The organism is Sphingomonas sp. BL2, from assembly GCF_056680015.1.
The window spans coordinates 2,397,925-2,454,330 of the sequence record NZ_CM155261.1 but is presented as its reverse complement, the minus strand read 5'-3'; the positions used below and the strand labels follow the sequence as shown (position 1 = coordinate 2,454,330).

Sequence of the window (56,406 nt, the reverse complement as noted above, 5' to 3'; positions counted from 1 at the left end):
CCAGATAACTGAACACCAGCCCCCAGATCATCCCGAGCGGCAAGCCGTTCAACAGCATCGCCAGCGGGCCAAGCCGGGCGGGCAACAGCGCGAGCAGCAGCAGCGCCACCCACGCCGCACCAATCAGCGACAGGATCAGGCGGGTGCGATGCTCGGGCCGATGGACCGAGACGACATGGACCCCGATCATCTTCGACACCGCATAGCCAACCGCCTGCGAAAGGATCAGCGCCGTCTTGTAGTCGATCCCGGCGATCACCGCCGGTACACCGTCGAAGCCTGCCGCCGCGATCGGCTTGCGAAACCCGTACATCGCAAAATACACGCAGAACGCGGCGATCCCCGGCATGATCGTAACTAGCTTGGCCCGGAGGGGTCTTGTCGACTGCGGGCACCACCAGTTCACCGGCAATCGCTATGCCAAATAGGTTTCACCGCCATGACACAATCCTGTCGATCAACAGAATCCATGCGCACATGCCGCACCAAGTGAGACCGTCACCCGGCTTCGTAGTGCCTTCCGCCGCCTGCCACCGGTCGCTCGTTCAGGGTCCACCAATCGACATCAGAGCGCTTGTAGATGCGCGGTTACGTGGCGATCGCCGACAACGGGTGTGTCGCGCTTGACGTGACGTAGCCGGTCGCACTCCCGATCGCCTGGCCGGGTTTCGCACCGGCGCTGGTTCCCAACTCCGATGATTCGTTGATCGCTAGAAAGACTGCTATCCGAGCGCTCCGCGGTGCCAGGTTACGGCAATACCATTATCTGCTATCACCCGGATCGATGCGTAGGCTCCTGCCCCTCCTTGCTTGTCTGATGCTTGTCCTGACCGCCTGGGTCGGGGTGGCGCATGCGGCTGAAGTCGGCGGATGCATCGAAACGAGCCAGTACCAAGCCGGTTCGCACGTCGACGATGACGGAAAACTGATCACGGCCGACGCCGACAAGGGGTATCCACACCATCATGGCAGCTGCCACGCGCATCACATGAGCGCGCCGGATGCTAACTCGCTCGCCGGTAGGGCTGGCCCGACCTGCTCCACGCTCGCGACCACGGCGGACGCTACGCTCGTGGGCCGGGACGCCGACACCGCTTTGAGACCGCCGCAAGCCTGACATGTCGATTGGGTGCGCCGTGCGCGCCCGCGTCCACATCGTCAGGAGCATCCCAATGCATCGCATCATCGCGGCCGTCATGGCCGCCGGGTCCTGCGCATCGTCGCTGCAGGCCCAGACCCGTCCGTCGGTCTTGGCGGAACCGGTCCTTACGCTCGCCGACGCGCTTGACCGCGCCGGCGCGTCGTCGCCCTTCCAGGATGCCGCGTCCGCCGGCGTTCGAGCCGCCAAGGCACAGCGCCAGGTCGCGGCGCTTCGGCCGAACCCGTCGATCGTCGCCGAGACCGAGAACGTCGCGGGGTCCGGGATCTATCGGGGCCTGCGCTCGTCCGAAACGACGTTGGGGTTGGCGCTGCCCCTGGAACGCGGCGGCAAGCGGCAGGCCCGGATGGCACTCGCCGATGCGCAGATCGGCCGCGCAGGTATCGCAGCAGAGATTGCGCGCGCCAACCTCCGACTGCGGGTCACGCAGGCATACGTCGTCGGGGTAGCCGCGCAACGTCGTGTAGCGGTCGCGCGCGATCAGGTCGGGATTGCCGCCGAAGTGCTCCGCGCCGCCAAGGTGCGGGTGCAGGCGGGGCGCGCCTCACCACTGGAGGAACAGCGCGCAGACGTTGCGCGCCTTGCGGCCGAGGGCGCCTTGGAACGGGCGGACCGTTCAGCCGCCGTTGCCGGGACGAACCTTGCCCGGCTTATTGGAATGCCGGTCGGCGCGCTCGACGACTCCTGGTTCCAGCAGGTGGACGCGCTCGGCCCCGTCCAGCCATCCGGTTCGACGGGCACACTCATCGCCGCGGCAGCCCGCGCGGATCTAGACACCGCGACCGCGCAGGTGCGGCTCGCGCGAAGCCAGCGCGTACCCGACTTGACGCTCAGCGCCAGCGCCCGACGGCTCGAGCAGACCAACGACACCGCCGCCGTCTTTGGCGTCTCGATCCCACTAACCGTCTTCAACGGCGGACGATCTGCGGTTGCGGTTGCCGACGCGCAACGCGACCAGTCGGATGCGCTGCACCGCGTGGCGTTGCTCGATGCCGAGCAGGACATCGCCACCACGCAGGCCGAGGCGGCAAACGCCGCGACCACAGCGCGCAACGCGACCGGGCCTGCGCTCTCCGCGGCCGTGGAGGCCGCGCGGATCGCGCGGATCGGCTACCGTGAAGGCAAGTTCGGGCAACTCGACCTGCTCGACGCCGAACGCACGCTTCTCGACACACGGACGGCCGCGATCGACGCGCTTGCCGCCTATCACGACGCACGTGCGCGCCTCGAACGGCTGACTGCCGAAGCGCCGATTGCCAGGGACACCGACCGATGAACCGCACGATCTTGCGCGCGATCGCGCCTGCCGCTGCTGCCTTGGCATTCGCAGGCTGTGGCCCCTCCCCCGACACGGCGCCCGCAGCGAACGCTACGGCGAACGAGGACCGAGAGATGACTTCCGGCGATCCCACGGTCGTGACCCTGTCGGCGCAGCAGATCGCCGACGCCGGTATCGAGGTCACGCGCCCGACCGTCGGCGGCGTCACCGGCGCGATCGAATTGCCCGCGACGATCGAGGGCGATCCGCAGGGCGTGCAGGTCGTGGCCGCGCCGATCGGCGGCCGGCTGGTCTCGCTCACCCGCAACCTCGGCCAATCGATCGGCCGTGGCGAGACGCTGGCGATCATCGAGAGCCGCGAAGCAGCGTCGCTCAATGCCGAGGTCGAGGCGGCCGGTGCACGGTCCGCACTCGCCCAGTCGACTCTCCGCCGCGAACAGCGACTGTTCGCCGAGCGCGTGTCGCCCGAGCAGGACCTGGTCGCAGCCCGCACCGCCGCGACCGAGGCCAACATCGCGCTCCGACTCGCGCGACAGCAACTGTCGGCCACGGGTGGCGGAGGCGGCGCGCTGAACCGCATCGCGGTACGCGCGCCGATTTCGGGCCAGGTGATCGCCCGGTCGGCTACGCTCGGGCAACAGGTCGCGGCCGACGCCGAAATCTTCCGCGTCGCCAACCTCGCCAAGGTGTCGGTGACGATGTCGCTCGTTCCTGCGGATGCCGGTCGCGTAAGGCCGGGTGCACGCGTCGAAGTCACGTCCGCCGGCCGCCGCCAGGACGGCCGCGTTACCTTCGTCTCGCCGATCCTCGACGAAACCACCCGGCTCGTCCCCGTGATCGCGACGATTGACAATGCGGGCGGCGTCTGGCGCGTCGGCGAGAATGTCGGCGTGTCGGTTCTGCTGCCCGCGAGCGGGGACCGTAGCGTCGCCGTGCCCTCGGCTGCCGTGCAGATGATCGGTGACCGGCCACACGTCTTCGTCCGCACCGCGACCGGCTTCCGGGCGACGCCGGTGACTCTTGGTCGCACCAATGGCGGCGCGGTTACCGTGACCGCGGGCCTGAGCGGCGAGGAGCGCATCGCCTCGACCAACTCGTTCACGCTCAAGGCCGAACTCGGCAAGGGCGCGGCGAAGGACGAGGACTAGGCCATGCTGTCTCGTATCGTAACGCTCGCCGTCGAGAAGCGCTGGCTCGTCCTCCTGCTGACGCTCGCCGCCGCGCTCGCCGGAATGTTCGCCATCCAGCGGCTGCCGATCGACGCCGTCCCCGACATCACCAACAACCAAGTCCAGATCAACGTACGCGCACCCGCACTGTCGCCCGACCAGATCGAGAAACAGGTCGCCTTCACCGTCGAGACCGCACTCACCGGCATCCCCGGCCTCGACTACACGCGGTCGCTGAGCCGCAACGGCTTCGCGCAGGTCACCGCGGTGTTCGACGAGAAGACCGACATCTACTTCGCGCGGTCGCAGGTGGCGGAGCGGCTGCGCACCGCCGAGGAGGACCTGCCGGACGACGTGGTGCCCGAGATGGGGCCTATCGCCACGGGTCTCGGCGACATCTTCATGTGGACGGTCGAGTACCGCGAGCTCGACCAGGTCCGCCACCGCAACGGCGAGCCCGGCTTGCAAAAGGACGGCAGCTACATCACGCCGGAAGGCGACCACCTCGTCAGCGAACCCGACAAGGCGACGTATCTGCGCACGGTGCAGGACTGGATCGTCACGCCGCAGCTGAAAAGCAGCGCGGGACTTGCGGGGGTCGACAGCCTCGGCGGCTATACCAAGCAGTATCTCGTCGTCCCCGATATCCAGCGAATGGCGGCGATGAAGATCACGCTCCAGGACCTCGCTACCGCGCTCGAACGCAACAACACCAGCGCAGGCGCCGGCATCGTCGACCGTAACGGCGAAGGCCTCGCGGTCCGCGCCGACGGTCGGATCCGCAACGCCGACGAGCTCGCACGCACCGTGGTCGCGACGCGCGAAAGCGTGCCGATCCTGCTCAGCCAGATCGCCACCGTCCGCACGGGCCAGGCATTGCGGATGGGCTCCGCGTCGGAGAACGGCCACGAGGTCGTCGTCGGTACCGCGGTCATGCGGATCGGCGAGAACAGCCGCACCGTCTCGACCGGCGTCGGCACGCGGCTGGAGCAGATCGGCCGCGCGCTTCCCGTCGATGTCGTGGTGAAGCCGGTGCTCAACCGCACCGAACTCGTCAATTCGACGATCGCGACCGTCGCCCGCAACCTCGCCGAGGGCGCGGTACTGGTCATTGTCGTACTGTTCGTGCTGCTCGGCAATTTCCGCGCGGCGCTGATCGCCGCGCTGGTGATCCCGGTCACGATGCTGCTGACGAGCATCGGCATGCTGAAGGCCGGGGTGTCGGCGAACCTGATGAGTCTCGGCGCGCTCGATTTCGGGCTGATCGTCGACGGCGCCGTCATCATCGTCGAGAATGCGCTCCGCCGCCTGGGTGATGCGCAACATGGTCGCAGCGAGCCATTGCCGTTGCGACAAAGGCTCGACCTGGTCGCGGCATCGGCGCGCGAGATGATCCGCCCTTCGGTCTACGGCCAGGCGATCATCATCCTCGTCTACGCGCCGCTGCTCACCTTCACCGGCGTCGAGGGCAAGATGTTCGAACCGATGGCGCTGACCGTCATCATCGCGCTCGTCTTCGCCTTCGTCCTGTCGATGACGTTCGTCCCCGCGGCGATCGCCGTCACGCTCAGCCGGCCCGTCGACGAGAAAGAGAGCCGGATTATTGACTGGCTGCGCCGACGCTACGAACCGGGTCTCGGCAACGCGATGCGCCGCCCGAGCATCACGCTGGGCATAGCCGTCGGCGCGCTGGCGCTGGCGGGCGTCGCCTTCACCACGCTTGGGCAGGAATTCCTGCCGCAGCTCGACGAGGGCAACATCCTCGTCCAGGCGGTCCGCATCCCCGGCACCTCGGTCGACCAAAGCCAGGCGATGCAGTTCCAGGTCGAGAAGCTGCTCGCGCGCCAACCCGAAGTCCGCTTCGCCTTCTCGCGCACCGGCACGTCCGAGATCGCGAGCGATCCGATGCCGCCGAACGCCACCGACACCTTCGTCATCCTGAAGCCGAAGGCGGAATGGCCCGACCCGAGTCTCGCCAAGGAAGCGCTCGTCGCGCGGATGGAGCGACAACTCTCGGCGCTACCGGGCAACGCGTATGAGATTACGCAGCCGATCCAGATGCGCTTCAACGAACTGATCGCGGGCGTGCGCGGGGATATCGCGGTCAAGATCTTTGGCGACGATTTCGGCGGGATGAACGCGGCCGCCGACCGCATCGCCGCGGTTTTGCGCACGACCCGCGACGCGGTGGATGTCCGCGTCGAGCAGACCGAGGGCCTGCCGATGCTCGACATCCGCCCGAACCGCATGGCGATGTCGCGCATCGGCGTCACCGCGGGCGACGTGCAGGACACCGTGGCCGCAGCGATCGGCGGACGCGAGGCCGGCATGATCTTCGAGGGCGACCGGCGTTTCCCCGTCGTGATACGCCTGTCCGAAGCGTCGCGATCGGACCTTACCCTGGTGGCGCAAATCCCCGTCCCGACGTCGGCAGGCGGTTTCGTGCCGCTGTCGACCGTCGCCGACATCGCGGTCGTCGATGGACCCAACCAGATCAGCCGCGAGAACGGCAAGCGCCGCGTGGTCGTCCAGGCCAACGTCCGCGACCGCGACGTCGCCGGCGTAGTCGCCGACGCGCGTGCGGCGATCGATACGCAGGTGACGATGCCGCCCGGAACCTATGTCGAATGGGGCGGGCAGTTCGAGAACCTCGCCTCCGCACGCGACCGCCTGATGCTCGTCGTGCCGGTCTGCTTCGCGGTCATCATGCTGCTGCTCTACGGCGCGCTCGGCTCGGTCCGCGATGCAGCGATCGTGTTCACCGGCGTGCCGCTCGCGCTCGTCGGCGGCGTGCTTGCGCTCGTGGCTCGAGGGATGCCGTTCTCCGTCTCCGCCGCGGTCGGGTTCATCGCGCTCTCGGGTATCGCCGTGCTCAACGGGCTGGTGATGGTCTCGTCGATCCACGACCTGATGGCACGCGGCATTGGCAGGGTGCGGGCCGCGCACGACGGCGCGCTCGCCCGGCTTCGGCCGGTGGCGATGACCGCGCTCGTCGCCAGCCTCGGTTTCGTACCGATGGCTCTGGGACATGGAACTGGCGCCGAGGTGCAGAAACCGCTCGCGACCGTGGTCATCGGCGGGCTGATCTCGGCCACGCTGCTGACGCTGTTCGTCCTGCCGACGCTTTACGCCCGCTTCGGTGGATGGACGGCGTCCGAGGAGTCGACATGCGGGAACTAGAGCGGGTGGACGAGCTACATGGCGGTTAGCACGATGACCCATACCCGGACGTTCGCGGGCGCTCGCTTTCTCCCAGGTTTTGTCATTCGTCTATGGACATCAATTCTCGAAGTCCATGTTTGCGACGATCGCTTCGATCGGTTGCCGGATCACCTGCAACGCGATAGATCGTCCCCTGCTGACCTGATCCGTTAGATTGGTCCAGCATGATCACGTCGGTGTCCCGAGAGGGACTTAAAAGGGAACGCGGTGAGGATGGTTCGCCGTTCGAAGCCGAGGCTGTCCCTGCAACTGTAAGCGGCGAGCGCGATGCATATCGCTCCTTTCTTGAACGGAAGGGGCAGCCACTGGGCCAAGCGTGATGTCACGCACGGCCTGGGAAGGCCGTGCATCGTGTGACGACCCGTGAGCCAGGAGACCTGCCGGCGTCTGGTCGCTCTTGCCTGGCCCAGGGGGTGGCCGCGGCACGGTACTCCGTCGAGCGACGACGTGTGCGGTGAGGACCGCACGGGCATGCGTGTCGGTCGCGATGGCGTCCGGCTGGCGCGGATGCCGGCCGTTCGCGGGAGGTCCTTGCCGGGTTCGCTAGACGCTCCGGGGAATTACCGTAATGCCGTTCCTGACATCTCGCCTTCGCGGTCGTGGTGGCTTTGCTGTCGCCTTTGTTCCCGGCATCTCTCAACGCTCGGTCCACGCCTGCCTCGGCCAACGAAGACATCCTGGTCGTGGGACTGCATGCCACGACACGCTCACCACGCCAAACGCGGCCGGCGGCAACCGGCGCCTCGCTCCACTCGATCTCCCCGCGACGATGCTGGCCATAGAAGACGATACGGTTCGCGCGCGCGGGGACATGTCAGTGATCGAAGCGGAGAGCCGGGCACTTGGCGTCAGCAACGCCGACAACCCCGGCAATGGTGGCACTGCACTATTCAATACGCAGCGGACAAAACGCAAAGGCGGGACCGGCGACGCCTCGCAGGGCTGCTCCCAACTCGCGTTTGGCGCAGGGGGACCGGTCACCGAGCACCTAGCCTCTCGCATGGATGGCAGCCACCGCCAATCCGATGACTATGCCGATCAAGGCCAGTCGCGCAGCTATCTGTTATCAGGCATGCCGGACGTTCCCAGTCCGTACAACACTCAGCAATGGGCGCTCGGCCGTGCCCTCTTCGCCGAAGTTTCGCTTCGTGTCGGCTATTAACGCCGTGAGGCGGTCGGCGCCTGGCAAGACTGCGCGGCGCTGGCTCTACCTGGTCCATCGCTGGATCGGCATTGCCAGTTGCCTGTTCTTCGCCATGTGGTTCCTGTCCGGGCTGGTGATGCTCTACGTGCCCTATCCCTCCCTGTCGCCAGCTGAAAAGCAGGCTGGGAGCGAGGCAATCGATTGGGCAGCGGTGGACGTACTGCCCCCGCTTGAAAATGGACGGCTACCCCAGGAGCTGTTGCTCGACATGCGCGACGGCACGCCAGTCTGGCGCATCGCTAAGTGGAATGGATCGCGCACGACAATCACAGCCCATCAGGGGGCAGTTCTATCGCCGGTCGACGCGCCGTATGCCGCCCGGGTCGCCGGTCGCTTTGCACACGCAGCGATCGAGCGCGTCGATCAGCTCGTACTCGATCAGTGGACGGTTGCTGGTGGCTTTGACCGACATCGGCCGGTCTGGAAGGTCACGCTCGCCGACGCGTCCCGCACAGAGGCCTATGTGTCCTCGACCACCGGCGCCGTGGTGCAAGTAACGACCCGCTCCGTGCGGCTCTGGAACTGGCTTGGTTCGGTGCCGCACTGGCTTTATCCGACGGTGCTGCGACAGGATCAAACGGCTTGGCGTCAGGTCGTGCTCTGGGTGTCCGGCCCCTGCATCGCCGCGGCGGTCGCGGGGATGTGGATCGGCATCTTGCGGACCCGCATCGGCGCACGCCGCTTCAAGGGCGCACGGATGACGCCCTACGACGGCTGGATGCTATGGCATCATGTCGCTGGGCTGGTGGGCGGTGTCTTTCTGATCACCTGGATCTTCAGTGGGTGGCTGTCGGTCGACCCAGGTCGTCTATTTGGTGGGACAAAGCCGGACGAGGCGGCGATGCGTGTCTATCAGGCATCCGATCCGATGCCGGTCTTGTCGATCGAGCGGCTACGCGTCGTGGGCGTCGGCGCAGTATCGGCGCGTCTGACCCACAATGCCGGGATCCCGCTCGTGCTGCTGGCGTATCGTGGTGGCCAGCGAGCCACGCTGGATGCAGCGACGCTGATGCCGTCACGCCCTCGCCCACAAGCCATCGTGGCTGGGGCGCGTCGCTTGGCAGGCTCCGCGCCGCTACTTTCGGTCGATCGACTGGCGGCGCCCGATGCATATTGGTACGCCGTCGGGACGTTGCCGCGTCTACCCGTGTTGCAGCTGCGGTTCGCAGATCCGGCGCAGACCTGGTTCTATATCGATCCTGCTACCGGAGAAATTCTCAGGACCGTCGATAAGCGACAGCGGGTGTACCGCTGGGTATTCGACCTCCTCCACAAATGGGATCTGAACGTGCTGACGCTGCACCGGCCAGCCTGGGATGGGCTGATCTGGCTGTTCTCCATCGCGGGCGTGTTGACGTCGATAAGCGGCATTTGGCTAGGATGGAAAAGGCTCAGGCGATGACGGGGCGATCCAGTTGCAGACATTCGCAGGTAACGTTCCGCCGTCCTATCACGGTCATTCGGTGATCAGATCTGCGCGGAACGGCCGACGAGCGAGGCGGCACGAATATCGGGTTCGGACAGCGACGTGGTCGACCGCAACCGGATGGCCTCCGGACGCTGGAGTATCCCGCCGACTACGGCCGCAGAGAACGCATCGTCGACAATGTGCGAACTCTTCTGGACGGGATCGACGACCATCGCCGGAAAATACTGTCAGTCGACGAATGAGGAACACGACTTCTGGTGTTCACGTCCCACTGCGCGGGAGTTGGCTCAAGCCAGGCCTGTTCGCGGCAGTTTGAAATATGGAATATCGATTATCTCTCCGCGGTAGCTAAATACGGGCTCGGGCGTTCGTGACGGCATGAGCGCCACCCTGCTATCGATCCGCGACCAGACCAAGATCAGCATCGTTCGGCAAGTCCGGACGCTGTTCAATGACCAGGCACGCGGCGAGGAGCCCGTGGAGCGAAGCGGAGATGCACTTTTTCCCCCAGATTCCATGGTCTGGCGCGTACACGGCGACGTTGTCAGCATGATGGTAGGCGGCGTTTCCGCACTGCTGCTCCAGATGCTGCATCCTGCGGTCCTAGCAGGGGTTTGGGACCATTCGAACTTCCGAACCGATATGCTCGGCCGGCTGCGGCGCACCGCGCGATTTATCGCCGCCACGACCTATGGTGGGCGCACGGACGCCGAGGCAGCTATAGCGCGGGTCCGCGCGGTCCATTCGCACATCGGCGGTGCGCTTCCCGACGGTACGCCCTACCGTGCCGACGACCCAGGTTTATTGGCGTGGGTCCATTTATCCGAAGCATGGTCCTTCCTGGCGGCTTGGCAACAATATGGAGATCGTCGACTGACGCCTGCACAGGAGGATCTTTACTACGCAGAGTTCGCGACCATAGGCACTGCTTTGGGTGCTGCCGCCCTCCCGCGGAACCGAGCGGGCACCAATCAGGCACTTCGTGCAATGCAGCCTGCGTTGATTGCAGACGGTCGCACGCGCAAGGTCGCGCGATTGGTACTTCATCAGACGCCGGGCAACCCTCTGGCAATACCGCTTCAACGAACCATCGCGCAGGCAGCGGTGGACCTTCTCCCGGACTGGGCACGTCGAATCCATGGTCTGCGTGCTTCGCCGGTATTCATGAAACCAGCCGTTCGATCCGGGACGCGACAGATGGCGAAAACGTTGCGCTGGGCCTTCGACGGTAGCTGAACCAGAAAATCTGTTGTGGACGTTCGCGCGCGCCGTCGCGCTTCGTAGTTTCAGACACCCATTCACCTTCGTGCCATTACGCTTTCGGTGCTTGACCTATGGTGATGAGGGCCGTGACGGGGGTGAAGCGGTCCGCGCAATCGGATCTTCACCACTACGCTCGCATGCGCTTGCCGCACGATCCGGATAATCCGCCCCCTCCAGTTCCAGTGTCGCCAGGCCAATGTCGCACCAGCCGTTTCGCCAGATACTTCACCCGATTATTCGCTACGGTTATTAAAGCTGTCACATTGCGCGTCCAACGGCTTCTCTTCGAACAGGGCTGGGACGAACAGATGACCAAATTTGGCTTGCGTACGGGTTGCGCCTTTATCGCGCTGAGCATCGCGGCGCAGTCGCCGGCGTGGGCGCAGACCGCCCCTGCCACGTCGCCTGCCGACACAGTCCCGGGAGCAACCGGTCCCGACGCCGCAGCACCTGACGCCGGCGGCGGCGACATAATCGTCACCGGGTCCGCTCGCCAGCAGCGCCGCTTCGACGTGTCCTATGCGGTCAACTCGCTCAGCAACGCCGACATCCAGAAGCTTGCGCCGATCAACTTCGCCGACCTGCTCGGCAAGCTGCCCGGCTTCGCGGTCGAGAATACCGGTGGCGAGGTCCAGAACATCATCCGCCTGCGCGGTCTGCCGAGCGACGGCGGGCTCGTAACGTTCCAGCAGGACGGCCTGCCGCTGTTCCACGAGAATGACGGCAATTTCTTCCGCGGCGACAGCATCAACCGGTTCGACCTGATGACGCAGCGCGTCGAAGTCGTGCGCGGTGGTCCTGCCCCGGTCTATGCGAGCTATGCCGCCGCGATCGTCAACAACATCACCGTCTCGGGCACCGATACGACGCGCGGCAAGGCCCAGGTAACGCTCGGCGACACCGGCCTCTACCGGCTCGACGGGTATCAGGCGGGGCCGATCGACGATTCGACCTATTACGCGATCGGTGGATTCCTGCGCCGTCACGACGGCTACCGCGACAATGGCTTCCCGAACGATCGCGGCGGCCAGATTCGCGGCAACATCAAGCACGACTTCAGCAACGGCTCGCTGCGGATCTCGGGCAATTACCTGAACGATCACAACGTGTTCTATTTGCCGATCCCGACCGCGGATCCGCGCGATCCGACCAAGTCGCTCAACCAGTATATCGATTTCTTCAGCGGCACGATGAACTCGCCCGCATTGCGCAACGCGAACATCCGGTTCCGCGAAGCCGACGGCACGACGCGCAACGTCGCCGCCGATCTCGGCAATGGGCGTCACACCCAGTTCGGCAATGTCGGCTTTCAGTACGACGCCGATTTCGACGGCTGGAAGGTCGCCGCGAAGGGCGGCGTCAGCGTCGGCAAGCTCCATTTCAATGCGCTGTATTCGACCAGCAACCCGTCGGACGCCAACAAGTATGCCAATGCGACCAGCGGGGGAATTGGCACCCCAACCAACCTGGATAACGCGCGCAAGGCGTTCGGCGCCGGCGTTACCCGGCTCGGCTACGCGATCGCCGGGACCAACGGCGCCGAAGTCTACGACCCGAATTCCGCGTCCGGCCTTGTCGTCCCCGCCCAGTTCCGCGACGTCGTCTCGAAATATTATTCGACGCAAGGCGACCTGAGCGTCACGCGGTCGATCGCGACCGGGTTCGGCACGCACGATCTGCGCGTCGGCGTGTATGGCAGCCTGTACGGCGAGACCAACGAGGTCGCGTACCAGGACTATCTGCTCGAGGTGAAGGGCAAGCCGCGGACGCTCGATCTGATCGCGTACAACGCCGCGGGCCAGGCTGTCGGTTCGGTCACCGACAACGGCGTGCTGAAATACACGTCCACGCTCAACCGCGGCAATACCGATGCGTCGATGTACGCGCTCTACGCCAATGACACGTGGGAAGTGCTGAAGGGCCTGACGATCGATGGCGGCATCCGTCACGAACGCTACAGCTTCAGCGGATATGCGTTTGAAACGACGTCGGCCAATCTCGGCGACCCGAAGACGCTTGCCGACGATGGCGTACGCGCGTTCACCGGCAAGATCATCAACGGGAAGCTGAGCCCGAGCATCACCAACTGGACCGGCGGCCTCAACTACGACGTCACGAAGCATTTCGGCGCCTATGCGCGCGCGTCGCATCTCGAGACGCCGCCATCGACGCAGGTGACGTACCAGATCAACCCGACGATCATCACGTCGAAAGCGAACCAGTACGAGGTCGGTCTCAAGGCTGCATTCGGCCGGTCCTATCTGTACCTGATCGGCTTCTATACGCGCTACAATCCGCTAAACGCGTCGTTCGTCGCGCTCGACCCGGTCACCGGCCGCAACGACCAGTCGGTGCCGTTTGTTGGCAAGGCTGAGATCAAGGGCATCGAGATCGACGGCAACCTCGCGCTGCCATATGGCTTCGCCGTGACCGGCGCGCTGACGATCAGCGATCCGCAGTATAAGAGCCTCGTCAACGCCAACGGCGCGAGTGCGGGCGACGTCGAGGGCAACCAGATCGTCCGCGAACCCAAGGTCTACGGCAACATCCGCCCCTCGGTCGACTTCGACGTCTCGGGCAATTCGGTGCAGGTGTACGGACGCTACGAATATACCGGCAAACGCTATGTCGACTTTTTCAACAACACCGCCCTGCCCTCCTACCAGACGGTCGGCGCGGGGATCACGCTGACGCACGACACGTGGCAGATGCAGGTCGTCGGCGACAATCTGTTCAATGTCAAAGGCCTCACCGAAGGCAATACACGTACCGACCTGCTGAGCGGTCAAGGCACCGCGGACGCGATCTACGGCCGTCCCAACTTCGGCCGCAATGTCCGCCTCGTGGTCAGCAAGTCCTGGTGACGGGGTTGCGCTTAATGATGGCGGCGCTGGCGATGACCGCGGCGGCACCGGTATGGGCCGAGACCCCTGCACCGATGGCGGTGGCGGACAGTGTCGTCGACACGCTGTCGGAACGGCTGTTTCCGATGCTCGGCGCGCTGGGGCGTTTGCCTGCTAATGCGCTAGATACGCGGGCGCGACGGATTGCCGCGTGCGGCGATGTGCCTGCCTGCGTGGTCGAGGCGACGGTCTGGACCGACCAGGACCGGGCGATCATGGCGAAGTTGGCGACACTTGGCGTTCTGCGATCGATGAAGTCGAATGCGGACTTGCCGGTGGCGGTGGCGCTCGACCAGGAACTGGACGGGGTGAACGTCGTGTTGCGCGTCTATGGCCTTGGCTTGGCCGGACGCTATCCGAAGATCGACGGACCGATCTTCGCGACCGGCACGCCGTTCTTCGCTGACAGCGTGAAGGTCGCGATCGATACCGCACGTGCCGCCTCCGATGCGCCGCCCGCGACCATCGCGGCGAGCGTGCGGCTCGCGGTGGCGTTGCTGGATGCTAACGATGCGGTCGCCGCGACGCGGTTCGAACCCCTCGATCAGCGCGAGAATGCGGGCGCGCGTGCGCTGGCGGCGCGGACCGACTGGAAGGCGTTCCGCTATTCGCTGCTGATCGTGCCCGGCGTCGGCCCCGAAGATGTCGGCACTGCGCTCAGCCCGCGCAGCAAGCTCCACGCGCTGCTCGCGGTACAACGCTATCGCCAAGGCCTCGCGCCGTTCATCCTCGTCTCGGGCAGCGCGGTGCATCCGCGCGGCACGCGGTTCGTCGAGGCGGTCGAGATCCGGCGCGCGCTGGTCGAGCGCTATGGTATCCCTGCCGATCGAGTGATCCTGGAGCCCTATGCCCGGCACACGACGACCAACCTGCGTAATGCGACGCGGCGGATGGTGGCGCTGGGCATTCCGCTCGATCGGCCGACGCTGATCGTGACCGACGCCGAGCAGAGCAAATATATCGAGAGCCAGACCTTCTCGGATCGCAATCGTACGGAGCTGGGGTATTTGCCGGGTGCGGTTGGGCGGCGGCTATCGCCGTACGACCTCGAATTTCGGCCGTCGCGGCTATCGCTGCGACAGGATCCGCGCGATCCTCTCGATCCATGAGGCAGTATTTCTCGCACGCATCTGAGATGCACGCTCGCACCACCACCCTGGCGAAGGCCGGGGCCCAATTGGGGGACGACTGTAACAGCGGATCGCGCTCCGTTACGCCGACCTTTCCAATTGGGCCCCGGCCTTCGCCGGGGTGGTCGAGGAGCGGATGGCTGAGCTACCTGCTCTGCCTCGGCCTTCTCCTCACCCCGACCGTCCTCACCGCGCAAGAAACCCCCGCAGACCTCGTCGACCCGTTCGTCGGCACGCTCGCGGACTTCGGACAGCTCTCCCCCGCCGCGGTCGCGCCGTTCGGGATGATGCAGCTCGGCCCCGATACCAGTCCGGCCAACCACGCGGGCTATGATCACGCGGCAACCACGCTGCTTGGCTTTTCGCATACCCGCGGTGTCGGGGTCGGCTGCGGTGGTGCCGGCGGCGACCTGATGATCTCGCTGCGCTATGCCGGCGCCAGCGGTCCCGCGCTGATCGACAAGCGCAGCGAAACAGCACGGCCCGGCGTCTACCGTGTCCGCTACGATAACGGCATCCTCGCCGAGATGGTGGCGACGCGGGGTGCGGGCGTGCTGCGCTTCACCTTGCCTCGCGCCGGCGCGGTCGACCTGCGGATCGACCCGCGACACAGCTATTCGAAACGGCTGGCAGCCAGTTGGACGAGCCTGACCAGCGACGATGTCCGCGCCGATCTCGTTGCCGGCACGGTCTGCGATCAGGGCGCCTATCATCTTCACACCGCCAGCAGGATCCTCGTCAACGGACGGCTGATCCACCAGACCCTGACCGCCGGCGCGAACGATCTGGCGACACTGCGCCTGACGGCCAAAGCGGGCGATGCGATCGAAATCCGAACCGGCCTATCAACCGTCGACGGACGCGGTGCGGCGTCGGTCCGCGATACCGAACTCAGCACCACGTCGCTCGCCGCTGTCGCAGGCGAAACGCGCGCCGCCTGGAACCGCATCCTCGGCCGTGTCGCGCTCAGCGGTTCGCAAGACCAGCGCGCGCTGTTCTACACGTCGCTCTACCGCGTCATGGAAACCCCGGTCGCGATCGACGATCCCGACGAGCGTCACCGCGACAAGGACGGCACGGTGCAGACCTCGCCCAAGAACAGGACGCGCTACGCCAACTGGTCGCTATGGGATAATTACCGCACCCAGATGCCGCTGCTCGCGTTGCTCCAGCCCGAGCGCAGCGTCGATATCGCGCAGTCGCTGGTCGCGCTATACGCAGGCGGCAAGGCGCAATGGTCGACCTCGCACGAACCGTTCCTGACGGTCCGCACCGAGCATGCCGGGATCGCGCTGCTCGACCTGCACCGCAAGGGCATCGCGTTCGACGCGGACGCCGCGCTGACGGGAATGGTAGCGGACAGCGACACGCTTAAGCGCGGCACGCCGGACGAGCAGATCGAGGCGGCGTATGACGATTGGGCGACCGCCGAACTCGCGCGCGATCTCGGCCGCACCGATCTCGCGCGGACCTTCACCGCCAAGGCGCAAAGCTACCGCCCGATGTGGCGATCGGTATTCCAGACGCCGGGCGCGGATGGCGACGTGGTCAAGGCGCGCGGGCTGTATCAGGGCACCTTGTGGCAATATCGCTGGGCGCCGATCTTCGACCTGCCGTGGATGACCGCGACGGTCGGGCGCGAACGGATGCTCGACGAACTGCATCATTTCTTCGATGCCGGCCTGTTCAACATGACCAACGAGCCCGACATCCAGGTTCCGTGGATGTTCGCCGCGCTGGGCCAGCCGCAAGCCGCCGCCGACCTGATTCACACGATCCTGACCAAGCCGATCGCGCATCCCTATACCAACAGCGGCAAGCTGCCCGGGCCGTTCGTCGGTCGCAGCTTCGCGCTGTCGCCGCAGGGGTTTGCCGACGGAATGGACGACGATGCCGGCGGGATGACCGCGTGGTACGTGTTCGCGACACTCGGCCTGTACCCGCTCGTGCCGGGCGAGCCGTGGTATGTCGTGACGACACCGGCGTTCGATCATACCGCGATAGATCTCGGCAATGGCAATAGACTGACAATCCAGCGCTCCGGGCCCGTGAACGGCAGGATCACGCGCGTCAGCTTGAACGGACGTCCCCTTCCAGACTTTCGGGTCCAGCACGCTGATCTGCTCAAGGGGGGCACACTCAACATCACGACCCGATGACATAAATCGCGACCGCGTGGCTCGATGAAAATGTTCCGCAACGGATACTATAGGCAAAGCTCCACTCCCAGACCTTGAGGCGCCACGTTCCCGCCTCCCGACTTCGAACACTCGTTCTTCGCCGCGATCGAACCGATCTTCATCGGCCTGGGTCGCAATGCCTCCCGTTGGGATACGTGCGGACCGCCCCCTTTTACAAAACTGGCACGTGCTCAATCATGTCTGTGTCGATCGTGCCGGAGTCGCCAGTTCATGACGTGCGAGACCGCCAAGGTCAGACTACCGATGACCGTCACCAAGGTCTCGAACGGGCCGCCGAGCAGTAACAAGGCACCGACTGCAAGCAGCCCCAATCCCACACCCCCAACCAACAGCGGCAGACTGGCGCGGTGGCTTCGATAGCCGAGGAGCAAGGCGATCCCCGACGCCGGCACGGCAAAGGCAAGAACCCAGACGTGGAAGCTTTCCGGCACCGCGACGACCGTCGCCACCGCCGGAAGTGCAGCCAGGAGAAGCGGCAGACCGACACAATGCACCAAACACACAGTGGATGCGCTGACCGCGGCCCTCTCCAGCCAGTCCGTTACGCGAGCGTCGACGAGATCCTGTCCATGGGACATTGATAGTTCCTTGTGATGGTGATTGCCGACGACGACGAAAATGTGCCCCCCGGCGTCGAAAGCTATGACGGCGATCTAGCCCCCGACGGGACCGATCGCCGGGGATTCAGAAGCTCTTGCGAATACCTGCAAACACGCCGCGTCGTGCGCCATATTGGGGGGCACCGACCCCGACGCCCGATCCGTCACGCAGAAGATAGGTCTTGTCGGCGATGTTGGTGACGTTGAAACTGATCGCGACCCCCTTCAGCACACCCGGCCCGTCGATGGTCTGCGTAATGCCGAGGTCCGCAGTGAAGTAAGAGGGTAGCTTGCCGCCATTGGGCACGATGCCGGCCGGATCGTCCGAGCGCAGACCGTCGCCGTAGAGCATCGTCACCGAGGGGACGAGCTTGCCGATACCGTCGTCGATCGACACGCTGCCACCCGCCGATGCGGTCCAGCGCTGCGAATGGTCGGTGAAAATATAGTGGTTGGCGATGTAGGCGAGTTCGTCGGGCGCGAAGAAATACTGGCTCGAGACAATATCCTTGCCCTTCTCCTGTCCGCGGGCGACGTTGGCATACAGGTCGAGCGGCCCCTTGGTGTAGCTCGCCGTGACCTCGGTTCCCCAGGCATAACCCTTGGCGTAGTTGAACGGCGACAGCACCAGCGAGGGCCCGAACTGACCCTCGTCGAGCAGGTTGCGCTTGATCTTGTAGTAGGCGTCGACCCCGAGCTTGAACGCCGTGCCGAAAATGTGCTGGACCCCGCCATCGAAATAATGCTCGCGTTCGGCGCGGACTGGATCCGCGGTGGTGACTTGCGTCGCCTTGGTCGTACCGCCGAACAGCGCCAGCGTCGGCGACGCGACCAATTCCTGCGGCGGCGGCGTGAAGTTGCGCGCATAGCCGAGATGGAACACCGTCGCGCCATCCGCCTTCCACACCAGGTTGGCGCGCGGGCTCAACTGCTGCTCGTCCGTATACGCGCGCACCGCGTCGAACCGCGCACCGTAGTTCAGCGTCAGCGTCGGGGTCAGCGACCATTCGTCCTGCAGATAGACGCCGTAGAGTTGCCCCGTCCTACCACCGCGATCGGTGATCGTCAGCGGCACGCCGGACGTCTGGGCGCCTGCATCGTCGACCGTGAACACGCGCGAACCGACGTTCGACCGAGTCCGCTCGTTCTGGAAGAACAGACCAAAGCGCATCGTATGGCTGTCGGACAGCTTGTAGCTGCCATCGGCCTGCACGCCCGCGGTCAGGCTCGACAAGCGCGACGTGTCGGCGACGCCGGCTAGGATGAGGTCGCCGCCCTGCGGATCGGGCGTGAACCGGGTCTGCGAATAGCGCACGAACGGCGCGATCTGGAAGTTGAGCGCGTCGCCTGCATATTGATAGGCGAGCACGCCATAATGCGTGATCTCGCGCTGGTTCTGGTCGAGCTTGGCCGAATCGTACGTCGACTGGCCATTGAGCGTATAGGCCGGAACCTGCCCCGGATTGTTCGGGATCTGGAAATACCCGATCGACGTGCCGCCGAACGCCGTCAATCGGCTTGTCTCGGACAGGATGTCGGAGACGTAGCCGAATCCGCGATACTGGCGCGTGTGATCGTGGATCGCATCGCGCGAGGCAGTCGGGTTCTCGACGCCGAGATCGTTCTCGAGATAGCTGCCCGATGCGAAGTAATTGAGCCCGCCGCTTGATCCATGGACGCTGCCGCTCGGCTGGGCCGTGCCACGGCTACCGCCGTAGAACCCCAGGTCGCCGCCGTTCTCGAACGCGCCGTTCTCGGTCTTCAGGTCGATGACGCCCGAAGTCCGATACCCGTATTGCGCAGGCAGCGTGCCGGTCAGCAGGTCGATCGACTTGGCGATGTGCGGGTCGAACGTCGAGCCGAAGCCCGAGATGCTCTCCGGCACGATCACGCCGTTCAACCTGTATTGGAGATTGGCGTGCTCGTTGCGGACGTGGATCGCGCCGTAGCTGTCCAGCGTCACGCCCGGGGCCTGGAGAAGGACTTGCGCCAGGCTTCGGTTGAGGCCACCCGGCTGGCGCTCGAGAAGCGCGCGATCGAGCGTGTAGTCGCTCGACCCCAGTGACGGGAGGATCGCGTCGCGTGCGGCATCGAGCCGCCGCGCGGTCACGACGATGTCGCCATCAGCAGCGCGAGAAGGAACCGCAGCGGCGGGCCGGGCTGTTGCATCCGCCCGGGATGCCGTGGTGATGTCCGCCGAAGCGGTCTGTGCCGATGCGCTGACAGGCACCAGCAGGGCGAAAGGCGCAGCCGTGGCCACGCCTAGCAGGAGAAGATGTCGCATTTTTGAGTAGCTCCAGAACCTAGAGCGACGGGTCGCTGACGCGACGCCGACGCAGTACGGGTAGGCGTTCAAAGACGCCGCACCTGCGGGAATATCGTCAGGCTTGGAGGGGAAGCGGCGGCGCTCGACTGCGCCAAGCGTGCGAGCGTTCGTTGCGGACGAAGAACGGCGGCAACTGCACCGCGACCCAGATTGCGCTGGTTTCGGACGCAAGGAGTACAGGGTCACTAGGCAGTACGAAGGCGCCCGCGTGCTCCATTTCCCAGCATATTGGGCAATCCGATTCGTCCGGCTGCGTCGAGCCGCCATCGGTCACACCGTCGAGAGCGTGCAACGCAACCGATTGAACGGTTGGCGCCATGCCGGGATGGGTATGCGCGTGTGCCTGAACGATGAAGCTCTGGAACAGGATCGCGCACAGGGCTGCGACGAGCAAAGCAATGCGGAGCGCGCGGATGGTCGTGGCCTTGCGCCATTGGCCGCTGTCGCAGACCTCCGCCTTCATGGTCAGAGAAGCAATGTGATGTTGTAGTATAACATTTCAATCGTCTCTAGGCGCCAAGCCTGCGGCCGGCAAGTACGCTCACATGCAAGGATCGCAAGCCTCGATGATTTGGCGCGCCGTGCACCCAAGCGTAAATTTGCCAGCGCCAATCGCGATGTTGGTCGTTCCACGACGCCCCCCTTAATGGCAATTCGTAACGGTGCGCATGGACCTGTTCGCGGTGATGCCGGTCGCGTGCGGCCCTGTGCGCCTGATCACTGCCAAACCGACGCAGGCCATGACGTATTGCTTAGTTCGCCGTTCAGGTTTCCCCTCTTAACAAAAGCACCCCAAGCATTTGCGAGGAAAGACGCATGAAAACTAGGACTGCCTTACGGGCCACGTTGGCCTTCGCCTCAGCCGGATTGATCGCTAGCGCTACCCTTGCCAGCGTCGATACGTCGCGCAAACCCGGCGGCGTCTACCTGCTGAAGCCAGGCATCTTCGTCGAGAAGGGGGCATCTTGCGGCGAGCCTGCGAACGTCTCCATCCGACAATATGACGGGAAGGGCATCAGCACCGCCCACACTCGGTCATGCATTGCTCGGATACTGTCACGCAGGGGAAGCACCTATGAGGTCAATCAGTCGTGCATCGATGCGGGTGCCGGTCCCGCGCCGCGCGTCATCGAAAAGCAGACGATCACCGTCCGGGACGCACTGACGTTCTCCCTCGGGCGTGGACGCAACGCCATGACCTATCGCTACTGCCCCATCGACCAGCTGCCGGTTGATCTGAGAAAGCAGGCGCGGTGAGATCGACGGTTAAGGTCGTCTGTTCCGGTACTGGACGACCACCAGCACGACATGCGAACAGCAAATCTCGGACAGCTGAGCTATATCGTGACCCGGACCAGATCTGACGGCACGGTCACCACGCTCAAGCACGACAAGGGCTGTCTATCGCCGCGACACACCGCGCCCAACGCTGTGCTCCAAACACTTCCCCGAGAACGTCGCATCGAAGACTGGACGTCACAGGTCACTCGACCGGGAGACTCCCGCGGCTGATCGCCCGCCGCGGGAATTTCGGCTTGAGGGCACGAAGCCATTGGGGACGCAGTGGTTCGGTAAACAACGTGGCAAATAGTCCAAACTCCCTGGCAGCAGCGGGCCGGCGAGATTTGCAATCGGACGCTCAAATACTCTTTGCGGTAGACCCGTACCGACCGTTCGTTCCTGTAAATTACAGGTATCACATCGTCTAAAAACGCCACTTGAACGTTACGACCGCAGCGGGTGTAGCAACCATAGGGTTTTGGCTTGGGATAACATGCAGCTTTGTTTCTGCGTTAAGCGGGCCGGTAAACTCTCCGCGAAGCGGCTTCGGTGCAAATTTCGCCTGGTCAGCCGCAGAAATCCAGATGTTCATGTTCTTGGGAGCGCAAACGATTATCTCATCTGACGAGCCGCGGTCTGCGCAAGTCGCTTCCTTATGATGAACTTTTTCGAGATCGAATTCGGCCATCCGCGGTGTGATGGTAGTCTGTCCGCTAGATGCTGTAACCAAGGCGTCCACAACTGCGGCGATCACGTCAATGATCATGAAGCATTCCGTACGCGCACGGCTCCATCTCCTGCCACGGCCGCAATCATCGAATTTTCCGACGGCGCCCGTATCGAGTCAAACTCCACACTATTTAAGGCAACAAAATGGCTGATGTAGAAAAAAGCAGTCGTCGATGCCGTGAGCAATGAACACTTGCGTCGCCAACCGTTGATCGAGCTTCGGGGAAAAAGGCTTGGCGTGACGCTTACTTGCTAAAATCAGGGCCTATGAGGTCAATGACGTGCCGTCTGGGTCGAGCATGATCCCGACGAGCCGGGAGCGATCGGGGTAGGCGAGTTTGAACTCATCGAACCCGAACCCATCAGGCCGTCGATAGCGGATGGTCTCTGGAACACCGGGTGGTTGTAAACTGCGGCACGCAATTGCGAGCATCGTGCGACCCGGCTATCCTTTGTCCGGCACCAGCGTCGTATGGTCAGGCCCAGGCGCAGCAAGACCAGCCTTGAAGCGTCTACGCCACGGCGGATCAAGTGTCGGTCATGACCGAAAGCAGGTCATCCACGTCTCCCACGGCAAATGCCGAATACTCGTCGCCGATTGCGTAGGGTAGCAAGATGCGGCGATCCCGGATCAGCGCACCGCAGCTATAGGTCACGTTCGGCACATAGCCCCCGCGTTGTTCCGCGCTGGGAAACAGCAACGGCGATGCCGTGCGGGCGAGCACCTTCGACGGATCGTCCTTGTCGAGCAGGCAGGCACCGATACAATATCCTCGGACCATGCCGACGCCGTGCGTGAACACCAGCCAGCCCTCGTCGATCTCGATCGGCGATCCGCAATTGCCCAGCTGCACGAACTCCCACGGGTATTTCGGCGCCATGATCGGCGTTCCGGTCTCCCACGTGTAGAGATCGTCCGATCGCAGCAGCCAGATATTCTCGCTGTCCTGGCGGCCCAGCATCACGAACTGGCCGTCGATCCGCCGCGGGAACAGCGCCATTCCCTTGTAGCCGGTCATGGCGCCGGCGAGCGCCCTCATCTCGACCCGGCGCAGGTCGACCCCGCGCAGGATTTCCTGTCGCGCGTCCTTGCCGTCGAACGCGGTGTACGTGCCGATGATGCTGCGGACCCCGTCGTGATCGGTGAAGTTGACCAGTCGCAGATCCTCGATGCCCTGTCGCTGGCTCGGCAAGACCGGGAAGATGACGGTCTCGGACGCATCCCGGCTGTCTTCGCAAAGCAGGCGGACCCACCCGTCATCCTGCCGCTCAATGCGCGGCGGGACGCCGTGCGCGCTGGCCGGATCGATCACGAGCCGATCGCCCGGTCCCCACTCGCCGGTGCGGAACGTGATCGACGAGATATGACCCTCGCCGATGCCTCGCAGCGACATGACGAAGCGGACCGCGCCCGGCACCGACGGCTCTTCATCCGTCAGGGAAACGATGCTGGGGTTGAAGAGCGCGGCGGACTCGAAGGCGTATTCTTGGCTGAAATAGGCGCCGATGATCAGCCGTTCGTCCTCGTTGAAGTCGCCATCGCCTATGTCCTGCCGTACCTCATCGAAACGACGCAGCAGGACCTGCTCGGCGTTGCGGTGGCGCTCGCGCATGGGGGTCAGCAGCAGGTCGCGCATCCTTTGGCGCATCGTATCGTCCAGCGCCTGGACGCGGTCCACGACGACCTCGCTGCGTGGCGGGCGGTCCGCCTCGAACGCTTGCGGATAGCCGAAGCTGAATGGCCGGATCACGGTGCGCGAGGGATCGGGTTTCAACTCGACGTCCAGCGTCGTGAAGACATCGGCAGCGTTCATCGGCATCGGCATCGGCATCGGCCCTTCAGTCATGCTCACGCGAGGACGCTCGCGAGCATAGTGAGGTAACGATGCCGAGCCGTACCCGATCCCAGGCGGGCATGCATAAGCTGGTCTTCGCCGCTGCCCGCAGAGCCAAAACGCCTTCGGCACGCCGGTTGTCGGCCCGCGAGCCAGTGCGATCATCGCGCCTTTACGAACCGTAGCGTGAATCGGTCGCTCTCGCCGATCGCAGCATATTTGGCGTGATCGACGTCCTTCAGGCGATAGCTCGGCGGCAACGTCCAGACGCCTTCCGAATGATCGTGGGTATCCTTCGGATTGGCGTTGATCCGCGATTCTGCGGCAAGCGCGAAGCCCGCCTCCTGCGCCAGCCGAACGACCGTCGATCGCTTGATGTAGCCGCTCGTCTTCTCGCGCGCCGTATCCATTTCCTCCGGCAGGCGATGATCGACGACGCCGAGCACGCCACCGGGCTTGAGCGCCGTATAGAACGCCTTGAACACGCGGCCTGCGACGGCCGGGTCGTCCTGCATCAGCAGATTGTGGACGTTGCGGAACGTCAGCAGCACATCCGCGCTTCCCGCCGGGATCGAGGACGCTCCGGTCTTGAAGTCGATCGTCGCGACCTGCGTCACGCCATACTCCGCGGTCTTCGCGGCAAAGGCGCTGCGGGTACGCTCGGCCTGCGCAGTCGGCACCAGCGCGACATAGTGCCCCCGGCCCTTGACCAGCGGCGCGAGGATCTCGGCATACCAGCCGCCCGCCGGCAGGAACTCGACGATCGTCTGTGTCGGCTTGACGCCGAAAAACGCCAAAGTCTGGGCCGGGTGACGATAGCGATCGCGCGCGCGGTTCGCCGGCGTTCGCGTCGGCGATGCGAGCACGGCAGCGATGTCCTTCGAGGGGGCAATGGATTGTGCCCCCACCCCGGTAGCGCCAAACGCGACGATACAGGTCAAGGCGGCGAGCAGTCGGTTCATAGCGTTACACTCCCTGAGCGGTTCTTCTCGCGACCATGCCCCGCGCGAGCCGGTCGCACAATCTCCAGGGCCCTGGGCATGCCGAAGGCACTCGGCATCGTCCAGATCGCGCACGGTGCCGATGCAAAATCAGATCCGATATGCTTCTCAGTACTCAGAACAAAGCCATCACCTGCCTTGATACCGACGACATGCCCACCCGTGAGAAACTTTCCAGACAGTCTTAGGCCCCTTGGCGTTTCGCTACTGCGGACCCTCCTTCCTATCTGTGCGAACCCCGGATGAACGAGTGATCGGACACTATGTCAGGCGGCGTGCGGGATTTCCCGCCACGGTCACGCCATCGGGAACATCGCGCGTCACGACACTGCCTGCGCCAACGATCGCGTTGTCGCCGACGGTGATGCCAGGCAGGATCAGGGCCGCACCGCCTATCCAGACGTTTCGACCAACCGTGACTGACCGCCCGAACTCAAGCATTTGGCCCCGCTGGGCCGGATCGCGCGGATGATCCGCGGTCAGGATCTGCACGCCCGGACCGATCTGAGTACCCGCGCCGATCCGCACTGGCACGACATCGAGTACCGTGCATCCGAAATTCAAAAACACGCCCTCACCCAGATGGATGTTGTAGCCATAGTCGCAGTGGAATGGCGGTCGAATGGTCGCACCCTGTCCCGCGTGACCAAGCCCTTCCACCAACAGCGCATGGCGCTCCGAGGCGGTAGCGGTCGCGGCGCGGTTGTACCGGTCGAGCCACCCGGCGGCGCGCGCCGCGTCGGCGACGAGTTCCGGATCGTCCGCGACGTAGAGTTGTCCCGCCAGCATCCGTTCCTTCTGCGTCATCGCGATCAACTCAGGTCGTGGAGGTCCTTGCCCAACGGAGCGGTGATGCTCAGGTCGGAGAAGTGCACGTCCAGTCCGGCACGTTCGGGCGTGCAAGCCATCGGCCCGACCTGATATCCAACGGCGATCGGAAAGGGCGCCAGCCTGACCAGCGGCCAGGTCTTGCCGTCCGCCGAAACCTGCAACCGCAGGACGCCCTTGGCGACGGTCGCGCGCATCCAGAAATCCTGCGCGTCATGCTCGTAGGGACCGGTTGCCCAATCGGACTTTCCGTCGGTCAGCACGCTGCTCAGCATGGCGCGCCCGTCGGACAATTCGATCCCCGCCTTGACCCAGTTTCGTTCGTCGACCCGCACCATAATGCCGGCCTGATCGTAGAGTTTTTGATACTGGCCGCGAATGCGCAGCTGGGCAGTAAACGCGGAAGGCGCGGTAAAACCGAGAAAGTGACCGCTGTCACGAGTGAAGCCATAATGCGTCTCGCGCCAGAAATCGCTGCCCTTGTCGGTAACGAGCGTCAGGTCTCCACTGGGTGCGACCTTCCAGGCCTTGGGCGCATTCAGCCAACGGCCGTCACGGCGCCCAAGTGCTGGGGTTGCCAAGCCCTGCGCAGTCGCGACGCCGGCATTACCCGCGACCGCAAGTGCCGCAGCACCGCCGATCACCGTCCGCCTGCTCACTCGATCTTCCGCCATAGCCGCGACCTTCCAATCGTCTCGATATTGTGTACATATGTACACATACTGAGATCAGGGTAAAGAGGCGATGACACAACAGTCCAGGCGCAACGATCCGCCACGCAGGCAGCGCATCATCGATGCGACGCTTGCGGTCATTGCGGATCTTGGAACCGCGGCAACGACCCATCGTCGCATCGCCGAGGCTGCGCAGGTGCCACTCGGTTCGGTCACCTATTATTTCGCGACGTTGGAGGACCTGCTCACGGCGGCCTTCCTGCAATTGGCCGAAGAATCCTCCGCGGCCTTTCGCGCGCATCTGGAGGTCGCGACCGACCGCGCAACGGCGTGCACGGCAGTCGTCGACATCATCGCGAACCAGATTTGGGCGGACCCGCGCACGCTGGTGCTGAGCTACGAACTGTACGCCTTTGCGGCGCGTCACCCGGCGGTCAGCGCTGTCATGCAGCAATGGATGGACAGCAGTCGGGACGCGCTTGGCCGCTTCTTTGACCCGCTAACAGCGCGCGGGCTCGACGCGCTGATCGAAGGGATTGGCATCCACAATTCGATCGATCGCGCGCCCCTCGGCCGCGATGCGGTCAAGATCATCGTCGAGCGGATTGCCGATTGCTAGCCGGTCCTGCATCAGGCTGTTCCAGCGAATATGGCACGACGGTCAGGATCAAGCCCAGAGCATCACACCTGAGTAGCGCGTCCCGTTTCACCATTCGTCGGTCACCCAAGCGAGGCCTGTCGTGGCCTGGCGAAATGACCAATGTAAGCGCGCCATCTGCGCATCCATGAACGAGTACGGGCTGGTCATATCAGGCGTCCCGAAGTGAACACGTGATCCTGCTAAGCTCGAACTGGCAAGCCGATACCCCTTCCGTCACCGACTTTGAAACTAGACGTCGGCGTCTCCATCTCGGTGACCGGATGATGCGCATTCATCGGCGCAGGAGCATGACATTGGAAAAGATCGGGTTTGGTGGTGGGTGCCATTGGTGCACCGAAGGCGTCTTCCAGGCCTTGAGAGGCGTTCTCCAGGTCGATCAAGGCTTCATACAATCGGAAGCACCGTCGGATGCATGGGCAGAAGGCGTAATCGTAACGTTCGATCCCTCGATCATATGCCTGGAAATATTGGCCGAAGTCCATTTGCGAACCCACTCGGCAAGTGTCACCTATTCGCCCGAAGGACGGTATCGAAGCGCAATCTACGTCTTCGAACCGGATCAGCGTGTTGAAGCGGAACGAACGGTCGCACGGCTGGCACAACCGACGACCGAAACGGCGCGAACGCTCGTGCTTCCCTTCACCGGCTTCAGATCGTCCGAAGCCCGCTACCAAAACTACTATCGGACTGACCCGAACAGGCCCTTCTGCCGACGCTACATCGATCCCAAGCTGGACTATATCCGCAAGAATTTCTCGGAAATCGCACTGTCGGAGCCGACAGCGTAACGATTAAAGCACCCAGGCCCCATGGTTGCGCGGAACTTCCGTTGCCCGGGACATTTGGACGATCACGGTGAACCCGTTCAAAGTATAGCGCTGGTGATCAGGCTCCTGCGGGTCGCGAACGCTGCAGATCGACAATGCCCCTTCTGCACAAAGTGGACATTGCTGTTGCTTAGTGCTGGTCAGTTATTCCCAATGCCCTCGGGCAGGGGATTTTAGGCTGACGAGGCTGGTTACGACCCCACCCGGGCAAACCCCGCAGCCCGCATTTCAACACGATTATCGCTACTGAACCGTCTCGATGATGATGATGCCGCCATGACGTACCTGCGCGCCCGTATGCGCGCAGGTACCGCTGAACTAATGCCCGTGTCTGGCCGATAGCGCCTCGTCGTCAGGCCGATTGGGGTATGATGCTGATCATGTCATCCTCGGCAGGTTCCTTTGCAGGCTTGAGCCTGAGCGCCTGATCCGGCTGTACGTGGCGGGTTCGCGTCAGGGGCTCCAGCTTTACGGTCTCGCCGGTATCGAGCGACCGCTCGATCGCTGCCAGCACGCGCATGTCGAGCAGCCCTTCTTCCCCGTCAGCTTCCGGCTTGAGTTCATTCAAGATGCAGTTCGAGAAATACTGTGTCTCGTTGCCGAACTGCTCGACCGGGTCAAAGCTGTGCTTCTTGCTGCCGGCACTCGTCTTTTCGACGTAGGAAATGCCAATCTTCGGACCAAACATGAAGGCTGGCGACGCGTGGATGCTCGCTTGCGTGCCGACGAGTTCGAAGAATTCCGAGGAGGCTGTTGCGTAGCTGACGGTGAACTGGGCTACCCGCTCCTTGGGAAAGCGCAACGTGACGGCCACGGTATCATGGAAGTTGAACCCGCGCTCTGGCGTCTTGGTACCAACCGCATGGACGGCGATCGGCTCCTGCCCGAACAGGTTGCGCACCGCGTTCAGCGGGTACGTGCCCATGTCGGGCACCGGCCCACCCCAATACCCGTTATGGCCACGAGAATTGGCTTCCGCGACGTTCTGCGCGAACACGGACACGAAGCTGCGCAGTTCGCCGAACTCGCCAGCGCGAGCCCGTGTGATCATATCGACGGTACCGGGCTCGTGATGAAGCCGGTACGCGATCATCAGCTTCGCCCCGCCCGCCTTTTGTGCCGCGATGATCCGCTCGGCTTCATCGACGCTGGAGGCCATCGGCTTTTCAAGGAGGACATGGATGCCCGCTTCCAGGGCGGGTACCGCATATTGCAAGTGCAGGAAATTCGGCGTCGCGACATAGACCGCGTCGATCTCGCCCGAGTGCAGCAGATCGCCATATTGCTCGTACGACCATGCCTTGATGCCATAGAGCTTCGCGAGCTTGTCGGCCTTCACGGGATCGCCGGTGACGAGTGCGGTCAGCTCGGAATTGTCGGTGCGCCCGATACCCGGCATGAATGCCTGCTGGGAAATCTGGCCGCCGCCGACGACCGCGTAGCGCACCTTTTTTTTATGCCCGAACATATCGGTCCTTCGCTGTGGATTTGGGGAGCAAAGGTTAACGAAGCGCATCCGGGATCGTTGCAAACCCGCCCTGTATGGTGCGTCGATCGATCGTCTCTCAGGCGATGTCCAGAACCTCGGCCGAAGCGTCTATATCATGACGAGCCATGAAGAGCACGGCTAGGACAAGGTGGTCGTCCTACAAGCCGGCTCGATCGATCATCGACGCGATTTCGACCGGCAGTGCGGACTCGGACTTTGGCAGGAACCGGTTGAGCGCGGTCTGCACTCGCTTGCGGGCCACCTGGTATGCCTTGTGGCGGATCGCGCGGGTCGCATTGGTCCGCCATGATGCGCTTTCCCCGAGCAACGCCTCCCACTTGGCTTCCTCCGCCTCCACGATCGACAGCGCCAAGCGCAATCCATCTTGACGCCCTCGTGCATATTCGTCGGACATCGCCGGCTTCTCCATCATGTGTTCGACGTTGGCCCGGTGCCGGATTCTTGGCAAGGCCATCGCTTCGAATGATCCGCCTTCTGGTTTGCAGGGGATACGCTCTACCGCAGCGGAGAGAATATCGGGATCTTGCGTGTCCTGAAATGAGCCCGGTAGCGCTGTCGCTGGCGTTGATCGCCGAACTCGGCACGCGTATCCCCCCCCGAATGACCCGCAATCGACCCTGGCGAAATGCCCTGATCGCACTGTTCGTCGCGGTGGTGGCCTTTACCGGTTATCACGCGGTTCGGACGGTTAGCGACGCGATCTATTGGAACGCGCACCGCGACGAGCCGATCGAGCGGTGGATGACAGTCGGCTATGTCGCGCATTCGTATCACGTCCCGCCGCACGTCCTGCACCAGGCATTGAACCTGCCGCCGATGCCGGACCATCGCTCGCTCGGCCGGATCGCGCGGGACAGCGGACGTTCGATGACGCAGCTCGAGGCGAAGCTATTGTACGCGATCGTCCACGCGCGGCCGCCCTACCCGCCACCCGGTCCACCGCCGCGACCATTCAGGCAGACACCTTCGTCGTCGCCCGCCAAATGACCGACCAGCTGCTTGAACTGCTGACGACCTACGGGCTCCCCGCGCTGTTCGGTGCCATGATCCTTGCTGCGGCCGGCATGCCGTTCCCCAGTTCATTGACCCTGGTCGCGATGGGTTCGTTCGTCGCGCAAGGCGAGCTCGCATTCTGGCCGGTGATAGTTGCCGGCGCCGCCGGTGCGATCGTCGGCGACCAGATCGGCTATGCCTTCGGACGATATGGCGGTCGGCCGTTGCTTGCAGCGGTTACCAGGCGGATCGGTGGCGCGGAGAAGGTCGAACAGGCCGAAGCCTATTCGCGCAAGTGGGCGGGTTGGGGCATTTTCTTCAGCCGGTGGCTGATTGGGCCACTGGGACCATGGATCAACATCACCAGCGGGTTGACTGAATACCCATGGGTACGCTTCATCGTCCTCGACGTCGCGGGCGAAGTCCTGTGGCTGCTGATCTACGTCTCGCTGGGCCGCGCCTTCAGCGACCAGGTTCAGACGATCGCGAGCCTACTCGGCAATCTGACCTGGGTGATCGTTGGCCTACTTGTCGCCGGGCTGCTGGGGTGGACGCTGTTCGGTCGTTCGCCCGCGCCGTCAGACGACGTGGCATGACATGAAGTCGCCCGGCAAGTCTCAGCATCGCGCGACGTGAGCCTTTCCCCAGCATGTAAGCCCCTGAAATCTGGCCTCGCCCACCGGTAAGACGTGCCGGGGCCTGGGCAAGGCTGTCGTCGTTAGACGCTGGCTGCAGCGGCAAAGGATTGCGACATCCAGCGGGCCTGTACGAGCGCTCCCTCGATCGCCGTACGACGTGCGTCATCACCGCGCCCAAGCCCTTCGGCGACAAGGACTTCGACGTCCGCACCGACGAAGCCGAAGATCGAGCGCAGCAGCGTTTCAGCATGCTCGTACGACGCATAGGGTGATCCCTCACCATAGACGTTGCCGCGGGCGAGCGCGACGATCACGCGCTTGCCCGCGGCAAGGCCGACCGGACCGTTCTCGCCGTAGGTAAACGTCTTGCCCTTCACGGCAATGCGATCGACCCAGGCTTTCAACTGGCTGGGGATGGAGAAATTGTAGAACCCCGCACCGATCACCACGATGTCCGCGTCGAGGAACTGCTGCACGTCCTCACCGTTTTCCAGCGCCAGAAAGGCATCGAGCGTCATGTGCGGGATTGGTTCGGCGGTGAGGTCACGATAGACGACTTCAAGGGTCGGATCGGTTTCCCGGAGGCCCTCGACGACCGCGGCGGAGATGGCGCGGCTCGCCGAGCCCTCACCCATGATGCTGGAATCGAGATGAAGAAGCTTCATTGATTGTCTCCGGTCTATATTTGTGACCAAGAGCAGGTATGTGACCGACGGCGCCGCGCCAAGGACGCATATTTTTAGGACTAGGTCACATGGATATGCCTACCACTCCCGGCATCAGCGCCGATTGCCGCAGAATGAGCAGCGTGCTCTCGTTAGTCGGCGATAAATGGACGGTGATGATCGTGATGGTACTCGTGGAGCGTCCCCGGCGTTTCAATGATATCAAGCGCACGATCGGCGGCATCTCGCAGCAGATGCTGACCCGAACGCTGAAAGCGCTCGATCGCGACGGCATGGTCAGCCGGACGGTGCATCCCACCGTGCCCCCGCAGGTCGAATACGCGCTGACGGAACTGGGGCATTCGCTGTCGGAGCCACTGCGTGCGCTGGGGACCTGGGCCGGAAAGCATCTCGAGGTGATCGACGAAAATCGCTTTCGCTATGACACGGCCGGGGATGTCGGAGCTGCTGCACCTGCGCGCGCGGCAAGACCCTAGCTTGGCTGCTAGCGGCCGCCCTCGATACGCCAGATACCCGGACGCTAGGGATGTCTTGTCGCCTTTGCCGAGTTTGACTTCGAAACGATAAGATATTTTTCCAGCAAAGTGCGGTAAAAATGCAACCATGTTACGGCTGAATGACAATCCTTAACGTTTCCGGTTGTCAAACCGGGTCCGTTGTGGCCGTTTGTTGCACGATGACGGGGCACGGAATGACGCCGTCACGATATTCGCAGGGCTGATCAAACAGCGCGTTCGATACGCCGAGCATAATCGACGATCGAGGGCAGGAACATCTGGAGAAGGCTCTTGAAGAGCCGGGTTCTTTAAGGGGTTTCAGATGATCAGATACACGACATCGACCGTTGCACTCGCGGTTGCGCTACTTGCGAGTTCTGCTGCTTTCGCGGCCGGGCCTGGTACTGTACAGGACGCGGCTACGGCCTCTGCCCAAGATCCGACGCCTCAAGCGGCAGCACCCGTCGAGTCCGAGGAAACGAGTGATATTCTCGTTCTCGGTACGCGCCGCACCGATCGAACGCTAGCCAACTCCGCATCCCCGGTCGACATCATCAGTTCGGCCGATCTGACTACGCAGCCTGCCGCCAACATGATCGATGCGCTCAAGAACATCGTACCGTCCTTCTACGCAGGCCAGAACTCGATCTCGGACGCGTCGACCTTCGTTCGTTCGCCCTCGCTTCGCGGCCTGTCGGGCGATCAGGTCCTCGTGATGCTGAACGGCAAGCGGTACAACCGTTCGGCGCTGGTGCAGGTTTACGGCGGCAGCGACACCGGTCTCGGCCGCGGTGCGCAGGGACCCGATATTTCGGCAATCCCGTCGCTCGCGATCGGCAACCTCCAGGTGCTGCGCGAAGGCGCGACCGCGCAATATGGCTCCGACGCGATCGCGGGTGTGCTGAACTATGGCCTGCGGGAAAATCAGGGCATCGAACTGGTTGGCCGTGCCGGTCAATATTATGCCGGCGACGGCGAAAGCTACCAGATCGCGGGCAACGCAGGCCTGAAGGGCGACTGGGGCTTTATCAACGCCACCGGCGAGTATGTCGACGAGGGGCAGACCAGCCGCGGTCGCCAGCGTCCATCGGCTGCGAACTTTGCGCAGAACTTTCCGGCACTCGCGTCGCAACTGCCCAATTATCCCCTCCCCGTGCAGATCTGGGGTAACTCGCCGATGCACGGCTTCAAGTCGGTGCTGAACGCCGCGCTCAACGTGACCGCGGACAGCAAGCTTTACTTCTTCGGCAACTACGCTGCGAGCAAGGGCAACCAGAGCTTTAACTACCGGCCATCCGTTTCCAGCACCGCTGTGGATACGAACGGCGTCGTTCGCAATCAGGGCGCCAACGGAGCGTTCAACAACACCTTTTTCCTAACCCCCTGCCCGGCCGGCAACGCGACCTGTCCAACCGGAGGTTTCGTCCGCGACGGCAACACGTTCCGGTACAGCCAGCTTTACCCCGCGGGCTTTACCCCCCGGTTCGTCGGCAAGACGCAGGAACTCTACGGTGTGCTGGGCTACAAGGGCACAACAGGCGACTTCAGCTACGATCTGTCCGGCACGCTCGCGCGCAATAAGCTCTCGCTGTCGATGTATAATTCGGCCAATTTTTCGTACGGCCCGGCAACGGAAACGAGCTTCGATTTCGGCGATCTGATCCAGAAAGAAGTCAACTTCAACGCAGACTTCACCTATGCGGCAGATCTTGGTCTCGCTGCCCCGCTGACCATCTCGGCTGGTGGCGAATTCCGCAAGGAAACCTACGAGCAGACCGCCGGCGACATGCAGTCCTATAGCGCCGGTCCCTATGCCGTTGCCCAACAGCTTTACACAATGACTGCACCCGGCGTTTACACGCGATCGGGTGCGACCGCGGCACAGGGCGTGGGGGCCAGCGGCTATGCGGGCACGAGCCCGGCGACCGCCGGCAAGTTCAGCCAGAAGGCCTATGCCGCCTATGTCGGCCTGGAGACCGATCTCACCGAGGCGCTGACCGTCGGCGCAGCGGGCAGATACGAGCATTACAACACATTCGGCGATGCCTGGGTCGGCAAGATCAATGCGCTGTACAAGTTCGTGGAGGGCTTCTCGGTTCGCGGCAGCTTCGGCACGGGCTTCCACGCTCCATCGCCGGGTCAGTCGAACGTCTCGATCGTCACGACGTCGTTCAACAACGGTGTCGCGTTCCAGGCCGGAACGTACCCGACGAATACCGCGGTCGCGCAATATTACGGGGCCACCAACCTGTCGCCGGAGAAATCGACCAACTACGGCCTCGGCATCATCCTCGAACCGATTCACGGGATGACGATTACGGTCGACGGGTATCGCATCAATCTGCGCAACCGCATCGGCCTGACCTCGCCGTTCATTGTCTCCGCAGCGGACTTGGCGGCGCAGCCGGCGCTGTTGCCGGTCGGCATCGGGGGGCAGGTTCAGTACTTTACCAACGGCTTCAAGACCCGCACCCAGGGCATCGACGTCGTCGGGACATACAGGACCAGGCTCAGCGATGCGCTGCTCAACTTCTCGCTGGCGTACAATTACAACGACACCAAGGTCACCGATTACGACGCGAGGATCATCAGCGTCGCCCAACTCATCGATGCCGAAAACCTCGCGCCGAAGCACCGCGTCGTGTTCAACGCGAACTGGTCCCTGGACAATCTGAGCTTCAACGTTCGCGAGAACTATTACAGCGCATTCACCAGTGCCCAGGATTACGGACAAACCAACGGCGTCGCAAATCAGACTTTCGGTGGCAAGTTCACCACCGATTTAGAACTGAGCTACACGTTCAAATACTTCACATTGTCGGTCGGTGCCCAGAATTTTACCGACGAGCATCCTGATCGACTGGCACCTACTTCGACGGTACAGATCTATCCGCTGACCGGCGGCACATCGGACGGTCAGGTCTACGCGCGTAACGGCGGTCCATTCGGATTTAATGGTGGTTTCTACTACACCCGTCTCCGCGTAAAGATTTGAGATGCAGCGGGGGGGCGGTCCGGCGCCCCCCTAATTCCACCGTCGTGGCAAGACTTCACGGCAAAGATTGCAGGCATCGACGCAGCAAGGCTCGTCGAGGGCAAGCAGTGTTCAGACGGGAACGTCACCGCGTATCGTCACGCGTTCCATCCTGCGATGCGCAGGCCAATAGTCTGCGACGGGGTACTGCTGCGTCGCACGATTGTCCCAGATAACCACCGCGTTCGGCGACCAGCGGAAGCGCACCTGATATTCGGGCACCTTGAACCGATCGAGCAGATACCCCAGCAGTTCTGCGCTTTCGACCTCGTCCATCCCATCGATCCGACTGGTGAAGCTCGCATTGACGAACAGGACCTGCTCGCCCGTCTCGGGATGCACGCAGACGATCGGATGGTGCTATGGCGGAAACTCTTCGGCGACCGCCGCTCGGCGCTCGGGGGCGATCCGGTCGCTGAAATCGAACAACAGGTCATGCGTCGCAGTCCGCCCTGCGATCCGTGATTTCACCTCGTCGGGAAGCCCGGCGTACGCGGCGGCAGCGTCGGACCATAACGTGTCCCCACCGATCTCCGGGATTCCCGTGCGCGCAGCATCGCCCCCATCGAGGGGACAGCGCGGAACGTTACGTCCGCATGCCATTTGTCGAGCGTCTGGAAACGACGGTTTCCGGCGATGTCCTCGACGCGTCCCTCCGACCCGCGGATGTCGAGGATCTCAGGATATCCCGGCACATGCTCGATGACCGGATGCCCTCGAGTTCACCCCACACCCTGGCAGCGTCAGATGCTGGTCGTGCGTGAGATCCAGATCGCGAAAGAACGGGACCTTGTAGCGCAGCAGCAGATCGCGAAGACCTGCGGCCACTCTGGCATCGAAAGATCCGTCGATGCGCAAGCCGGCGATTTCCGCACCCAGGACCGGACCGGATGGCGCGACCGACAGGCCCGCCGGGGTCACGCCCGCTGGAACCAGCGTCTCGCGTTCGATATCAGCCAACGCATTCCTCAACGACGATCAGAATACCCAGCCGCGCAAGCTCGGCCGATGCCACGACGAGTAGCGCCCCGCACACCAGGATCAAACAGGTGGCGACGGCCGCGCCAAGCGGCAAGTGGAAGCGGGCCTCCGGAACGCCGCGTCGACAACGAAGTCGCAGCAACGCTGCGGCGCTGCCGCACTGCCGCGCTGCCAATGACGATCAGCAGCCGCGACGCGCTCGACGCCGCGATGCGCGACCGTCCTCGCCGATGCCGCGATAGCGGATATGTGTCGGCCGCGGGACTAATTTTCGCAGGCTCGGGATCGACAGGCATTCCTCCCACCCGTCTGCGGTCTCATTGCTCAGGACCTCGATCTGCGGATTGATCAGGGTGGTCATCGGCACCGGTGCTTCGTCCGGATAACGGGGATTCTTATCGAAGCCAAAAACCATCACGCGCAGCTCAAACCCGACCTGCGGCGCCAAAAGGCCCACACTGTCCGCCGCAGCCATCGTCTCGTACATATCAGCGATCAGCGTTTTCAGTGCCGGATCGTCCAAGTGACCGGATGACATGCGAGCCTCCTTGAGGGCGTCTTTCGTGACAGCCACGAGCAGCTCCGGCAACATGCAATATCTTCGTCGCAAGCAACGAACCGATACGCCGCGGACCACTAATCCAACGCATGCCGCCGCCCCCTACTTGGCGCGTAGTCCCGGACCGCCCCCGCATTGTTGTCCGGGTTCGCGACCGAACGGCCGGATCTCATCCTCAGCGCTCCCCGCCTTGGCAACCATGCGACCGTCACGTCGTTCTGGAGACGATAGGACGATCCGCGCCTTTCCATATTCCAAGCAGAGCCATCATCATGACCGAAGTTTCCGTCGTCACCCTGGGCAAGGGGCGTCCCGACCATCTCGTTAATGTCGTCCGCGGGCTGATGCGCCAGACGCTGATGCCGACCGAACTGATCGTCGCGGTGATGCAGGACGACCTGTACGACCTGCCCGAGGCGCCGTTCCCGATCCGCCAGATGCAGGTCGTCGCCGACGCCCTGCCGCTCGCCTCCGCGCGTAACATCGCGGCCCGTGCAGCGACCGGCGACGTAATCGTCTTTCTCGACATGGACTGCATTCCGACGCCGACATTGCTGGCCGATTATGCAGGGTTCCTCGAGACGTTCGACGGGCTGCTGATGGGCGAGGTCCTGTACCTGCCGGGTGGCGCGACCGACGGCGACTGGCAGTATGACCGGTTCGCCGAGATCGCGGTGAAGCATTCGGACCGTCGCGGTCCCCCGCCCCAGGGGATCGAGATCTGTACCGACTATCGTTGTTTCTGGTCGCTCAACTTCGCGATGCGACGGACGACGTTCCTCGGTCTCGGCGGCTTCGATGAGCGCTATGTCGGCTATGGCGGCGAGGATACCGATTTCGGTAAGGCGCTCGACGAGGCCGGCGTGCCGATCGCGTGGATCAAGGGCGGTCTGGCGTATCACCAATATCATCCGCACCACATGCCGCCGGTGCACCATCTCGACAGCGTCGTGCGTAACGCCGAGCTGTTCGAAACCAAATGGGGCTATCGGACGATGGGCCATTGGCTCCAGGCCTTCCGCCTGATGGGGCTGATCGACCCCACCCCGGGTCGGCCGATCCGCATCCTGCGCCGCCCCGACGCCGCCGATCTCGCGCTGACCGGCCAGCAGAGCCACCAGCCCTATGCCAATACTGCGACCGTTATCCGCCTGCTCGAAGACCGGCTGGCGGCAAGCGAGAGAGCCGCGGCGGCCGAATGAGGATCGCGGTCCTCTGTCATGTCCGCCAGCCGATCGCGCAGCCGTTCGCCGGCGGCATGGAATCGCAATGCTGGCATCTGGCGGCGGGTCTCCAGGCGCGTGGTCATGACGTGGTACTGTTCGCCTCGGGGGACAGCGATCCGCGCTTCACGATCGATGCCGTGATCCCAGAGCATTACGAACGCACCTTTCCGGGGGCCGAGCACCGTGGCTTCGCGCCGCTGATCGCGCATCTCGACGACGGCTACGCCGCGGCCTGCGACCGGATCGCCGCCGGTGGTTTCGACGTGGTGCACAATAACAGCCTGCACCGCTTTCCGCTCGAGCCGGCGCAGACCGCGGCGGTTCCGACCGTCACCTCCTTGCACGTCCCGCCCTACGATGCGCTTCGCTGGTTCGTGCACGCCAGCGTCACGCCGACCCACCGCCTGACCGCGACCTCGGCCCACCAGCTTGCCGCCTGGTGGCCGGACGGCCCGCCACGCGAAGCCTCGGTCCTCCACAACGGCATCGATCTCGCAGCGTGGCCGTTCGTCGCGCAAGGCGACGGCAGCGCGGTCTGGTGCGGAAGGATGACGCCGGACAAGGCGCCGCATCTGGCAGCGCAGGCGGCACGGCTGGCCGGCGTCCCGCTCACGCTGTTCGGACCGATCGAGGATCGCGACTATTGGGACGCCGACGTCGCGCCGCTGCTGGACGGCAGCATTCGCTATGGCGGACATCTAAATGCATCGGCGCTGGCGGCGGAGATGGGTCGCGCCTCGGTGTTCGTGTTCACGCCATGCTGGGACGAACCGTTCGGCCTGGTCGCGGTCGAGGCGATGGCGTGCGGCCTGCCGGTGGCGGCGTTCGACCGTGGCGCGCTGCGAGAAATCATCGGCGAGACAGGGTGCTTCGCACCGCCCGGTGACGTTTCCGCACTCGCTGACGCCATCACGAGGGCCATCCAACGGTCCCGCGGCCCGCAACGCGATCGAGTCGAGACGGCCTTCACCCGTAATCGGTGGCTCGATCAATGCGAGGACCTTTACCGTGACGTGGTCGGTCACGAACTGAGGCAGCGCGCATGACGGCTAGCGATCATCTGAGAGAGCAGCGCGCACTGCTCACCGCACTATACCGGACGCATGTCGCGCCTGGTTCTCGCTATGCGCTGGTCGACTTTCCGGATCATGCGAACGTCGGCGACAGCGCGATCTGGCTCGGCGAACTCGCAATGCTTCGGGCGATAACGGAGCGCGATCCGTGCTACGTTTCGACGTGGCACGATTTCGATCTCGATGCCTTTCGTAGTGCCTGCCCCGACGGCGTACTGTTCCTGCATGGCGGCGGAAACCTTGGCGATATCTGGCCGCATCACCAGCGGTTCCGCGAGGAGATCCTGGCAAGGGTCCGCGATCGACCGGTCGTGCAGCTACCGCAGTCGATCCATTTTCGCATGCCGTCGGAAGTCGATCGATTCGCCGCGCTCGTCGCCGACCATCCGGATTTCGTCCTGTACGTCCGCGATACGCGTAGCCTGGACTTCGCACGCAAGCATCTGGCCTGCGCGGCGCACCTCGCCCCGGACTCGGCGTATGCGCTCGGCAAGCAATCGCGCAACGGGTTTCAATGCGACGTGCTGATGCTCATGCGCACCGACGACGAACGGCAAGGCTATGCGCCGCCTTCGGCCGATGCAGCGATCGTCGTCGACTGGCTGGAAGATGACGCCGATCTGCCGGTCGGGGTCGATGCCAAAGCACGCGAAGCCCAAGCCGTCGCACGCGTCGACCGTGGACTGCGGTTGCTCGCACGAGGCCGGGTCGTCGTGACGGACCGGCTCCACGGCCACATCCTCGCCGACTTGCTCGGTATTCCGCACGTCGTTCTCGACAACGACTACGGCAAGATCGCCGCGTATCTCGACGCATGGCCCGTTGTGGAACCAATCGTGACGAGGGCCACGACGATCGAACACGCCATGGTCCTTGCCAAGCAGCGCATCGACGCGCGGTGACTGCCGCCATCGATGTCAGCCTGCTCGTCTGCACGCGCAATCGCGCCGTGTCGCTGGCGGCTACGCTAAAGTCTGTGAAGCGCGCGGCGGCGTATGCCGGAAACACGATCGTGGAGGTCGTCCTGGTCGACAATGGCTCGGTCGACAGCACGCCGCAGCGACTGGCGGAATGGCAAGCGGGGCAGGCTTTCCCGGTCCACCTCGTCCACGAACCGCATCCCGGGCTCGCCCGCGCGCGAAACGCCGGCCTCGCGCATTGCACCGGGCGCATCATCGCGATGACAGACGACGACTGTGTTGTGCACCAAGACTATTTCGCCGCCGTCTGCGCGGCATTCGAACGGGCCAGCGGGCCGGCGATCATCGGCGGCCGCATCCTGCTCGGCAACCCGGCCGATCTCCCCGTCACGATCAAGCTCGAAGACCATCCCATGGTTGCGCCGTCGCACGGGTTTCCGGGTGGGTTCATCATGGGGGCAAATCTGGCGTTCACCGCGGATGTCCTGCGATTGACGGGATGCTTCGACGAACGGTTCGGAGCCGGCGCGCCATTCGTGTCGGCGGAGGATACGGATTTCCTGTTTCGTGCAGCAGGCCTCGGCGTTGCGGTGCTCTACGACCCGCTGATGGTCGTCGATCATCATCACGGGCGCCGCGATATCGACGACGAAACCCGGCTGCTGGCGGGCTACAGCTTTGGCGATGGCGCCTTGTACGCCAAGTATCTCGTCTCCGATCGGCGCGCGCTTCGTGCCATCGTCGAAGATCTTCTTGCCGTTCGCTTCGATTGGACGCGGCCCGTGAACACGCATGCCGGTATCAAGCGGTTCTACTGGTTCCGGCTGCGCCATAAGACCTGCGGCTTTGCCTACTTCTGGTGGATCCTCCTGCGGCGAAACATGTCGCGTTTCATCCGATAAGCCTCTCGACTTGCTGGTCTTTCCCCCACGATACACCATATTCGAACCATGGGCGGACGTGTGAAGCGGATGGCAGGACTATTGGAGGCGGAGGCGCGGACGATCGCTGCCGAAGATGCCGGGCGATGCGGGCTGTGCGAGCGGCCCTTGGGGCGAAAGGTGGAATGGCATCACCGCATTCCGAAAAGCCGGGGTGGTACGGAGGTCATCCCGGTTCATCCGATCTGTCACCGTATCATTCATGCCAGCGTCTCGAACCAGGATCTGGCGACGACGTTCGCGGACCTCGATGTCTTGAAAGCGCGCCCGGATATCAGTCGCTTCCTGCGCTGGATCGCCGACAAGCCCGCGGACTTTCACGCCCCCACCCGCCGCGCCGATATTCGCTAAGTTTATCGACCTCAACGATCGATGGATCATCATCATCGGACTCCCACGCCGGCGGCACTTAACGAGCGGATGACCGTTCGTTCAGCGACCCGAACAGCAGGACGCTTTCCATGACCGATGATCCGCGCACCAGCCACCCGACGAGCTTTCCTGGTGAACCGCAGCAGCCCCGCCCCGGGCTTGTCGCCAACATGAAGACCAAGCCCGACCACGGCGAGGAAAGCTATGTCGGCAAGGGGCTTCTCAAGGGTAAGGCCGCGCTCATCACCGGGGGTGATTCCGGCATCGGCAAGGCGGTGGCCATCGCCTATGCGCGTGAAGGCGCGGACGTCGCGATCTCGTATCTCGCCGTCGAGCAGGAGGACGCCGAAGATACACGCGCCTGGGTCGAGAAGGCAGGACAGCGATGCGTATTGCTGCCGGGCGACATTCGCGACCGGGATCACTGCGTCGCGCTGGTGGAGCGCACCGTCAGCGACCTTGGCGGGATCGACATACTGGTCAACAATGCCGCGGCGCAGACGATGAACGAGGATCTGGACAGCGTCGACGACGACGAGATGCAGGGCGCCTTCGCGGCCAATGTGTTCGCGATGATCCGTCTGGCGAAGGCCGCGGCACCGCACATGAAGCCGGGGTCGGCGATCGTGAACACCACCAGCGAGCAGGCCAAGGTCGCGACCAAGAGCATGATCGTCTACGCCGCGACCAAGGGCGCGATCTCCAGCCTCACTGTCGGACTTTCAAATCTGCTCGTAGCGAACGGCATCCGCGTCAACGCCGTGGCGCCGGGCCCGATCTGGACGCCGATCCAGCCGATCGCGAAGTCGCCGGAGGAACTTGAAAAACTCGGTCAGGATACGCCTTTGGGACGCGCGGGTCAGCCTGCCGAGCTCGCGCCGGCCTATGTCCTCCTCGCGTCGTCGGAGGGAAGCTACATGACCGGTGCGGTGATCGCGGTCACCGGTGGCGTGCCGATCAACTGACGAACGGACGGGCGCCCCGGCGCCCGTCCGTCGATACGGCTAGGAGTTCACCACTTCGACGCGACGCGCCGCGCGCGCATGCTCCTTCGTAAAGTCGCCGACACCGCGGTCGGTGTGGCACAACCGGTCCCAATGGCGGAAATACAGGCCGTAGTTGCAGCCATAAAGTTCGTGGTGCCGCTGGTGATGGCTGGCCGTGATCAGCCATCCTCCCAGCGGGCCCGACCACATGAAACGCGGGAAGATCTCCCAACCCATGTGGTTCGTGACTCCCATCACCGTCATGATCGTCAGCACGATGCCTAGACCGGCGATATGGATCGGAACGAAGAACACCAGCAGCGGAATGACCACCGCGCCGGTAAGCGCCTCGATCGGGTGAAACGCCATCGCGGCCCAGGCCGTCGGCGGACGGCTGGCATGGTGCAGCGCGTGCGCCAGCTTGAACGGTTTCGGACGATGCATCCAGCGGTGCGTCCAGTAGAACCAGGCATCATGCAGCAGCAGATACAGGAACACCGAGACCGGCAGGTACCAGAGCGGATAGGCGTGGATATCGGAATATACCTGCGTCCAGCCATGATGTTGCCATCCCCAGGCGACGACGCCCGCCGGGATTCCGTAGAGCGCTGCGGACGCGAGGCTCCAGATGATCTCGCGGCGGACCTGCGGGTCCAGCCCGAGGTACAACCCCGGATGCTTGCGGACCGTGATCCAGGCAAACGCGCCCGACACGAGGAGATAGCGAACGCCGACGATGACGGTCATCGCGATGGCGGAGAGGATGATGGCGAGCGTCATGCTTGATCCTCGACGACCCTGCGATCGGCGGCGCGCACGGCGAGCGCACGGCGCCGCGAGGGAAGACCCCACCACGGCGTTCCCGGCGAGAGATGGTGCTCGTGATGATAGCCACCGAAGTGGAAACATGTCAGCAACGACAACACCGGCCCCACGTCGATGCTATGCGCGCGGTGGGCATCCGCAAAAGGAGTCTCACGCTCTCGGTGCGGCAGCCACGTTCCGAACACGAACAACTGCGCCACCGCACCCAAGGCTGGCAATGCCCAGAAGACGACGATGTTGCCGAGCGGTGCCCCGAGCAACAGCGTATAGATCAGCGCCACCACGGTTATCCGGATGATCTGCCCGTGCGAATAATAGGTCTTGAAGAACTGCAGGAACCAGCCGCCGAGACTGGGGTCGCCACCGTGAAAGTCGGGGTCCCCCGCTCGTCCGGTTTCCTTGTGATGCAGATGATGTTGCGGCAACAGTGATGCGTAAGACAAGCAGGCATAGAGCGACAGACAGGTCGCGCCGATCGCCCGGTTCAGGCGTGGTCGATCGGGTGCCAGCGCGCCGTGCATCGAGTCATGCGCGACGATGAACAGTCCGGTACTCAGCCAAGTCTGGACGATGACCATCACGATGGCCAAGGGAATTGTGTCCAGGCCCCAACGCCAGAAGAAAATGCCGGTTATGTGGATCGCCAGCCACGCCGCGACGATCGCGGCGGACAGCGACACGCCGACACGGGTCTGATGCCGCAGGGCCTCCGATTGGCGAACCGTCACGCTCACTTCTTTGCGTCTGCCGAAACGAGGTTTCCGGCTTTGTCGGGACGTACCGCACGCCGCTGCGGATAGGCATTCGCGCGCAACTGCGCCTTCAGCACCGACGGCTTGCGCGCGAACAGGAAGCCGTGGCTGACAGTACCGTCCTTGCCCTCGACCGCGTGGTGCAGGCGGTGCGCTTGCAGCAGGCGCTTGAAATACCCCTGTTTGGGTACCCAGCGAAAGCCGCCGCGCTGATGCACGAGCATGTCGTGCACGAAGGCATAGATGCCGCCGTACACGGTGATGCCGAGCGCTGCCCACCACAACGGTTCCCACCAGAGCCCGACGACGAACAACACGATCGGCACGATCGCGAACACGATTGCGTAGAGGTCGTTTTTTTCGAACCAGCCATCATGATCTTCGTGATGCGACTTGTGCCAGCCCCAGCCCCAGCCGTGCATGACATACCGATGCGCCGCCCACGCGAAGCACTCCATGAACAGAACCATGAAGACGACGATCGCGAGTTTCTCGAACCAGGTCACTTTGCGCGATCGCACGAATTGACGGTGGGCGGGTGCAGCGAATTCAGCATGATGCACACATAACCGTTACCCGCCGGCTATGCGAGGGCGCTCCCCGACAAAATATCCCGAGCCGGTTGCGTCGAAGCCATTCTCCGCTCCGGACCACGTCGTCTTTAGATCGCGTGATGTCCATGTAATGTGGTCGAAATCGACCTGCCTGGGCACCGCATGGCGGCACGCTGCGTTCGACCGGTATGATTGCCCCGTTGTTCCGCGCCGACCACCGAGAGACTCCCTCCTGGGTCTCGATTGGGGCCATGTTGATGAGCTTCCTCGTCGCCCAATATCATCACCGCTTCACCGTGGATCCGATCCGAGCCGCTCCCGCGATGGCAGCGGTGACGGCACTTGCCCTCGCGCTCGCGATCGGCAAGTACACCGCGCGGCCGCGCCTCGCGGCTGGCGCGAGAGCCTTCCTCCAAATGACGCTGTTCACCGTGCTAGGCGTCGTTCTGGCGTATGCCCTGGCAGCAAACGCAGGGCAGTTGTGGGATGCCCGCCTAGCCGCCGCCGACCGCGCGATCGGTTTCAACTGGCCGGTCGTGTTGGCGTTGCTCGACAAATCCCCTCCTTTGATTTGGCTGCTTGGACTGGCGTATCACAGTCTCACCTTGCAGATGATCGCCGTCATCGTAGCGCTGAGCGGCATGGGGAAATTCGACACGCTGAGGACGATGGTCTGTGCCGCGATCCTGTCCGGTTTCGTCACGATACTGATTTCGGGGCTCACCCCGGCGATGGGCAATCTGTTCGCCCCATCCCGCTACGTGCATCTATGGCCGTCCGTGGCCTGGCTTGAACAGGGGCTGATATCGGGGCTTCGCGACGGGTCGCTACGCGTGCTCGATCTCACCATGCTCATGGGGATCGTCAGTTTTCCCAGTTTCCATGCGACGCTCGCCGCCATCTTCATCTGGGCGTTCGGCGCGATGCCGCGTGCTGCCCTGATGGGCCGCGCATGGGCCATACTGACGATCATCGCGACGCCGGTCTTCGGCGGGCACTACGGGGTCGACGTCGTCATGGGCCTCATCCTCGCGCCGCCCGCCATCATTGCGGCGCGCCGCCTCACGCAGCGTAGGCAGCCGTCTCATCCGACGGGTTCGGCCTTGCCGGCGTGACGTCGGTATCGTCGCAAAGCACCGCATCGACCATTGCCGCCGCCTCGGCCGCGCCCCCTGCCTCGGCCATATCCGTGGCAAGCAGCCGTGCCGCAACGCGGTATCGCGGATCGCTCAGTACGAGCCGCAACGCCGGTTCGAGGCCATTCTTGCCGGCTTCGGCGGCCGATACGACGCGCGCGGCCCCGATCCGTTTCAGTCGCGCCGCAGTTGCCGGTTGTTCGAATGCCAGTGGCACGGCAACGATCGGCACGCCGGCCGCCAGAGCGTCGAGGACCGTGTTGAACCCGCCGTGCAGGATCGCGGCTGAACACCGTGGCAGGATACGGGTCTGAGACCAGAATGCCCGCACCAGTGGATTTCCAGGGAGCGACTGGGCTTCGCGATCGCTCAGCCCGCCGCCATGCGCTACCACCGCACGGCCACCGACCGCGGCACAGGCCGCCGTCATCGCCGCGAACAGCGATCGGCGCGCACCCTGCAACGATCCCAGCGAACAGAATATCAGCGGCCGCCCGTCGTTGTTCGGAACGGTTTCCTCAGGCTCGTCCAACCGCCACGGCGCGCCGTATCGAAAGCTTTGCGGCAATGCTGTGCGCGGAAAGTCCAATCCTGCCGGGCATTGCGCGATCTGCAAACGGTCGGACCATTGATGCCGGGGGTCGGGATCAAGCCCCCAACGCCGCGCATAGGTCGCCACCATGTTCGTGATCGGTCGCATCAGCAGGTCGCTCACCGCGTACCCGCCATTGTTGCGATTCCGCCCCACTGCATCGGGACGATACGCCCACCCAAGGAAGGGTGGCGGTACCGCTGGCTCCCTGAGCAACGGCAACCCCGTAACCGCAGTCACGAATGGCAGACGAAGATAGCGCGCCACCAACGCACCGGCGGGCTCGACCGAATCCGCGACGACCGCATCGACTTCGAGCCTCGACAGCGCCGCCGGCAGGGTCTTCAAGAGCAGTTCGGTCATCGATGCGGTGCTGCGGATCATCCGGGGTAGCCCGACAGGTCCCGATGGCTGCGCCAGCTTGTGGTAATGCTCTGCCAACAAGCCCTTGCAGTCCGCCGGGTGGCCGAGCGCCGCGAAATCGACACCGCAGTCCGGCACCAGCGACGCGGCGTCGGCCATGTGAATTATCGTGACGCGCCGCCCCGTTTGGACGAGCGACCTTCCCAAAGCTGCTAGCGGGTTGATATGACCCGCCGTCGGCGGCGCGATGATGGCGATATGCCGCCTTTTGACCGTCAATGCAGTGGAGCTTTCATCGCCATCTTGTTGAATCGATTAGTATCAGCATGCGGGCGAAGAGCTAGCGTCATTCAGTCGATTGATAACGGCAGGCTTCCCCCCCGACCGCCATCGACCCCGTGCAACTGAAGCTTCGGTTGCGACGTATCCGATGTGCCCACGCCGAGATGTCGGAACCGTCTTCCCCCTCCCTGCGCTACAGCCAGGAAGGAGAATAAATCGTGGACGATCAACGCGTGTGGGAATTCGAGCGCAGTCTCTGGGATGCCAGCAACGAGCATTATCAGGAGCGGATCGACGAGGAGATCGTCATGGTCCTTCCCCGCCCACCCTATGTCTTCCAGGGCCAGGACGCGAAGGATGCGGTCAAGGCGACGCCCAAGTGGGATTCGGTCGAGCTTTCGGACAAGCGTGTGTCGCGTCCTCAGGAGGGATTAATCGTCGTGGCATACATGGCGCGTTGCTCCAGCGGTGACGAGAAATACGAAGCACATTGCTCTTCGACCCTGCGCATGCGGGGACATGATGACTGGCTGGTCGTCCAGCACCAGCAGACCCCGCCCCTGACCGCCAGCGTCACGACCTGACGCTTCGCCTGAGTCACGCTTAGCGGAGCGCCACATCAGCGTTGCCTTCTAGCAATGCCGCTTCCATCAATGGCTTGCCGGGGCCGTCCAACCAGGTGTCGAACGTGTAGAGCCCCGGCACGAGGTCCCGCAGTGCTGCCATGTCGGCGTTCCCCGCCAATCGCCCATCGTCGATCAGCCTTGCCGCGCCTCGGAGAACCCTGTTTTCCGCCAGCACCGCTTCCGGAAAGCGACAATATCCGATCGACCGCTGTGCCGCGCGGCTTAAGGCAGCGGCGAGTTGATCGCCCGTGGCCGCATCGCTCGCGATTGGCATCGTCTGTCCGATGAACCGGGCAGGATCGGCGAAGATCGCGGCAACGATGCGACCGATGTCCGCCACGGCGATAAACTGCACCGTTTGATCGGGATGCATCAGGAAGGTCATAACGCCCCGGTCAAGGCCCATGCCGGGCAACATCAACAGGTCCATGAAAGTGGACGGCCTGACGATGGTGACCGGCAGGTCGATCGCCTGCAACCTTTCCTCGATGACCGCCTTGCTGTCGAAATGCGGCACTCCCATCGCCCCTTGTCCGGCAGCAATGACGCTGGTCTGGACGAAGTGCCGCACCCCGGCCTCTCGTGCGGCTTCGGCGACCGTGATGGCATACGCCACCTCGTCGTCGTCGGTCATATCGGAACTGCTCTGGCCCGAACTCGGCTGTACGCTGAAGACGCCGTAGGTACCCGCCACCGCGCGCTCGATCGTTGCGCGATCGGCCTGATCGCCGACCGCGAGCGTGCAGCCCAGATCGGCCAGCGCGCGTGCTTCGGCTGTGTCGGGATTGCGGACAAGCGCACGTACTGCCCAACCAGACGAGCGCAATGCGCGCGCGACCGAGCCTCCCTGTTGACCCGTTGCGCCCAGGACGAGAATGATATGGTCGGCAAACAGCATGTAATATCCTCCGTGATGGATATCATGGTATGTAATCTATACCGTGATGCAATCAGGCAATCGAAAGCGACCAAGTATGACTGACCAGACCGGCAAGGCACTGACGAGCCGCCTTGTGCTGGACCAGATCGCCGACAAGTGGACGGTGTTGATCCTCGATGCCCTATGTCCTGGGCCGCTACGCTTCAGTGCCCTGAAACGAGCATTGGACGGTATCACGCAGGCATCGCTGAACCAGGCCCTGCGCCGGCTTGAACGCAACGGCATCGTCGGGCGCCGGGTGTTGAGCACAGCGTCGGTCGCAGTCCAATACAGTATTACGCCACTCGGTCGGAGCCTTGAGCCGCTGTTCAAGGCAGTGGAGACGTGGTCTTGCGAAAACCTCGAAAAGGTGGCGGAAGCCCGCTCGCACTTCGATGTTGCGACCGGTCGATCATCATCCGAACTGCTTAAGGCTGGATGACTCGATGACAGAAACGGGCGGGCGTGAGGGTCTCGTCGCCCAGTGGCCAGCCACCCAGCCGCCCGTCATCGACCTCGACCGCGGTACCAGATTGCGGACGCCATCGAAGGGCGTCGACGAACTGTCAGCGGACAGCTTCGGTCTTGTCGGCGCGTCTTTGGCCGAACAGCAGGCCGCGTTCGAGCTTGGCGCACAGTGCCTCGTAATATGCGCCGAGGAATGCAGCGTCGTCGCGCTGGTTGCCGGTCCAGCCGATCTTGCGCCGTATGCTGCCCGCGACGATCGTCATCGCATCGACGTCACCCCGGCGCAGCACGTCGGCCAGCGTTTGCAGCTCGAACTCGCCGTACGCACCGAGTTGCTGCGCGGTAAAGACGAACTCGGGGCCGACGGGTACGACAGTCGCCGTCGCGACCGGAGGGGCCAGCCTGCGGCGTGGCGTACGGACCACCCACGTTCCGGCGATCAGGTCGCCCACCCGCATCCGGTCTCGATTGAACAATGGGAAGGCGGTGAAGACACCCGCCCAGGCAAGGCCCGCGACTCCGGTCCACAGCTCGGCCTGGCTGTCCGCGGCGCGATAGGCGAGGAACGACAGCGGGACGAAGATCTCCAGCTCGCGCAACGCGTTGCGGGTAACGATCGCCGCACCCGTCAGCGGGCCGCCATCACGCGCGACGACGCGCAGACCGAGCATCCGCTTACCCGGCGTCGCCGCGCGGCCACCGAGTTCGAAACCGATGAAATACCCCGTCCGCAGCAGGAAGAACCCGAGCAGCCAAATCATGCCCAGGATCTGCCCGATGATCGCGCCCATGCCGAGGAACACGAGTGCGACGACGATGCTCAACGCGATCAGGCCCCCGCCCATGATCACCATGTCGAGAATGAAGGCGCTCAAGCGTTCGCTCCCCTGCCCCAGTACCAGCCGAAGGTCGACGCCCTCGGGCGTCACGAAGCTGCGCACGAAACGTGGATCCGCGGGACGCTCAGCCATGCCGCGCGCGCCCGGCACCGAAGAAATAGGCGAGCCATCCCACCAGCGCCGCGCCGCCGATCGCGAAACGGCCCGCGGTCGCGGTGACCACCTGCCGCCCGATCCCTTCCAGCCCGCCGGCCACGAACAGCATGAGCACGACGCCGATCATCGCGAGACCCGCGACCTGCCCCGCCCGCGTCGCCGCGGTCAACCGGTCGAGCCGACCGGGGAACGCGACCGCCATGCCAATCCGCAAACCGGCCGCACCGGCGATGGCGATCGCAAACAGTTCCGTCGTCCCGTGGATCGACAGCCACCCCGCCATCTCGAACCCCAGCCCACGGCTCGCGTAGAGCGCCATGAACGCGCCGACCATGCAGCCATTATAGACGATCAGCAGCAGCGTCGGCAGGCCGAACGCGGCGCCGAGCGCGAACGACATGATCGCGACCTGCGCGTTGTGCGTGAACAGGAACGTCGCAAACAGGCCGAGAAATCCTTTCTCGTTGCCGCCCAAGGCGTTTTGCAGCGTCGCGGTCGAGGCGGTCGGATCGCGTCCTCCCGCCAGGTCCTGCGGGATGACCGCATAGAACCACGCCGGATCCTGCGCGACCAGGATCCACGCGACGATCGCGCCCGCGACCATCAGCAGCACCGACACCGCAAGTTCGCGTCGCAACGCTACCACGGCGGCCGGCCAGTCATGCGCGAAGAACCGCACGATCCGGCCCGGTAGCGGCGCGCGCACCGCATAGGTCACGAAATAGGCGCGCATCGCCAGTGCTTCGAGATAGCGGACGAGGTCGCGATCGAGCGACGTCTCGCGCGCGACCGACAGAGACGACAGCGCGGCGCGGTACAGCACCGGCAGTGCGAACAGATCGTCGTCCGACAACGCCTTCAGCTTGCCGCGCTCGATCCGGTCGAGCAGCCCCTCCAGCCGCAGCCAGTCGGCCTCGCGCGCGGATCGAAAACGGGTCTCGGTGAGGTCGGTCGCAAGGCGGGTGCTCACAGCAGGTTCCTCCGTTTAAAATCGAGATAGGCGCGCACGAGTGCCGGGCCGATCCGGTCGTGCCGTGCCTCGATGACGTGGATGCCAAGATGGCGGAGCCGGGTCATGACGAGCTGCCGCTCGCGGAGCAGCGCGGCGGCCGTGACAGCGCGCGACACCGCGTCGACATCGACGGGCGCAGCGGCGGCCAGCGCGTCGAGTTCGGCATCCTCGATCAGCACGAACAGCACGAGGTGACTGGCGAGCAGATGCTCCACCGCCTGGATCATCAGTTCGGCACCGGTCTGGTCGGTGATCTCGGTAAAGATGACGACCAGCGCACGGCGGGTCAGCCCTGCGGCAAGCGTCGACAGCCCCAACGTGTGGTTGGTCTCGGCGGTGCTGTAGTCGAGCTCGCCCGCGAGGCGCTGCAACGCCGGGAACGCGCGCACGCCCGTCACCGCCCCCGATGCGATCCGCGGGCGCGCGTCGAACCCGAACAGCGACACGCGATCGCCGAGCTTCAGCGCTACATACGCGGCCAGCAACGCCGCGGTGACGGCGCGGTCGACGCGGGGGACGCCGTCGACCGGGTCCGCCATCGCGCGGCCAGCGTCGACCGCGAAGACGATCTGGTTGTTGCGCTCGACATGCATGTCCTTGGCGAGCAGCACATGGTGGCGCGCGGACTGTTTCCAGTCGATCGCGCGCCGATCCATCCCCGATCGCCATTCGGTCAGGGCCTCGAACTCGCTGCCCTCGCCGCGATCGATCCGCGCCAGCTGCCCGGCCTGGGCGCTACGCAGCAACAGCGCGCCCTCGTCGCGGACCGCGCGGATGTCGGGGGTGATCACGACCCGGTGGTCGATCGCCAGCGTCCGCTGTCGCCAAGCCAGACCCATCGGTCCGCTCCAGCGCAGCCACGCGCGCGACACGCCGTCGGTGCCGCGACGGATCGTCCGGTAGGTACGCGTCGTGGTCAGCATGTCGTCGAAAACGATCGGTCGGACGTCATCGGCGACCAGTTTCGGTCCCGTCTCCAGCGCGACCTCCGCCCCCGGCGTCGGTCGATCCAGCGCCAGCGTTACCGGCAATGGCGCACCGACGCCGACCGCTCCGGACGCGGTCACCCGCAACACCGGCGCCGCGGGCGCACGCATCGCGTCGATCACGACGAGCGCCAGCACGACGGCGACCCACAACGGCGCCGCGCCCCAGGCAGAGGGCAAGGCGACCGACACCAGCAGCGCGACGGGCGCGCCGCTCGCCGTCGCCAGTACCGCCCGTCTGGTCGGATAGATCAACGCGGCGCCTCGACCTGCTCCACCAGCGCGGCGATCACCGTGTCCGCCGATCGCCCGTCGATTTCGGCGATCGGCGCCAGCGTCACGCGGTGGCGCAGCGCGGCGGGGGCGAGCGCCTTCACGTCGTCGGGCAGCACGAAATCACGTCCCTCGATTGCAGCCTTCGCGCGCGCCGCCGCTGCCAGCATCGCCGCGGCACGGGGCGACGCGCCGGTCTGCAGGTCGCCCGCCTCACGTGTCGCGCGTACGAGGGCAACGACGTAGTCCACCACCTCGTCCGCCACCCGGATCGCCGCGACCGTATCGCAGGCGGCGTCGATCGCCGCGCGGTCGGCGACCGTCGAGACACCCCAATCGGCGGCGCGCGGCGTACCGAAGCGGTTGCCGTGCGCGGCGACGATCCGACGCTCCTCGGCTAGGTCGGGATAGCGGACCTCGTGCTTGAACAGGAACCGGTCGAGCTGCGCCTCGGGCAGCGGATAGACCCCCTGATTCTCGATCGGGTTCTGCGTCGCCACCACCATGAAGCGCCGCGCGAGCGGGTGCGAGGTGCCGTCGATCGTCACGGTCCGCTCCTGCATCGCCTCGAGCAGCGCGGCCTGCGTCTTGGGGGGTGTCCGGTTGATCTCGTCGGCCAGCAGCAATTCGGTAAAGATCGGCCCACGCGTCAGGCTGAACGTCGAGGTCTGGAAATTGAACAGGTTCGAGCCGATGATATCGCCCGGCATCAGGTCTGGCGTGAACTGGATGCGTCCGTAATCAAGCCCCACCGCGCGCGCGAAGCACTGCGCGAGGAACGTCTTGGCGGTGCCCGGTGGCCCTTCGAGCAGGATGTGACCCGACGCGAACAGCGCGATCAGCATCAGTTCGACGGCATCGTCCTGGCCCACCACGCCGTGCGCGATTTCGCGGCGGATCGCGTCGGCGAGCTGCCGGACCTCATCGATAGTCACGTGATCGTTTCCTTCCAGCGGTGTAGCGCCTGCGCGGCGCCAAGCAGTTCCACATCGTCACGCGCCTCGGCGGCGTTGCGCGCGAGCGACGAATAGGTCGGTGTGGCGCCCAGCCCGTCGAGATACGCGACCAGCGCCTCGCCACTCAGCCGCGTGCCGGTCGCATGCGCGACGTCGTCGGCAACCAGGGTCGCATAGGCCGCACCCGTGCGATGCGACCGTTTCGCCAGCCGCAGCAATGCGGCGACGTTGTCCGCCAGCGCAAGCTTGCCAAGGGCCAGCGCGCGATCCTCGCGTCCGGGCACGCCGAAGCGCACCGACGCATGAAACGCAGCCAGCGCGGCAGCCGCCAGCAGGCACAGCGTCAGCGAAAAGAAGGGCGGCTCGAACGCGAGCTTCAGCAGATTGGGACGACGCGCGAACCCGTTGAGCGTGAGGTCGAACGCGATCGAACGGTCGGTCGGGCGGTCGGCCCCGGCCGAGACTGCGTCCAGCACCGCGACCGCCCGCCGTGCGCCGGCCAGCGTCGCCAGCGCGTGATTGTCGAGGACATCGGGATCCGCCAGCACCCAGAGCGGGCGAACGCTGACGCGCGCCAGCACGACGCCGTCCGTGGTTCGCAGAACCGGCATGGCACCCGGCCCGCACAGGTACTGGCGGGTTCCGGTGCGACAGACTGTGATCGAGCCAAAGCCGCGGATCGGCATGATCGAGATGGTCTCGGGCAGCATGCCCGACTGCTCGACCCAGGCGGGATTGGTCGTCTGCCGTCGCACCGACCATTTCGGCAGGACGATCAGCGTCGGTCGGCCATCCCGCGCGGCCAGGAACTCGTGCATCGCCTTTGGCGTGACATCCGCACCGGGCGTGGCGATCATGACTATATTCGCACCCAGCGCCGCGGGGTCGCGGATCAGCGTCACGGACCTGCCGGTATCCCGCATCAGGTCGACCACGCCCTTGAACCCGACCGCCGAGGTCGACAGCGCATGACCGCCGCCATCGCGCCCAGGCCGGAGATCGGGTGCATAGGCGGTCAGCAACAGGAACGCGGCAAAGCCGATAACGGCAACCGCGACGACGATGCCCATCGTCCGCGTGCCGAACGTCGCAAACGGCGTCGCGCTCATGCCCAGGCCCCGGGCAACGCGAAGTCGCGATAGGCGGTACGCGCCGCGTCCCAGTCCTCGCGGGCAAGCGCGCGACCACCAAACAGGCTCCGCTCGACCGCCGCGGCGATCGGCGTGAACGCGCCGCGTGCAGCGATGGGAAACGCGTCCGCGCCGCCGATCTCACGCGTCGTCGCGGCGGGACGGACCAGCGCCGGCCGATGCCGTGCGACATCCTCGAGGCTGCGATGCAGTAACAACCGTGCCGCCGCGTCGTAGCGCCCCGCGTCGGCCATCGCATCGGCTTCGGCGAGCAATGCCCGCGCGGCGCTCGCCTCGGGCTGCCAGGACGTGCTGGCCTCGGGCGATGCCGACTTACGAAACTTGAAGCGTCGCACAAGCCGGACGATCAGCGCGACGAGCGCGATACCCGCCGCAAACAACGCAATCCAGAACAGGATCTTTCCAACCGCCCCAATCCCGTCGAGATGCTCTAGCAACCATCGAAGCCAGGGCGGCATTTCAGGCGGCTTGAACGCTGGCAGGTCGAACTGGATCGTCCGATCCGCGCGGGTCCGCGCCCAAGCCGACGCGATGTCGGCGTCGGCCGGCGCCGCCCCCTGCTGTGGTGTGACCTGCCCCATCGCCGTCCATTCTTAGCATGTCCGACGGCGGTGGGAAGCGCGCGGAACGGGCTGGACAAGCACCATCGCCGCGTTAATTCTTCAGGCTTGCGGCGCGAATGCCGCTCCGGGGGGAAAACTCAATGGCCAGCAATGCGATCGCGGAAACCTTCGACATGGGACGCGTCCTGAGCCGCGCATTCGGCGCGATCGGGCGTAATGCCGCGCTCTTCCTGGGCCTGGCCGCGATCCTCTCCGGCATCCCTCAGCTGATCGCGGGACTCTGGCGTCTCGGTCTCAGCGGACCGGAATTCGCTGGCCCGATCGTAATCGCGGCGGTGGGCGGCGGCCTTCTCGCCTGGGTCGGATCGGCGGTTCTCCAGGTCGCGATCACCCGCGCAACGATCAGCGATCTGGTCGGCGAGCGCCCGAGCTTCGCCGGCTGCCTGAAGGCCGGCTTCGCGATGCTGTTGCCGATGATCGGGCTGACGATCCTGCTGGGTCTCGGCATCGGCCTGGGCTTCATGCTGTTATTCGTGCCGGGGGTCATGCTCTACATCGCATGGTCGGTCGCGGTGCCCGCTTATGTCCAGGAACGGATCGGCGTCGTCGAGAGCTTCGGTCGAAGCCGTGCGCTGACCAAGGGATCGCGGTGGAAGATCTTCGGGCTGCTGCTGGTCTGCTGGATCGTCATTCTGATTCTCCAGGCGCCGACCGGCCTGCTGACCGCTGCAGCGCAGACGCCGACCTCGTTGAGCGTTCTCATCACGACCGCAGTGAGCATCGTGACGACGATGGTCCTCTGCACCATCCAGGCAGCGATCTACGTCGAGTTGCGCGACGTGAAGGAAGGCGCCGCGCCCAGCGATCTGGAAACGATCTTCGCCTGACGCGCGTCGTCTGACTAGCGGCCGGTCGGGGAACAGGCTCAGGGCTGCTCCCCGACCGGTGCGACATACTCGCCCATGTCAGGCGCATCGTCCTGCGGCTCGCCGCGTTGCAGGTTCGAGTGGCGGATGCCGTACGCGAAATACAGCACCACCCCGCCCGCCAGATACCAGAGGAAGAACATCAGCACCTTCATCGGCACCGTCGTGATCAGGTAGACGCACGACGCGATGCCGAGCAGGGGCACCACCGGATAGAGCGGTACGGTGAAGCCACGTGGCAAATCGGGCGCGGCGCGGCGCAGATAGATGACCGACAGGCAGACGATCGAGAACGCCGACAGCGTCCCGACCGAGGTCATGTCGCCGAGCACGTTGATGTCGAAGAACCCCGCCGCCACCGCAGTGATGACGCCGACCAGCACCGTGTTGACATAGGGCGTCTTGAACGTCGGATGCACGGTCGCGAACACGCGCGGCAACAGGCCGTCGCGCGCCATCGTGTAGAAGATCCGGGTCTGGCCGTACATCAGCACCAGCACCACCGACGTCAGGCCGATGATCGCGCCGATCTTGATGAGCTTGGCGAGCCAGCTCCAGGTCGGGCCGAAACTGTCGACCACAACGGCGACCGGATCGGGCACGTTGAGCGCGGTATAGGGCACCAGCAGGGTCATGATCGCGGCGACGAGCATGTAGATCAGCGTGCAGACGACCAGCGCCCCGATGATCCCGAACGGCATGTCCTTCTTCGGATCCTTCGCCTCCTGCCCCGCCGTAGAGATCGCCTCGAAGCCGACATAGGCAAAGAACACGATGGAGGCGGCGCGCATGATCCCGTCAACGCCGAACTTGCCGTCGCCTTGGCTGGCGGGGATGAACGGCGTCCAGTTGCGCGCGACCAATTCGTTGAAGTGCGACAGCACGATCGCG

55 protein-coding genes and 1 riboswitch (2 of these 56 cut by a window edge) are annotated in these 56,406 nt (G+C 64.3%); of the genes, 27 read left to right on the top strand and 28 right to left on the bottom strand.

Annotation, left to right across the window (positions count from 1 at the left end):
- Positions 1-349 carry the beginning of a DUF5690 family protein gene (locus tag AC1ME3_RS11445; RefSeq protein WP_480953248.1) on the bottom strand. The gene continues 869 nt to the left of window position 1, outside the view, so 349 of the gene's 1,218 nt are visible here — the first part of the coding sequence; it begins with the start codon at positions 347-349; the stop codon falls past the left edge of the window.
- A gap of 468 nt (positions 350-817) precedes the next feature.
- Between AC1ME3_RS11445 and AC1ME3_RS11440 the strand changes: the two genes are divergently transcribed.
- The 6 genes from AC1ME3_RS11440 (at position 818) to AC1ME3_RS11415 (ending at position 9,435) form a co-directional block, all read left to right on the top strand.
- The gene (locus AC1ME3_RS11440; protein ID WP_480953247.1) at positions 818-1,117 is read left to right on the top strand and encodes a hypothetical protein; all 300 of its coding nucleotides are present in this window, start codon (positions 818-820) and stop codon (positions 1,115-1,117) included.
- 55 nt (positions 1,118-1,172) lie between these two features.
- Positions 1,173-2,435: a TolC family protein gene (locus tag AC1ME3_RS11435; protein WP_480953246.1), complete on the top strand. Its 1,263-nt coding sequence runs from the start codon at positions 1,173-1,175 to the stop codon at positions 2,433-2,435.
- Positions 2,432-3,586 (top strand): efflux RND transporter periplasmic adaptor subunit, encoded by a 1,155-nt coding sequence (locus AC1ME3_RS11430; RefSeq protein WP_480953245.1) that lies wholly within the window; start codon positions 2,432-2,434, stop codon positions 3,584-3,586. The genes AC1ME3_RS11435 and AC1ME3_RS11430 overlap by 4 nt, the downstream gene beginning before the upstream one ends.
- A 3-nt stretch (positions 3,587-3,589) precedes the next feature.
- Positions 3,590-6,787, top strand: a complete 3,198-nt coding sequence (locus AC1ME3_RS11425; RefSeq protein WP_480953244.1) for an efflux RND transporter permease subunit — start codon at positions 3,590-3,592, stop codon at positions 6,785-6,787.
- A 199-nt stretch (positions 6,788-6,986) separates the two neighbouring features.
- A riboswitch (cobalamin riboswitch) is annotated at positions 6,987-7,228 on the top strand.
- 169 nt (positions 7,229-7,397) lie between these two features.
- Complete coding sequence (locus tag AC1ME3_RS11420) at positions 7,398-7,991, top strand: hypothetical protein (RefSeq protein WP_480953243.1); 594 nt, start codon at positions 7,398-7,400, stop codon at positions 7,989-7,991.
- A 4-nt stretch (positions 7,992-7,995) separates the two neighbouring features.
- Complete coding sequence (locus AC1ME3_RS11415) at positions 7,996-9,435, top strand: PepSY domain-containing protein (protein WP_480953242.1); 1,440 nt, start codon at positions 7,996-7,998, stop codon at positions 9,433-9,435.
- Positions 9,436-9,500: 65 nt separating this feature from the next.
- Here the strand turns inward: AC1ME3_RS11415 and AC1ME3_RS11410 are convergent, their stop codons facing one another.
- Positions 9,501-9,674 carry a hypothetical protein gene (locus tag AC1ME3_RS11410; protein ID WP_480953241.1) on the bottom strand — a complete coding sequence of 58 codons (174 nt, stop codon included), beginning with the start codon at positions 9,672-9,674 and terminating at the stop codon, positions 9,501-9,503.
- Positions 9,675-9,840: 166 nt separating this feature from the next.
- Here AC1ME3_RS11410 and AC1ME3_RS11405 point away from each other — a divergent pair, with 166 nt between their 5' ends.
- The 4 genes from AC1ME3_RS11405 (at position 9,841) to AC1ME3_RS11390 (ending at position 16,917) form a co-directional block, all read left to right on the top strand.
- Positions 9,841-10,698 carry an oxygenase MpaB family protein gene (locus tag AC1ME3_RS11405; RefSeq protein ID WP_480953240.1) on the top strand — a complete coding sequence of 286 codons (858 nt, stop codon included), beginning with the start codon at positions 9,841-9,843 and terminating at the stop codon, positions 10,696-10,698.
- Between the two features lie 335 nt (positions 10,699-11,033).
- On the top strand, positions 11,034-13,589 hold the full coding sequence (locus AC1ME3_RS11400; RefSeq protein WP_480953239.1) for a TonB-dependent receptor: 2,556 nt from the start codon (positions 11,034-11,036) through the stop codon (positions 13,587-13,589).
- A gap of 14 nt (positions 13,590-13,603) precedes the next feature.
- Positions 13,604-14,737: a YdcF family protein gene (locus AC1ME3_RS11395; protein ID WP_480953238.1), complete on the top strand. Its 1,134-nt coding sequence runs from the start codon at positions 13,604-13,606 to the stop codon at positions 14,735-14,737.
- On the top strand, positions 14,734-16,917 hold the full coding sequence (locus AC1ME3_RS11390; RefSeq protein ID WP_480953237.1) for a glycoside hydrolase domain-containing protein: 2,184 nt from the start codon (positions 14,734-14,736) through the stop codon (positions 16,915-16,917). The genes AC1ME3_RS11395 and AC1ME3_RS11390 overlap by 4 nt, the downstream gene beginning before the upstream one ends.
- Before the next feature lie 212 nt (positions 16,918-17,129).
- Here the strand turns inward: AC1ME3_RS11390 and AC1ME3_RS11385 are convergent, their stop codons facing one another.
- The 3 genes from AC1ME3_RS11385 to AC1ME3_RS11375 form a co-directional block, all read right to left on the bottom strand.
- Positions 17,130-17,537, bottom strand: coding sequence for a MerC domain-containing protein (locus AC1ME3_RS11385; RefSeq protein ID WP_480953236.1), 408 nt, complete (start codon positions 17,535-17,537; stop codon positions 17,130-17,132).
- A 106-nt stretch (positions 17,538-17,643) separates the two neighbouring features.
- Complete coding sequence (locus AC1ME3_RS11380) at positions 17,644-19,842, bottom strand: TonB-dependent receptor (protein WP_480953235.1); 2,199 nt, start codon at positions 19,840-19,842, stop codon at positions 17,644-17,646.
- 97 nt (positions 19,843-19,939) lie between these two features.
- Positions 19,940-20,347 carry a DUF2946 family protein gene (locus AC1ME3_RS11375; RefSeq protein WP_480953234.1) on the bottom strand — a complete coding sequence of 136 codons (408 nt, stop codon included), beginning with the start codon at positions 20,345-20,347 and terminating at the stop codon, positions 19,940-19,942.
- A 353-nt stretch (positions 20,348-20,700) separates the two neighbouring features.
- Between AC1ME3_RS11375 and AC1ME3_RS11370 the strand changes: the two genes are divergently transcribed.
- On the top strand, positions 20,701-21,141 hold the full coding sequence (locus AC1ME3_RS11370) for a hypothetical protein (RefSeq protein WP_480953233.1): 441 nt from the start codon (positions 20,701-20,703) through the stop codon (positions 21,139-21,141).
- A gap of 448 nt (positions 21,142-21,589) precedes the next feature.
- On the opposite strand, the gene AC1ME3_RS11365 is transcribed toward AC1ME3_RS11370, so the two are convergent.
- The 5 genes from AC1ME3_RS11365 to AC1ME3_RS11345 form a co-directional block, all read right to left on the bottom strand.
- Complete coding sequence (locus AC1ME3_RS11365; protein WP_480953232.1) at positions 21,590-21,931, bottom strand: hypothetical protein; 342 nt, start codon at positions 21,929-21,931, stop codon at positions 21,590-21,592.
- Positions 21,932-22,421: 490 nt separating this feature from the next.
- On the bottom strand, positions 22,422-23,708 hold the full coding sequence (locus tag AC1ME3_RS11360; RefSeq protein WP_480955818.1) for a glycoside hydrolase family 130 protein: 1,287 nt from the start codon (positions 23,706-23,708) through the stop codon (positions 22,422-22,424).
- A 182-nt stretch (positions 23,709-23,890) separates the two neighbouring features.
- Positions 23,891-24,691, bottom strand: a complete 801-nt coding sequence (locus AC1ME3_RS11355) for a class I SAM-dependent methyltransferase (RefSeq protein ID WP_480953231.1) — start codon at positions 24,689-24,691, stop codon at positions 23,891-23,893.
- A gap of 300 nt (positions 24,692-24,991) precedes the next feature.
- Complete coding sequence (locus AC1ME3_RS11350) at positions 24,992-25,537, bottom strand: sugar O-acetyltransferase (protein WP_480953230.1); 546 nt, start codon at positions 25,535-25,537, stop codon at positions 24,992-24,994.
- A 5-nt stretch (positions 25,538-25,542) separates the two neighbouring features.
- The gene (locus AC1ME3_RS11345) at positions 25,543-26,217 is read right to left on the bottom strand and encodes a DUF1349 domain-containing protein (RefSeq protein WP_480953229.1); all 675 of its coding nucleotides are present in this window, start codon (positions 26,215-26,217) and stop codon (positions 25,543-25,545) included.
- Positions 26,218-26,302: 85 nt separating this feature from the next.
- Between AC1ME3_RS11345 and AC1ME3_RS11340 the strand changes: the two genes are divergently transcribed.
- Positions 26,303-26,851, top strand: a complete 549-nt coding sequence (locus AC1ME3_RS11340) for a TetR/AcrR family transcriptional regulator (RefSeq protein WP_480953228.1) — start codon at positions 26,303-26,305, stop codon at positions 26,849-26,851.
- Between the two features lie 335 nt (positions 26,852-27,186).
- On the top strand, positions 27,187-27,681 hold the full coding sequence (locus AC1ME3_RS11335; RefSeq protein WP_480953227.1) for a peptide-methionine (S)-S-oxide reductase: 495 nt from the start codon (positions 27,187-27,189) through the stop codon (positions 27,679-27,681).
- 391 nt (positions 27,682-28,072) lie between these two features.
- Here AC1ME3_RS11335 and AC1ME3_RS11330 read toward each other — a convergent pair whose 3' ends face one another.
- Entirely contained in the window at positions 28,073-29,188 is a 1,116-nt protein-coding gene (locus AC1ME3_RS11330; RefSeq protein WP_480953226.1) for a Gfo/Idh/MocA family protein, read from the bottom strand.
- A gap of 178 nt (positions 29,189-29,366) precedes the next feature.
- Complete coding sequence (locus AC1ME3_RS11325) at positions 29,367-29,642, bottom strand: hypothetical protein (RefSeq protein ID WP_480953225.1); 276 nt, start codon at positions 29,640-29,642, stop codon at positions 29,367-29,369.
- Positions 29,643-29,767: 125 nt separating this feature from the next.
- Here AC1ME3_RS11325 and AC1ME3_RS11320 point away from each other — a divergent pair, with 125 nt between their 5' ends.
- Both AC1ME3_RS11320 and AC1ME3_RS11315 read left to right on the top strand, forming a co-directional pair.
- Positions 29,768-30,217: a hypothetical protein gene (locus tag AC1ME3_RS11320; RefSeq protein WP_480953224.1), complete on the top strand. Its 450-nt coding sequence runs from the start codon at positions 29,768-29,770 to the stop codon at positions 30,215-30,217.
- On the top strand, positions 30,214-30,819 hold the full coding sequence (locus AC1ME3_RS11315) for a DedA family protein (protein WP_480953223.1): 606 nt from the start codon (positions 30,214-30,216) through the stop codon (positions 30,817-30,819). Before AC1ME3_RS11320 ends, AC1ME3_RS11315 begins: the two co-directional genes overlap by 4 nt.
- A gap of 122 nt (positions 30,820-30,941) precedes the next feature.
- Here the strand turns inward: AC1ME3_RS11315 and AC1ME3_RS11310 are convergent, their stop codons facing one another.
- On the bottom strand, positions 30,942-31,526 hold the full coding sequence (locus AC1ME3_RS11310; protein WP_480953222.1) for an FMN-dependent NADH-azoreductase: 585 nt from the start codon (positions 31,524-31,526) through the stop codon (positions 30,942-30,944).
- A gap of 89 nt (positions 31,527-31,615) precedes the next feature.
- Here AC1ME3_RS11310 and AC1ME3_RS11305 point away from each other — a divergent pair, with 89 nt between their 5' ends.
- Both AC1ME3_RS11305 and AC1ME3_RS11300 read left to right on the top strand, forming a co-directional pair.
- Positions 31,616-32,023 carry a winged helix-turn-helix transcriptional regulator gene (locus AC1ME3_RS11305; protein ID WP_480953221.1) on the top strand — a complete coding sequence of 136 codons (408 nt, stop codon included), beginning with the start codon at positions 31,616-31,618 and terminating at the stop codon, positions 32,021-32,023.
- A gap of 343 nt (positions 32,024-32,366) precedes the next feature.
- On the top strand, positions 32,367-35,039 hold the full coding sequence (locus AC1ME3_RS11300; RefSeq protein ID WP_480953220.1) for a TonB-dependent receptor plug domain-containing protein: 2,673 nt from the start codon (positions 32,367-32,369) through the stop codon (positions 35,037-35,039).
- Between the two features lie 111 nt (positions 35,040-35,150).
- On the opposite strand, the gene AC1ME3_RS11295 is transcribed toward AC1ME3_RS11300, so the two are convergent.
- The 3 genes from AC1ME3_RS11295 to AC1ME3_RS11285 form a co-directional block, all read right to left on the bottom strand.
- Positions 35,151-35,429 (bottom strand): TauD/TfdA dioxygenase family protein, encoded by a 279-nt coding sequence (locus AC1ME3_RS11295; RefSeq protein WP_480955817.1) that lies wholly within the window; start codon positions 35,427-35,429, stop codon positions 35,151-35,153.
- 327 nt (positions 35,430-35,756) lie between these two features.
- Positions 35,757-36,038 (bottom strand): hypothetical protein, encoded by a 282-nt coding sequence (locus tag AC1ME3_RS11290; protein ID WP_480953219.1) that lies wholly within the window; start codon positions 36,036-36,038, stop codon positions 35,757-35,759.
- Positions 36,039-36,240: 202 nt separating this feature from the next.
- Positions 36,241-36,651, bottom strand: a complete 411-nt coding sequence (locus tag AC1ME3_RS11285; RefSeq protein ID WP_480953218.1) for a peptide deformylase — start codon at positions 36,649-36,651, stop codon at positions 36,241-36,243.
- Positions 36,652-36,890: 239 nt separating this feature from the next.
- Between AC1ME3_RS11285 and AC1ME3_RS11280 the strand changes: the two genes are divergently transcribed.
- From AC1ME3_RS11280 to AC1ME3_RS11255, 6 genes are all read left to right on the top strand, one after another.
- Positions 36,891-37,820 carry a galactosyltransferase-related protein gene (locus tag AC1ME3_RS11280; RefSeq protein ID WP_480953217.1) on the top strand — a complete coding sequence of 310 codons (930 nt, stop codon included), beginning with the start codon at positions 36,891-36,893 and terminating at the stop codon, positions 37,818-37,820.
- Positions 37,817-38,890, top strand: a complete 1,074-nt coding sequence (locus tag AC1ME3_RS11275) for a glycosyltransferase (protein ID WP_480953216.1) — start codon at positions 37,817-37,819, stop codon at positions 38,888-38,890. Before AC1ME3_RS11280 ends, AC1ME3_RS11275 begins: the two co-directional genes overlap by 4 nt.
- The gene (locus tag AC1ME3_RS11270) at positions 38,887-39,819 is read left to right on the top strand and encodes a polysaccharide pyruvyl transferase family protein (RefSeq protein ID WP_480953215.1); all 933 of its coding nucleotides are present in this window, start codon (positions 38,887-38,889) and stop codon (positions 39,817-39,819) included. Before AC1ME3_RS11275 ends, AC1ME3_RS11270 begins: the two co-directional genes overlap by 4 nt.
- Entirely contained in the window at positions 39,816-40,739 is a 924-nt protein-coding gene (locus AC1ME3_RS11265) for a glycosyltransferase family 2 protein (protein ID WP_480953214.1), read from the top strand. The genes AC1ME3_RS11270 and AC1ME3_RS11265 overlap by 4 nt, the downstream gene beginning before the upstream one ends.
- A 69-nt stretch (positions 40,740-40,808) precedes the next feature.
- A complete protein-coding gene (locus AC1ME3_RS11260; RefSeq protein WP_480955816.1) occupies positions 40,809-41,129 on the top strand; it encodes an HNH endonuclease in 321 nt (106 codons plus the stop codon).
- A gap of 110 nt (positions 41,130-41,239) precedes the next feature.
- Positions 41,240-42,115, top strand: a complete 876-nt coding sequence (locus AC1ME3_RS11255) for an SDR family oxidoreductase (RefSeq protein WP_480953213.1) — start codon at positions 41,240-41,242, stop codon at positions 42,113-42,115.
- A gap of 39 nt (positions 42,116-42,154) precedes the next feature.
- On the opposite strand, the gene AC1ME3_RS11250 is transcribed toward AC1ME3_RS11255, so the two are convergent.
- Genes AC1ME3_RS11250 through AC1ME3_RS11240 form a run of 3 tightly spaced genes read right to left on the bottom strand, consistent with a single transcriptional unit; the run spans position 42,155 to position 44,183 of the window.
- Positions 42,155-42,916: a sterol desaturase family protein gene (locus AC1ME3_RS11250; RefSeq protein ID WP_480953212.1), complete on the bottom strand. Its 762-nt coding sequence runs from the start codon at positions 42,914-42,916 to the stop codon at positions 42,155-42,157.
- Complete coding sequence (locus AC1ME3_RS11245; protein WP_480953211.1) at positions 42,913-43,689, bottom strand: fatty acid desaturase; 777 nt, start codon at positions 43,687-43,689, stop codon at positions 42,913-42,915. The genes AC1ME3_RS11250 and AC1ME3_RS11245 overlap by 4 nt, the downstream gene beginning before the upstream one ends.
- Positions 43,690-43,691: 2 nt before the next feature.
- Positions 43,692-44,183 (bottom strand): sterol desaturase family protein, encoded by a 492-nt coding sequence (locus AC1ME3_RS11240; protein WP_480955815.1) that lies wholly within the window; start codon positions 44,181-44,183, stop codon positions 43,692-43,694.
- Between the two features lie 341 nt (positions 44,184-44,524).
- Between AC1ME3_RS11240 and AC1ME3_RS11235 the strand changes: the two genes are divergently transcribed.
- A complete protein-coding gene (locus AC1ME3_RS11235; protein WP_480953210.1) occupies positions 44,525-45,382 on the top strand; it encodes a phosphatase PAP2 family protein in 858 nt (285 codons plus the stop codon).
- Here the strand turns inward: AC1ME3_RS11235 and AC1ME3_RS11230 are convergent.
- Positions 45,330-46,517: a glycosyltransferase gene (locus tag AC1ME3_RS11230; protein ID WP_480953209.1), complete on the bottom strand. Its 1,188-nt coding sequence runs from the start codon at positions 46,515-46,517 to the stop codon at positions 45,330-45,332. The genes AC1ME3_RS11235 and AC1ME3_RS11230 overlap by 53 nt on opposite strands.
- Positions 46,518-46,858: 341 nt before the next feature.
- Between AC1ME3_RS11230 and AC1ME3_RS11225 the strand changes: the two genes are divergently transcribed.
- Complete coding sequence (locus tag AC1ME3_RS11225) at positions 46,859-47,224, top strand: DUF4440 domain-containing protein (RefSeq protein WP_480953208.1); 366 nt, start codon at positions 46,859-46,861, stop codon at positions 47,222-47,224.
- 19 nt (positions 47,225-47,243) lie between these two features.
- Here the strand turns inward: AC1ME3_RS11225 and AC1ME3_RS11220 are convergent, their stop codons facing one another.
- Positions 47,244-48,164 (bottom strand): NmrA/HSCARG family protein, encoded by a 921-nt coding sequence (locus tag AC1ME3_RS11220; RefSeq protein WP_480953207.1) that lies wholly within the window; start codon positions 48,162-48,164, stop codon positions 47,244-47,246.
- Positions 48,165-48,240: 76 nt separating this feature from the next.
- Here AC1ME3_RS11220 and AC1ME3_RS11215 point away from each other — a divergent pair, with 76 nt between their 5' ends.
- A complete protein-coding gene (locus tag AC1ME3_RS11215; protein WP_480953206.1) occupies positions 48,241-48,627 on the top strand; it encodes a winged helix-turn-helix transcriptional regulator in 387 nt (128 codons plus the stop codon).
- A 124-nt stretch (positions 48,628-48,751) separates the two neighbouring features.
- On the opposite strand, the gene AC1ME3_RS11210 is transcribed toward AC1ME3_RS11215, so the two are convergent.
- The 6 genes from AC1ME3_RS11210 to AC1ME3_RS11185 are packed head-to-tail and all read right to left on the bottom strand — an operon-like array spanning position 48,752 to position 54,607.
- Complete coding sequence (locus AC1ME3_RS11210; protein WP_480953205.1) at positions 48,752-49,624, bottom strand: RDD family protein; 873 nt, start codon at positions 49,622-49,624, stop codon at positions 48,752-48,754.
- Positions 49,617-50,618 carry a stage II sporulation protein M gene (locus tag AC1ME3_RS11205; protein WP_480953204.1) on the bottom strand — a complete coding sequence of 334 codons (1,002 nt, stop codon included), beginning with the start codon at positions 50,616-50,618 and terminating at the stop codon, positions 49,617-49,619. The genes AC1ME3_RS11210 and AC1ME3_RS11205 overlap by 8 nt, the downstream gene beginning before the upstream one ends.
- Entirely contained in the window at positions 50,615-51,901 is a 1,287-nt protein-coding gene (locus tag AC1ME3_RS11200) for a DUF58 domain-containing protein (protein WP_480953203.1), read from the bottom strand. Before AC1ME3_RS11200 ends, AC1ME3_RS11205 begins: the two co-directional genes overlap by 4 nt.
- On the bottom strand, positions 51,898-52,854 hold the full coding sequence (locus tag AC1ME3_RS11195; RefSeq protein ID WP_480953202.1) for an AAA family ATPase: 957 nt from the start codon (positions 52,852-52,854) through the stop codon (positions 51,898-51,900). Before AC1ME3_RS11195 ends, AC1ME3_RS11200 begins: the two co-directional genes overlap by 4 nt.
- Positions 52,851-53,984, bottom strand: a complete 1,134-nt coding sequence (locus AC1ME3_RS11190) for a hypothetical protein (RefSeq protein ID WP_480953201.1) — start codon at positions 53,982-53,984, stop codon at positions 52,851-52,853. The genes AC1ME3_RS11195 and AC1ME3_RS11190 overlap by 4 nt, the downstream gene beginning before the upstream one ends.
- Positions 53,981-54,607, bottom strand: coding sequence for a DUF4129 domain-containing protein (locus tag AC1ME3_RS11185; protein ID WP_480953200.1), 627 nt, complete (start codon positions 54,605-54,607; stop codon positions 53,981-53,983). The genes AC1ME3_RS11190 and AC1ME3_RS11185 overlap by 4 nt, the downstream gene beginning before the upstream one ends.
- Positions 54,608-54,729: 122 nt before the next feature.
- Between AC1ME3_RS11185 and AC1ME3_RS11180 the strand changes: the two genes are divergently transcribed.
- On the top strand, positions 54,730-55,476 hold the full coding sequence (locus tag AC1ME3_RS11180) for a DUF7847 domain-containing protein (protein WP_480953199.1): 747 nt from the start codon (positions 54,730-54,732) through the stop codon (positions 55,474-55,476).
- A gap of 38 nt (positions 55,477-55,514) precedes the next feature.
- Here the strand turns inward: AC1ME3_RS11180 and AC1ME3_RS11175 are convergent, their stop codons facing one another.
- Positions 55,515-56,406, bottom strand: the 3' portion of a protein-coding gene (locus AC1ME3_RS11175; protein ID WP_480953198.1) for an amino acid permease. The gene runs 674 nt beyond the window's last position; 892 of the gene's 1,566 nt are visible here — the last part of the coding sequence; its start codon lies beyond the right edge, outside the window; its stop codon occupies positions 55,515-55,517.

Excerpts from the sequence above, each read along its gene's own strand:
- AC1ME3_RS11380 (WP_480953235.1), bottom strand. The coding sequence starts at position 19,842 with ATGCGACATCTTCTCCTGCTAGGCGTGGCCACGGCTGCGCCTTTCGCC.
- AC1ME3_RS11210 (WP_480953205.1), bottom strand. The coding sequence starts at position 49,624 with ATGGCTGAGCGTCCCGCGGATCCACGTTTCGTGCGCAGCTTCGTGACG.
- AC1ME3_RS11330 (WP_480953226.1), bottom strand. The coding sequence starts at position 29,188 with ATGTTCGGGCATAAAAAAAAGGTGCGCTACGCGGTCGTCGGCGGCGGC.
- AC1ME3_RS11370 (WP_480953233.1), top strand. The coding sequence starts at position 20,701 with ATGAAAACTAGGACTGCCTTACGGGCCACGTTGGCCTTCGCCTCAGCC.
- AC1ME3_RS11190 (WP_480953201.1), bottom strand. The coding sequence starts at position 53,984 with ATGAGCGCGACGCCGTTTGCGACGTTCGGCACGCGGACGATGGGCATC.
- AC1ME3_RS11250 (WP_480953212.1), bottom strand. The coding sequence starts at position 42,916 with ATGACGCTCGCCATCATCCTCTCCGCCATCGCGATGACCGTCATCGTC.
- AC1ME3_RS11420 (WP_480953243.1), top strand. The coding sequence starts at position 7,398 with ATGCCGTTCCTGACATCTCGCCTTCGCGGTCGTGGTGGCTTTGCTGTC.
- AC1ME3_RS11270 (WP_480953215.1), top strand. The coding sequence starts at position 38,887 with ATGACGGCTAGCGATCATCTGAGAGAGCAGCGCGCACTGCTCACCGCA.
- AC1ME3_RS11360 (WP_480955818.1), bottom strand. The coding sequence starts at position 23,708 with ATGAACGCTGCCGATGTCTTCACGACGCTGGACGTCGAGTTGAAACCC.
- AC1ME3_RS11260 (WP_480955816.1), top strand. The coding sequence starts at position 40,809 with ATGGCAGGACTATTGGAGGCGGAGGCGCGGACGATCGCTGCCGAAGAT.
- AC1ME3_RS11285 (WP_480953218.1), bottom strand. The coding sequence starts at position 36,651 with ATGTTGCCGGAGCTGCTCGTGGCTGTCACGAAAGACGCCCTCAAGGAG.
- AC1ME3_RS11400 (WP_480953239.1), top strand. The coding sequence starts at position 11,034 with ATGACCAAATTTGGCTTGCGTACGGGTTGCGCCTTTATCGCGCTGAGC.
- AC1ME3_RS11355 (WP_480953231.1), bottom strand. The coding sequence starts at position 24,691 with ATGAACCGACTGCTCGCCGCCTTGACCTGTATCGTCGCGTTTGGCGCT.
- AC1ME3_RS11435 (WP_480953246.1), top strand. The coding sequence starts at position 1,173 with ATGCATCGCATCATCGCGGCCGTCATGGCCGCCGGGTCCTGCGCATCG.
- AC1ME3_RS11320 (WP_480953224.1), top strand. The coding sequence starts at position 29,768 with ATGAGCCCGGTAGCGCTGTCGCTGGCGTTGATCGCCGAACTCGGCACG.
- AC1ME3_RS11365 (WP_480953232.1), bottom strand. The coding sequence starts at position 21,931 with ATGATCATTGACGTGATCGCCGCAGTTGTGGACGCCTTGGTTACAGCA.
- AC1ME3_RS11240 (WP_480955815.1), bottom strand. The coding sequence starts at position 44,183 with ATGGTTCTGTTCATGGAGTGCTTCGCGTGGGCGGCGCATCGGTATGTC.
- AC1ME3_RS11385 (WP_480953236.1), bottom strand. The coding sequence starts at position 17,537 with ATGTCCCATGGACAGGATCTCGTCGACGCTCGCGTAACGGACTGGCTG.
- AC1ME3_RS11310 (WP_480953222.1), bottom strand. The coding sequence starts at position 31,526 with ATGAAGCTTCTTCATCTCGATTCCAGCATCATGGGTGAGGGCTCGGCG.
- AC1ME3_RS11305 (WP_480953221.1), top strand. The coding sequence starts at position 31,616 with ATGGATATGCCTACCACTCCCGGCATCAGCGCCGATTGCCGCAGAATG.
- AC1ME3_RS11275 (WP_480953216.1), top strand. The coding sequence starts at position 37,817 with ATGAGGATCGCGGTCCTCTGTCATGTCCGCCAGCCGATCGCGCAGCCG.
- AC1ME3_RS11255 (WP_480953213.1), top strand. The coding sequence starts at position 41,240 with ATGACCGATGATCCGCGCACCAGCCACCCGACGAGCTTTCCTGGTGAA.
- AC1ME3_RS11405 (WP_480953240.1), top strand. The coding sequence starts at position 9,841 with ATGAGCGCCACCCTGCTATCGATCCGCGACCAGACCAAGATCAGCATC.
- AC1ME3_RS11315 (WP_480953223.1), top strand. The coding sequence starts at position 30,214 with ATGACCGACCAGCTGCTTGAACTGCTGACGACCTACGGGCTCCCCGCG.
- AC1ME3_RS11325 (WP_480953225.1), bottom strand. The coding sequence starts at position 29,642 with ATGATGGAGAAGCCGGCGATGTCCGACGAATATGCACGAGGGCGTCAA.
- AC1ME3_RS11350 (WP_480953230.1), bottom strand. The coding sequence starts at position 25,537 with ATGACGCAGAAGGAACGGATGCTGGCGGGACAACTCTACGTCGCGGAC.
- AC1ME3_RS11300 (WP_480953220.1), top strand. The coding sequence starts at position 32,367 with ATGATCAGATACACGACATCGACCGTTGCACTCGCGGTTGCGCTACTT.
- AC1ME3_RS11215 (WP_480953206.1), top strand. The coding sequence starts at position 48,241 with ATGACTGACCAGACCGGCAAGGCACTGACGAGCCGCCTTGTGCTGGAC.
- AC1ME3_RS11230 (WP_480953209.1), bottom strand. The coding sequence starts at position 46,517 with ATGGCCGACGCCGCGTCGCTGGTGCCGGACTGCGGTGTCGATTTCGCG.
- AC1ME3_RS11440 (WP_480953247.1), top strand. The coding sequence starts at position 818 with ATGCTTGTCCTGACCGCCTGGGTCGGGGTGGCGCATGCGGCTGAAGTC.
- AC1ME3_RS11425 (WP_480953244.1), top strand. The coding sequence starts at position 3,590 with ATGCTGTCTCGTATCGTAACGCTCGCCGTCGAGAAGCGCTGGCTCGTC.
- AC1ME3_RS11430 (WP_480953245.1), top strand. The coding sequence starts at position 2,432 with ATGAACCGCACGATCTTGCGCGCGATCGCGCCTGCCGCTGCTGCCTTG.
- AC1ME3_RS11390 (WP_480953237.1), top strand. The coding sequence starts at position 14,734 with ATGAGGCAGTATTTCTCGCACGCATCTGAGATGCACGCTCGCACCACC.
- AC1ME3_RS11340 (WP_480953228.1), top strand. The coding sequence starts at position 26,303 with ATGACACAACAGTCCAGGCGCAACGATCCGCCACGCAGGCAGCGCATC.
- AC1ME3_RS11220 (WP_480953207.1), bottom strand. The coding sequence starts at position 48,164 with ATGCTGTTTGCCGACCATATCATTCTCGTCCTGGGCGCAACGGGTCAA.
- AC1ME3_RS11180 (WP_480953199.1), top strand. The coding sequence starts at position 54,730 with ATGGCCAGCAATGCGATCGCGGAAACCTTCGACATGGGACGCGTCCTG.
- AC1ME3_RS11235 (WP_480953210.1), top strand. The coding sequence starts at position 44,525 with ATGAGCTTCCTCGTCGCCCAATATCATCACCGCTTCACCGTGGATCCG.
- AC1ME3_RS11410 (WP_480953241.1), bottom strand. The coding sequence starts at position 9,674 with ATGGTCGTCGATCCCGTCCAGAAGAGTTCGCACATTGTCGACGATGCG.
- AC1ME3_RS11280 (WP_480953217.1), top strand. The coding sequence starts at position 36,891 with ATGACCGAAGTTTCCGTCGTCACCCTGGGCAAGGGGCGTCCCGACCAT.
- AC1ME3_RS11185 (WP_480953200.1), bottom strand. The coding sequence starts at position 54,607 with ATGGGGCAGGTCACACCACAGCAGGGGGCGGCGCCGGCCGACGCCGAC.
- AC1ME3_RS11395 (WP_480953238.1), top strand. The coding sequence starts at position 13,604 with ATGATGGCGGCGCTGGCGATGACCGCGGCGGCACCGGTATGGGCCGAG.
- AC1ME3_RS11375 (WP_480953234.1), bottom strand. The coding sequence starts at position 20,347 with ATGAAGGCGGAGGTCTGCGACAGCGGCCAATGGCGCAAGGCCACGACC.